The organism is Prevotella fusca JCM 17724, from assembly GCF_001262015.1.
Classification (GTDB): domain Bacteria; phylum Bacteroidota; class Bacteroidia; order Bacteroidales; family Bacteroidaceae; genus Prevotella; species Prevotella fusca.
Map to the genome: position 1 here is coordinate 1,445,687 of NZ_CP012074.1, position 57,671 is coordinate 1,503,357.

Below are 57,671 nucleotides of genomic sequence, written 5' to 3' on the forward strand. Positions count from 1 at the left end.
TGCACGGCGTGACCATCACCCATAATGTATAGGACGTGCTGCATCCCACCTTGTGCATACGGTCTTCACACCTGCCCTTTGCTCTTCAGTGAGAGCCTTGGAGCACAGATTCTCAACACTTTTCCTGGTGCGCCCGCCCTCTACTTCGATGACATTTCCTGTATCTCCGTAATAGAGCATACTCACATACTCATGCCCCCGTCGGATTGACTTCTCATCCATACAGACATGCTCATAGATGTGCCTGCCGTCACGCCGATTCAATCCCCATTCAACAGCTCGTTGCATCACTCCATGCACCTTATCCACACCCTCTCTCTAAAAGGAGAGGGGAGCAATTAGCCCCGAAAGGACTACCAAACACTATTGCCTATCACTGCCCATCATCACCCAACACCGATTATCACTGCCCATCAACACCCAACTATCAACACCCAACACCAATTATCACTACCCATCAACACCCAACACCCAACACCCAACACCCAAATTATCTTCATGAAAACAATTCGGAACCAATCAATAAAATGACACGGCAAAAATGGTTCTTAAAATAGAATTTAACGGATAATGACAATAAAATAGACTATAATATAAATAACAAAAGACTATATTGTCATCTAAAGCAATTCATCATATAGAAAGAAGAATATCAAAACTTCCAATAAAAAACAGGGACGCACACTTCGCTCTCTTCCCAAGAATTTTCTGCCGGAGGGGACACGAAGCGTGCGTCTTTATGCAAGACCTGACCCCAATAAACTTATGGTTACAGCAAAGTCTTGCTTATATCCTTCTTTTGTCGGACTGAAATCAGAAATAACCCTGACCACATCTTTGCTGAAGTCCAGTCTTTTCCGTCATCTTCACATCGCCTTCCATAGGCAGACATTTCCTATCTACAGGGAAAAAGAAGTGGAAAGACAGTGCTACTCACACAACTGCTATCGGCTTATTTCGCCTTCAAAATCAAGCGAAGACTCTGCTTATAATTGATGTAGTTCCATACCCAATTGAGCAGGATAAACGTCTTGTTCTTCACACCAAGGATAGAACGGAGGTGAACGACGAGCCACAATGCCCAGGCAGGGAAGCCACCGAACTTCCTTCCGGAGATTTCAGCAACAGCATGATTACGCCCGATGGTAGCCATCACGCCGAGATTCTTGTATCTGAAAGGTTTTACTTCCTTCCCTTTCAAAACAGCCTTGAGGTTCTTCGCAACGGTCTTTGCCTGCTGCATTGCTACCTGTGCCAGCTGCGGATGACCAAGCGGATACTCCTCGTCACCCTCTATCAGACTCAGGTCACCAATGGCATAGACATCCTGCAAACCCTTCACACGACAGAAACGGTCGGTAAGAAGTCTGCCAGCATGACCGACACTCTCAGCAGGAATACCCTCTATCGTGTTCGCACAGATACCACTCACCCAAATAACCGTTTGAGCAGGGATTTCCAGTCCGGCACTCGTCTTCAGGACGCCGTCCTTATACTCGGTGGCAAACTGTGGCTGACGGATGTGGACATGCAAGTCCTTTAGGTCACGTTCTGCCCGTTTTGATGAAACCGGATCCATACCTGCAAGAAGGCGGTCGCCCGCATTGACAAGATAAATGTGCATCTGTGAGGAATCAAGGTCGGGATAGTCACGTGCAATGATGTTCTTCTTCATCTCAGCCACAGCACCTGCTATCTCAACCCCTGAAGCACCGCCACCCACGATAACGATATTCATCAAAGCCTGCTTGCGTACGGGATTGTCCTCCGTCTCGGCAAGTTCAAGATTACGCAGGATGGTATTGCGGAGCCGCATTGCCTCACTGACCGATTTCATCGGAAGTGTGGTCGCCTCGATGTCCTTGTTCCCGAAAAAGTTAGTCTTTGCGCCAGCTGCCAGCACAAGATAGTCGTATTCTATCTCACCCACTGTCGTTTGGATTGTCTTTTCAGCCGTATTCACCGACTGCACTTCTGCCATACGGAAGAAGAAGTCCTTGCGTCCCTGGAAAAGACGACGGAAAGGAAAGGAGATACTACTCGGTTCAAGACCACCCGATGCTACCTGATAAATCAATGGAGGGAACTGGTGATAATTGTTCTTATCGACCAATACAACCTGGAAGTCATCATCTACCAGCTTGAAAGCCAGTTCCAATCCTCCCAGTCCGCCACCTACGATGACGACCCTCTTCTTGTCTGTGCGTTCTACGTTTGCTTTCATTACCCTGCTATGTTTATATTTTGTTGTAATTCTTTATATGTGATTTCTGTTGATTTCTACAGAAATAACTGTGCCAGAAGCGCATCCCTACGTAGGAAACTGCAACCAATCAGTTCATTCCCATACCTTCAAATGACAGACAGGCATGGTTCTGACACCCGTCAATGATTGTCAACGTGTTTCCTCGCGATGCTGACATTCAGGCATAAATCAGCTTAGTCAACCTCTCCTCTGGGAACAGGTCGCATGCAACAGCCTGCACCTCGTCTGCCGTAATGGCGTCAATGTCACGGTAAAGTGCCGTGATGTCCTTCTTCCACCCATAGTGAAGGAAGCCCTTGCCGAAGTCAAGTGCAAGGTTCTCACGGTTGTCGCAGGCTATGCCTATCTGCCCTTTTATCTGCTGCTTGGCAACCGACAGCTCGTCAGCAGTGAGCGGAACGGACATGAAACGGTCGAGTTCCGCACGTACAAGGCGCATACATTCGTCCATATCATCGGCATCACAGCCGAAGTAGATACTCCATATTCCTGCCGAGGAATAGCTCACCATGGAACTTTCCACCGTGTAGACGAGACCGCAACGCTCACGGAGTGCGAGGTTCAGACGGGCACTCATCCCCGGACCACCAAGGATATTGTTCAACAGATAGAGTGCCATACGCCGCCTATCGTGTACACAATAGGCACGATTACCAATCATCACGTGTGCCTGATGGGTATGCTTGTCTGCCCTGACTGTCTGCGGCTCATAGCCGTTCAATGCCGGCAGGACTGTCGCATCGGGCTTATCCATTTCGCCGACCTTGGTCACCTTTGTTCCGTTTTCTTTTTCCAAGAGACGGAGGAGACTGTCAAAATCAATATCACCATAGGCAAAAAACACCGCATTCTCCGGGCGATAGTGCCTGTGGGTGAAGCGGAGCGCATCCTCTGTGGTGAACTTCCTGATGCGGTCAGCCTTGCCAAGGATGTTATGTCCTAACGGATGACCATGAAAGACAAGGTTCTCAAAGTCGTCATAAATCAGTTCTGCAGGACTGTCATTATAGGATTCTATCTCATCGCAGATAACCTCAACCTCCTTGTCAATCTCCTTCTGCGGATAGACACTGTGGAAAACAATGTCCGTAAGAAGGTCTATCGCCCGTGGAAGATAGTCCTTCAAGATAGCCGAGTAGTAAACTGTATCGGTCTTGGTGGTGAAGGCATTGAGGTCACCTCCCACCTGTTCAAGGCAGTTGATGACATCCAGAGCCGTGCGGCGGGCAGTTCCCTTGAAGGTGACATGCTCGCAGAAATGGGCTATGCCTTCCTCATCAGGTAGCTCATTGGCAGTTCCGGCGTTGATCTGGTAGCCACAATAAACCACTGGTGACGATGTCGGAAGGGCTATGATGCGCAGTCCATTACCCAGGACCGCTGTTTGATAACTTGTCATAGGGTGCAAAATTAAGAAAAAAGAATGAAAAGCTGTAGACTTTAAAGCACAAAGAAAAAATATTGCTGTCTGATAAAACCGAAACAGCATACTCTCCAATGCATAATCTCTTTTGACAGGTAACACCGTATTGGCTTTGGAAAAGCAAGCCTCCTAACGAACGATGTTTTGCTTACTTTGGACAGTACAACCCTTTTCTAACTAAAAGCTGTTCCCTTCTCTGTGACATATTGCACTCTGTTTAGCACTCAGCACCACGTGTGCTTGCCAACAACACCACGTGTGCTTGCCAACAACACACCGGTGGAATATGGGAAGAAAGGGGCGTTATGGTTACTATAATGTATATAGTAAGACACTAATGGCTGACTTAATATATGGGAAATGTTTACTGGACAGCACTAAAAGAAAAAAGAACCTAATTCTTTTTGTAGTCCGCCCAAATTACATTATATTTGCACAACCAAAGCGAGACACAACATAAATCACAATAAAATGCGGAAAGTTATAGGTATAGGTGAGACCGTCTTAGACATCATCTTTAAGGACAACAAACCAGTTGAGGCAGTCCCGGGAGGGTCTACCTTTAACGCCATTACATCGTTAGGACGCTGCGGTATCAACGCATCGTTCATCTCCGAGGCAGGCAATGACCACGTCGGGAAATACATCATTGATTTCCTGAAAAGCAACGGTGTCAACGCTGATAACGTCACCACCTTCCCTGACTCCAAGTCGCCTGTGTCGCTGGCGTTCCTCAACGAGAAGAATGATGCCGAATACATCTTCTACAAGGACCACCCTCACGACCAGTTAGACTTCACCTTTCCCGACATACAACCGGATGACATCGTGCTTTTCGGCTCTTTCTATGCGGTGAATCCGGTGATTCGTCCGCAGGTTGTCGGACTGCTCGACTATGCCCGTTCACATGGCGCCATCATCTACTATGACGTTAATTTCCGTCCGGCACACAAGGATGAGGTCATCAAGGTTACGCCTAACCTGATTGAGAACCTCGACTATGCCGACATTGTACGTGGCAGCCACGAAGACTTTGCGACACTCTACAAGAAGGAGGATGCCGACAAGGTGTATAATGCCGAGATTTCCTTCTATTGCAAGCAGTTCATCTATACACAGGGAAGCCAGCCTGTCGAGGTGCGTAGCGGCAGGGACTTGAAGAAGACTTATCCTGTACTCGATACCAATGTTGTCAGCACAATCGGCGCCGGCGACAACTTCAATGCAGGCTTCATCTTCGGTATGCTGAAGTACGGCATCACCCGGACTGACCTCGAAAGAGGGCTGACAGAGGAGCAGTGGGACAAGCTCATCACATGTGCCCTGGCGTTCTCAGCCGATTGCTGCAAGGATATTTTCAACTATGTAAGCAAGGAGTTTGGGGAGAAGATGAAAGAGGGGGCTTTATGATTGACAATTAGCCTAATTAGCCCAATTAGGCTAATTAGCCCAATATACTTCACAAGAAACCACACATAATCAAATATAAAAATGATAGAGATTGCCAATAAAGTTTATTACGTAGGTGTCAACGATCGTAACAAGAGCCTCTTTGAGGGATTATGGCCGCTGCCTTACGGTGTCAGCTACAATTCTTATCTGATTGATGATGAGAAAGTCTGCCTCATTGATACAGTTGAAGTAGACTTCTTTGTACAGTTTATTGAGAAGCTCCGTGAGGTGTTGGGCGACCGACAGATTGACTATTTGGTCATCAACCACATGGAGCCAGACCACTCCGGGTCACTTGCTTTGTTGCGTAAATACTACCCTAACATCCAGGTTATCGGTAACAAGAAGACCTTTGACATGATGTCAGGATTCTATGGAATCAAGGAAAATACGATAGAGATGAAGAACGGTGAGGAGCTGAACTTAGGCAACCACACTCTGCAGTTCTTCATGACACCGATGGTTCACTGGCCGGAAACGATGATGACACTTTGCAAAGGCGAAGTCAATCACCTCTTTACAGGTGACGCTTTCGGCTGCTTTGGCGCATTAAACGGCGGTTTCATCGACCAGGAGATAGATACAGACTGGTGCTGGCTGGAGATGGTTCGCTACTATTCCAACATCGTTGGAAAGTACGGAACACCTGTTCAGAACGCCTTGAAGAAACTTGCCGGCATTCATATTGACTATATCTGCTCTACCCACGGACCAGTATGGCACAAGTATGTTGACAAGGTTGTCGGACTCTACGACCGTATGTCAAAGTACGAGACAGAGCCAGGTCTGGTTATCTGCTACGGTACAATGTACGGCAATACGGAGCGTATGGCAGAACAGATTGCACGTTCAGCGTCCCTCGCTGGCGTAAAGAATCTCCGCCTGTACAACGTTTCCAAGACGCATCACAGCTACATTCTTCAGGACATCTTCCGCTTCCGTGGTCTGATTGTCGGTGCTCCGACCTATAATGCAGGACTCTATCACGAGATGGACGTACTGTTACAGGAGGTTGCCAACCGTGACATAAAGAACCATCTCATCGGCTGGTTCGGCTCTTATTCATGGGCATCGAAGGCTGTTGCAGCCATCGGTGAATGGAATGAGAAGCATCTCCACTTCGAGAAGGTGGGAGAACCTGTAGAGATGAAGCAGGCACTTACGCCAGAGATTAAGGAAGAGTGCAACCGCTTAGGTCGCGAAATGGCAGCTAAGCTCTTGGCAGAATAAGATGAACATAGCTGTATTTTGTTCGGCAAACAATAACATTGACCCCGACTACTTCCGTGCAGCGGAAGTGTTGGGGCGATGGATTGGCGAGAATGGTCACACTCTTGTCTATGGAGGTGGCAATAGCGGCTTAATGGAATGCATCGGCAAAGCCGTACATGAAGCAGGCGGACGCACCATCGGAGTCATCCCCCGCATCATGGAAGAAGGGCGTAGGGTGAGCGATTATGTAGACGTGGAAATACCCTGTGAGGACCTCTCTGACCGCAAAGCAATCATCATGGAGCGTGCAGATGAGTTCTATGCGCTGCCTGGCGGTATAGGGACGATTGACGAGGTGTTCACCGTTGCAGCGGCAGCCACTATCGGCTATCACCGAAAGAAGGTGACCCTTTGCAACGTAAAAGGCTTCTGGGACAGTCTTATCGACCTGTTGAACGACCATCAGCAAAAAGGTATGATACGTGGAGATTTCCACGATTTCATCGAAGTAAAGGATATGGAAAGTCTCAAACTATAACCTATATCCGAAGAAAGACACAAGAATAACAGCAGAGAAAAAGATAAAAATAAAAACAAACAATAGGCGTACTCATTTTATGCTCTTCAACATAAAATGAGTACGTTTTCGTCTTTTTATACTTATTTTAGAATGAACAGATAAGTTCATTTTCCTTCACACCACCAAGACGGATAAGCGCAACGATACGGAGATCAGTAGAAAAACACCCAGGTCGGTTAGGTACAATCTTCTCTTTTGGCTTGAGCTGCGCATTGAAATCATCGACAAATGAGGGGGAAAAGTCCAAGAAATGTCTCATCAAAACTGGAACAGAAAGATTCTAACTGACGACCTATGACTTCCCGTGACTTCAACGTACAGAGCAGCTTATACAAAAAAGGCAGAGAACCGTGACCTTTCTTATCAGGGAACATAATCCACTGAAGAAATGACAAGTCACGCTTCTCTGCGATATAGTATTTTATTTAACATAGAATCGGTTAATACCGATGGCTATCATCTCACTTAAAGAGCTTTCAGACTGATGGCAAAACCACCGCCACGAACCTGCTGAAGTTTGAGGACATCACCCTTTTTCACCATACGCCTGGTAACAGTATAAGCCTTTGGATTCTTCTCATAATCAGCATCCTTCGCATCCGCATAGATGGTTGCCTCATACTTACGACCCTTGTCGAGGAAGTCGAGTTTGAGGACACTCAGGTGTGCTGCGAGTCCTGTCTTTCCACCCACAAACCAGTTATCAGTGCCTTTTGCCTTGCGGGCAACGGTAACGTAACGTGCCGGCTCAGCCTCAAGGTAACGACTGTCATCCCAGTCACAGGCTACATCCTTGATGAACTGGAAAGCATCATTATACTTCTGATAGTTCTCAGGCAGGTCAGCTGCCATCTGAAGCGGGCTATACATGGTTACGTAAAGGGCAAGCTGACCGACGAGGGTAGTGTGTACATAGCTCTTGTTGTCGCACCATGTAGAGAGCTGTGTCTCAAGAATACCCGGGGTATAGTCCATCGGACCGCCCTGCAGACGGGTGAACGGGAGGATAACAGTGTGGTTAGGATGACTTCCGCCGAACGCCTCATATTCAGTTCCACGTGCTGATTCGTTGCCGACGAGGTTAGGCCATGTACGGCAAAGACCTGTCGGGCGGGTTGCCTCATGCCCGTTCACCATGATATGATGCTTGGCAGCTTCCTTGATAACACGCATGTAATGGTTGTTCATTGACTGTGAATAGTGGTGGTCGCCACGTGGGATAATATCGCCAACGTAGCCCGTCTTCACAGCATCATATCCATATTTATTCATCAGTTTGAATGCATCTTCCATGTGACGTTCATAGTTCTGTGTGCTTGAAGAGGTCTCATGGTGCATCATCAGTTTCACCCCTTTGGAGTGAGCATACTCATTCAGCCCCTTGAGGTCAAAGTCAGGATAAGGAGTAACAAAGTCGAATACATCCTGCTTCCAATGTCCGAACCAGTCCTCCCAACCGATATTCCAGCCTTCAACCAGCACCTGATCCAAACCGTTGGCAGCAGCAAAGTCAATATACTTCTTCACATTAGCGGTATTTGCAGAGTGACGACCGTTTGGCTTTGCATGTGCATAATCAGTCTGACCGAGTTTCACAGAGCTGAATTCATCCGTATAAGCCCAGGACTTTCCACCGGCAATCATCTCCCACCATACACCACAGTACTTGGTCGGATGAATCCATGAAGTGTCTTCAATCTTACAAGGTTCGTTGAGATTGAGGATGAGATTGTTGGCAAGCATGTCACGTGCATCGTCGCTCACCATCACCGTACGCCATGGAGTTTCGCACGGAGTCTGCATAAATCCTTTCAAACCAGTAGCATCAGGAGTAAGCCATGACTCGAAGGTCATTGTCTTGTCATCAAGATTAAGGTGCATGGTTGCATAGTCAGCACATGCAGCTTCGTGGATATTGATATACAGACCGTCGGCAGACTTCATCTGTAAAGAAGTCTGGACACCCGTTTCTGAGAAAACAGAAACTGATGAGTTGCTCCAGTTCACAGCCTCACGGAATCGCTTGCGAATCTCTGAAAGTTTTGACTCCTGTGTCTCCTGCTCCTGCGTGTCATAGTCACCGGGAAGCCACCAAGCCGTATGGTCGCCTGCCATAGCAAACTGTGTATGCTCTTCCTTGATAACAAAGTAATTCAGTTCCGCCTGCTGCGGAAACTCGTAACGAAGTCCCATTCCATCGTCATAGACGCGGAAACGGATAACGATGTTACGCTTGCTTGCAGGTTGGTTAAGGTCTACCTCCAACTCATTATAATGATTACGGATGGTAGAAGTCTCGCCCCATACAGGCTTCCATGTCTCATCGAAAGAAGTCGTCTTGGTACCGGTCTTCTCAAAACCTTCCAAAAGACTGGTTTCTTCCATGCCCTTGCTGGCATGCTTGTTCTTAGCCAATTCCAATCCCAAGTGTGATGGCTTTACCACAGCCTTACCTTTGTAAGTCATCTCATAGGTAGGTACTCCGTTCCCTGTCAACGAGAAGGTCACAGCGACATTGCCGTTCGGAGACTTTACAGTCTGGGCATTGACAACGCCAGCCATTCCCATCAGTAGCCCAATGAGGGCGATATTGATTTTCTTCATTGTGTTATTAAAATATAAGATGGATATTAATACTCTTATCGTAATACCTGCAAAGATAAGAAAAAAATGACAGAAGAGATAACGACAGTAGTTAATAAGTAGAAATAATTACCATATAAAACAATATAAAATCCTGACCATAAGGTTGTTGAAAACACAATAATTTATCTTCATCAAAGTTCAAACAAAGAGCCGAAGAGCATTCCATCCCCTCAAAGAGAGCTGGATGACAACCCGAAACAGCCTGTTACAAGCAAACACAACCACCTGTCGACACCTATCACCGTCCACAACCTTAAAATAAATTCGTCTCCCGATAAAATAAGATTACCCGACTATCGTTTATTACAAAGTCACAGACTGGTAAAAAGATCAATATTCACCAATTAAACTAAATTGAAAGTATGAAAACAAAAGGAATCAAATCAATGGTTGCTCTCCTGCTTGGCGCAACACTCATGAGTTCGTGTGTAGGTTCGTTCGCATTGTTCAATAAGCTCGCACAATGGAACAAACGTGCAACAAAGTCAAAGTTCGTCAACGAAATCATCTTCCTCGTCATCTCTCCAGCCTACGCTTTCTGTGGTGCTGCTGATGCACTGGTTCTCAACACTATTGAGTTCTGGACAGGGGACAACCCTGTAGCAAACCGCGTGGGCAAGACACGTAACATCAAGGGTGATGACGGTTTGATATATGCCGTAAAATATCTGGAGAACGGTTATCAGATTACCAAGCCGGATGGTAGCGTCTTCTACTTCACTTACAACAAGCAGGAAAACACATGGTATATGAATGCCGAAGGCAAGGAGCAGAAGGTTATCCACTTCAATGGTGACGGTTCTGTAAAGGCTTTCCTCAGCAATGGTTTGACAGCGGATGTGACGCTTGACGCAGCAGGTGTATATGAGGTGCGCCAGATGCAGGCTGGTACAAGCTACTTTATGGCAAGAAGATAAGATCCATCTTCCTGTTTTCAAAAGGAAATATTCATCCCTTTTCTTCTCCATAATGAGAGGAAAAGGGATGTTTTTTTGAGGAACAAAACCGCCCAGAGCTGTAGAAAACAGACACAACACCAAGATGCCAGTCCGTCAAATGAATGACAAGCAAAATACATACTGAGATAAAAAAACTCCACAGGTGGCTTGCCTGGCAGCGGAACACACGACTGATGTGTTCGTAAAAGAACACTGAATGGCAGACAAACATGCTGCACTTCCCGGCTTTACATCCACAGGTTATTCTGAAGAAAACCGTCTGCAACGAATTATTTTCATGAAAATAAATATTTTTCTTCATGAAAATAAATAATTATTCTCACAAAAAAAAATGTTTTTCTTCATGAAGATAATTTATTAATAATGACCTTATGGAATAAAGAAGGTATCAGAAAAGTATGAAAATACAGTCTGAAAACACCACCGGACACCTATCTTATAAATACAATATACTCTCATTACCCTCATTGAACAGCAGGTCAAGGATGCTGAGGTTAGGCAGGAAGCCAAACTTCTGCTGATAAACCTGATAATAACGACGAGGAACAAAGTCGGAATCAACACCCGGATGTTTCGGACGGATTACCTCACGAAAATCAGCGGTTCCATCGGGAATATCCATCAGATAGACATCCGTGCGGCGCATACAGGGTATAATATCGATGAGTTCGCACATTTTGAACGTTATCTCCCAATTGAAATCATAGAGAAAGACCCATTTCCGCTCAAAGAATGGGCGTATATCATCCTCATAATACTCGAAGAACGGACTTTCACCATAGGATGACTGCAGGGCATTCCAGTGCTGATGCCGCCAGTTGTCATGGTCGCTGATACGCACATCCTTCATCGGACACTTCAGGCTCTCAAACTTCTCAATAGGGATGGAGAGGGTCTGCGGACCATTAGCCGAAGCAATTACACAACGATTACGGTATGTCTGCTTAACGAAGTTGTCGTGTTGTTCTATCAGACAACTGTCATAGCGGTTCAACTTCTGATACCATTGGATAGGGGCAAAGTAAGCCGAGGAGAGCAAGACCTCCCCAAGCCCCTCCGAAGGAGAGGATGTTAAGTTACCGATGTTGGTATTATTTGAACTGACTATGTTGTTATTATCAGAATATGCCATAACAGTTTTGCTTATAATATGATTGAACGATGACAAAAAAGGAGGGATGTGTAACGTTTACCAAACTTTGGTAACTTGCACATCCCCTCCTTCATAGGGGCTTGGGGAGCTTCCTCTTTGGGCTTACTTTATATTATCCACCCAGTTAAACAGTCTGTGCCAGCGGATACCACCAAAGCCCTTGCGGTCCGGATCGCTTGACCACCAGATGAAGATTGGCTTACCTACGACGTGATCCTCCGGTACAAAACCCCAAAAACGGCTGTCGGCAGAGTTATGACGGTTGTCACCCATCATCCAATAGTAGTCCATCTTGAAGGTATAGCTATTAGCTGGCTTACCATTAATATATATCATTCCGTTCTTTACCTGCAAGTCGTTGCCCTCATATACCTTGATACAACGCTCATAAACAGGGAGGTTCTCCAATGTCAATGTAACAGACTTGCCTTTTGCCGGAATCCATACCGGACCATAGTTGTCGCGTGTCCAGCCTGTAAAACCATTGAGTGGATAGTTAAGACCAGAATAGATATCCTTATCAGTTACAGGACGCATAGACTTAACAAGTCCCTGACGCTTCAGCTCTGCAGCTGCACGTTTGGTCAATGGCATATAACCCTCGTAACTCAATACAGCCTCGTTAAGCACGTAACCCTGGCTAAGGTCGTATCCATGCAGATGGCTAAGGCTCTGCACATCCTCTTCACTGATTTCCAAATCCTTGCGAAGTTCGTCGAAACGCTCACCAAGAAGGTCGGCAGCCTTGATGTTATTGAAATTCACAAAGTAGGTATATTGCACTTTCTCCGGCTCTTTATTCGCCTTTCCATCGATATAAACGACCTTGTTCTTAATCTGCAGTGTCTGCCCAGGAAGACCCACGCAACGCTTCACATAGTTCTCTCGACGGTCAGTAGGACGCCAGTCTAAAGGACCAAAAGTACCTGCATTCCTTATGATATAAGCCCTACCCGTAGCGTATGCCTTATCAAAGAAAGCACGCTGCTGGAGTGTATTCATCGCCGACAGATTGATATTAGGATTCTGTTGTGCAAGGAAGTTCGTACCCATAGTATAGGCATCATAGTAGTAGTCATTGCCCTGATAAGCCGGTTCGCTCATGATAGTATCACCTGCAGGGAAGTTGAAAACAACAATATCATTCAGCTGAACCTTGCCCAAACCTTTCACACGACGATAGTCCCAATGTGGCCAGGAGATATAGCTCTTGGTATTGATAACAGGCAAGGTGTGCTGTGTCAGCGGCATCGTCAATGGCGTCTCAGGGATACGAGGACCATAGCTTACCTTCGACACGAAGAGGTAATCGCCCGTAAGGAGTGACTTCTCAAGGGAAGAAGATGGAATGACATAGTTCTGGAAGAAGAAAAGATTGATGAAATACACTGCCACCAATGCGAACACAAGTGCATCTACCCATCCCATGACAAAGCGGACGGGACCTTCAGAATCCTTCCACCACTGCCAGCGTATCTTCTTTGTGATATACACATCAAAGATAAATGGAACTACTAATAAACCCCACCAGCTCTTTACCCAAAAGAGGAAAAGAAGGTAAAGTACGAGAACACAAATAAACTTTGCCCATTGCTTCTTTGGATTAAGGGCTGCTTTTTCTTTATCAATCATGATGGTGATAGGTGGTGGGTGATAGGTGGTGGGTGGTGATGAAATGTTGGAGGTTCAAATACTGGATAATGAGAGATATGATGGTGTATGATGAATAACTATTAGTTATGAAAACTATCAGTAATCATCAACACCCAACACTCAACACCCAACACCCAAGATTAAAACTTAAACAAATCGCTCGTTGTGAGCAGACCGCTGTGGTCTTTGGTGTATTCAGCTGCCAAGACAGCACCGAGGGCAAAGCCCTTACGGCTGTGAGCATCGTGAGTAATGGTAATCTTATCAGCCTCTGAGTCATAACTGATGCTGTGAATACCAGGCACTTCATCACGACGGATGGAAGCGATGGGCAACTCGTTTGGAGCCACCTCATTGCTGCCCGACTCCTTGCCATCAGCTGCATGCTGGAAGCCCTTTACCCACTTGTCCTTGCGGTCGAGGTCAGCAAGAATATCCTCGGCAAGCGTAATGGCAGTACCAGAGGGCGCATCGAGCTTATGGACATGGTGTACCTCCTCCATCTCAACGCTATACTGCGGAAAGCCATTCATTATCTTAGCCAGATAACGGTTGACAGCTGAGAAAATAGCAACGCCTATAGAGAAGTTACTTGCCCAGAACAAGGTCTGCCCTCCTTCTGTACACATCCGCTCAACATCGTCCTTATGTTCCTGCATCCAGCCTGTTGAGCCGCTGACAACCTTCACGTTATGCGCAAAGGCACGCTGGTAATTGCCGAAAGCAGCCGTAGGGTTCGTAAATTCAATGGCTACATCAGCCGATGCAAACGCCGGAGAATCAAAGTCCTCTATATTGTCAACATCAATAATACTAACGATTTCGTGACCACGCTCAAGGGCAATCTGCTCTATCATACGCCCCATCTTGCCATAGCCAATCAATGCTATTTTCATAATTAACTTGGATTAAAACTTTGCAAAGGTAGCTGATTTGCGCCATAAAACAAAATAAGTTCACGTATTTTATATTAAGGTGTATGCAAGTTGAAGATTCTGTTTACTCCCCTCCCCCACCCAGAGAGAGGAATGGCGGAGAGCTTTGTTTTGTCCTGTTTTTTCATCCCCTCGTTTTCAAACTACCCTTTCCTGCACCCGAATTAAGCCCAAACTGACGTCCAAGAGGGCGTTAATTGAAGCCTAACTAAGGCTTAATTGAAGCCCAATAAAGCACCTTTTCTTACACAACCTTGTAACACATTGAAATTCCGTTAGTTACATACACGAGAACAAAAGTAGTATTATATGTTTTTTAAAGATAGACAGCAAACAATCTTGTAAATATATTTCAGAGCCACAAACATGGCAAAACGTCGTTCATCCCTATTAGAGAAAAGACCGGGATATGACCGATACGATAAGCATACCGCTCTTTTATTTTGTCCCCAAAATCGGTCGTTGTTATCCAAATATAAACAGCAATTTACATCCTGACAACCGATTTGAGATTAGCCGGACACACTTATTCAATCAGCTGAACATCCATGTACAGACAGTCATATACGGCATATACAATTATTCCCAACACCTGTGAATATGGGCTTAGAGACCCACTTCGAGCGAAAGAAAAACAAAAAATATCACAAAAACACACAGAAAAGAACACTGATTCTTACTTTTTTTCGTATATTTGCGTTCTGTTAAAACCAAGAATCTGTTATGGAACAACTCATCCACTACGTATGGAAACATAAGCTGTTTCCACTGACGGGGCTCAAGACCACTGACGGACAGGAGGTGGAAGTTATTGACCCCGGACTACATAATCACAATGCAGGACCCGACTTCTTCAATGCAAAGGTGAAGATCGGAGGAACTATGTGGGTGGGCAATGTGGAGATACACGACCGTGCATCCGACTGGTTCCTGCACCGGCACGACCGTGACCCGAACTATAACAATGTTATACTGCACGTAGCAGAATCCATCGACGTTGATGTCAAGACGAGGCAGGGGAACTATCCGCCACAGATGCGGTTACAGGTTCCTGCTGCCATAAGGGAACATTACGAGGAACTGCTTACGACAGATGAGTATCCGGCTTGCTATCGCATCATCCCAGACCTCTCAAGACTGATGGTACACTCGTGGATGAGTGCCTTGCAAACTGAACGACTGGAACATAAGACAGAGGCAATAACCCAACGGGTGAAGGACTGTGGCGGCTCTTGGGAAGCTGCTTACTTCGTTACACTTGCCCGTAATTACGGCTTCGGTATCAATGGCGATGCTTTTGAAACGTGGGCAAAGCTGATCCCATTGCAGGACATAGCCCATCATCGGGACAATCTCCTGCAGATTGAAGCCTTCTTCCTGGGTCAGGCAGGACTGTTGGAAACGGCTTCCATACCCGAGCGGTATCAACAGAAAGCACAGAAAGACAGCTACTTCACACAGCTGGAAAGCGAATACAAGTATCTCGCACATAAGTTCGGACTGCAGCACATGGATGCCAGCCAATGGCGGTTTCTCCGCCTGCGTCCCCAGAACTTCCCGCATATTCGCATCGCACAGCTCGCCCGTCTTTACTATGAACAGAGGGCTGGACTGTCGCAACTGCTGGACTGCGGGACAGTAAAACAGGTGCGAGAACTGCTGAAGACACAGGTAACAACCTACTGGGAGACGCACTATGTCTTTGGTGAAGAGAGTGCAAAGAGTGAGAAACGACTGTCATCGTCATCGCTTAATCTACAGATTATCAACACAGTCATTCCCATTCTCTTCGCATACGGCAAGCATAAGAACTCCGAAAAGTACTGCGACCGTGCCTTTTCCTTCCTTGAAGCACTGAAAGCGGAGGATAATCACATCGTAAGGATGTGGAAGGAAGTGGGCTTACAGGTTGGAACAGCAGGCGACTCGCAGGCACTCATACAGCTGAAGAAAGCGTATTGCGACCGAAAAGACTGCCTGCGCTGCAGGATTGGATATGAGTATCTGAAGGGGAATCCCTCAGCCCAGTTATAGGGATTATCAGTTGACTGGGCTAATAAGACCCATTGGGCTAATCGGGCTAATAAGGCTTATTAAGCCAATAAGACCAACAAAACTTTTTAAACCAAATAGATTATGGAACAAAAGAAATACATCTTTGAGACAAGAATGGAGGTCCGCGACTACGAGTGTGACATCCAAGGTATTGTAAACAATGCTAACTATCTGCACTACACTGAGCACACACGCCACAGATTCCTGCGTTCATTAGGCGTCAGCTTTGCTGATTTGCACAACAAGGGGGTTGATGCAGTCGTAGCACGTATGCAACTCACCTATAAAGTACCGCTGACCTGCGATGACGAGATCATCTCACGTATGGGATTGAAGAAGCAGGGACTACGCTGGGTATTCAACCACGACCTCTTCCGTGCCAGCGACGAGCAGCTCTGCTTCCATGCTGACGTTGACCTTGTAACGCTCATCAATGGCAGACTGGGTAACAGCAAGGAATATGATGAGGCGTTCGCAGCAGTGCTGTAAAAAGCCGCCCATCACCGCCCAACACCCATCACCTAACACCCATCCCCCGACACCATGGAATCCCTAAACGCTATCCTGCTAACCCGCCTCACCCGCTTCCACCTCACTGAACTGGCTGAACTATACAGGCGGGCGGGGTCAGCAACTGCCGTCATTGAGCACAAAAGGGACATCAGGGAAATCCTCCCTGATGCCTCAAGACACCTCATGCAGGCTCTGAAGGACATTGACAACTTCAGAGACAGGGCTGAACAGGAACTGGAATATGACCAGAAACACAATATCCAGCTCCTCTGCATGAACGATGAACGCTATCCGCAACGCCTCAGGGAATGCCCGGATGCTCCTATCCTACTCTATTATCTCGGCAATGCCGACCTCAACTGCCGACACATCATCAACATTATCGGTACGCGGCACTGTACTACCTACGGGCAGGACATCATCCATTCCTTCGCCAGAGAACTCAAGACGCTCTGCCCCGATGTACTTATCTTCAGCGGACTGGCATACGGTGTAGACATCCATGCGCATCGGGCTGCCCTGCAGAACGGACTTGAAACCATCGGCGTACTGGCTCACGGACTCGACGACATCTATCCCCGTGGACACAGAGACACTGCCAGCCAGATGACAAAACAAGGTGGACTGCTGACCGAATACACCACACACACGCAACCCGTAGCCCGCAACTTCGTACAACGGAACCGCATCGTCGCCGGATGTTCAGATGCAACTATCCTCGTAGAATCGGCTTCCAAAGGTGGCGGACTCATCACCTGCAGCATTGCACGCAGTTACGGCCGGGAGGTTTTTGCCTTCCCCGGCTCTGTTCATTCGGATTATAGCGAGGGGTGCAACAACCTCATACGTGATAACGGGGCTTCACTCATCACCTCAGCTACCGACTTCGTGAAGGCAATGGGATGGGATGATGACATCAGACTGGAGCAGGCACAACAACGAGGAATCGAACGAAATCTTTTCCCTAATCTGTCATCCGAAGAGGAATCCATCGTCCGTGTCCTCTCCAAGAACAATGACCTGCAGATTAATCTCCTGTCCGTCCAAGCCAACATCCCCATCTCGCAGCTCACAGGAATACTCTTCACGCTGGAAATGAAAGGCGTAATAAAAGCGATGGCAGGCGGTTGCTACCATCTCTTGGCATAGTTTCCAGACACGGGACAAACGTACAAAGGAGCATGACCACGCCCTGCTTCACGCCCATGACAATCCCGTTCCTACGAATTATTTTCATGAAAAAAATATTTTTCTTCACGTAAATAAATATTTCTTTTCATGAAAATAAATTCTTCTCACCATGAAAATAAATTGCAGGAGACAATGAATTTGCAGAATTGACAGCCGTTTCCTGCTTGCATGATTGCCATTGCTACACTGACTGATAACCAATAAAGTGCATCCTAAATTTGTCAATCTGTCTTTTTTTTAGTACTTTTGCATGTTTAAGATAAGGAAAATAACGAATATAAAATAAAAAATGTCATCAGTTCAGATAAAGAGAGTTGAGACAAAGAAAGACTTAAAAGATTTCATTGAGTTTCATTATGATCTCTATGAGGGCAATCAGTATGATGCCCCAAACCTCTATAGCGACGAGTTGAATACGCTGTCAAGAGACAAGAATGCTGCTTTTGACTTCTGCGAAGCTGAGTATTACCTTGCCCTGAAAGAAGGAAAGGTGGTGGGGCGTGTGGCTGCCATCATCAATAACAGGGCAAACGAAAAATGGAAGAAGAAGGATGTTCGCTTCGGCTGGATAGACTTCATTGACGATGTTGAAGTGACAAGTGCTTTGTTAAAGGCTGTTGAAGACTACGGCAAGGAGAAGGGCATGACCTCTATCGTTGGTCCACTTGGTTTTACCGATATGGACCCAGAGGGAATGTTGACATGGGGTTTTGACCAGCTCGGCACTATGGCAACCATCTACAACTACGATTATTATCCACAGCACATGGAGAAAGTTGGTGGCTGGGAGAAGGATAATGACTATGTAGAGTATCGTCTTGATGTTCCGGAAACAGCTCCAGAGAAGTACACGAAGATTGCAGAGATGGTGGAGAAACGTTATAATCTCCATGCTCGTAAGCTGACCAAGAAGGAAATCTTCGAGGGTGGTTATGGGAAGAAGCTCTTTGACTTAATCAACGTTACTTATGCTCATCTGTATGGTTTTTCGGAGTTGACTGACCGCCAGATAGACCAGTATGTCAAGATGTACTTCCCACTTGCCGACCTTGACCTCATTACCGTTATCGAGGATGGCAATAAGGATAACCAGTTAGTTGGTCTTGCTATCACGATTCCATCATTGACACGTGCATTGCAGAAGTGTCGCCGTGGACGTCTTTTTCCATTCGGATGGTGGCATTTATTACGTGCAATAAAGTTCCATAAGACAGAGGTTGTAGACCTTCTTTTGATAGGTGTTCTTCCTGAATATCGTTCAAAGGGTGCGAATGCGCTTGTCTTTGCTGACCTCATTCCACGTTATGTGAAGTACGGCTTCAAGTGGGGCGAAACCCATGTGGAGATGGAAACCAATGAAAGTGTACAGAGCCAGTGGGGTCCATTAGACCCGATTATGCATAAGAAGCGTAGATGCTATAGAAAGCAGATTGGGTGATGGGTGTTGGTTGATGGGTGATGAATGTTAGGTGTTGAGTGATGATGGCAACCTCTTTCATGTGTTGCTTCTTTTTCAACACCTACACCTTAGGACCTTTAAAAAGGCATTTGAACATAAGGGACGTAGTAATGGAATTATTTTATTATAGGCGTTTAGATGTTTATAGGGATGCTAAGCAGTTGGCTGTCAACATCAATGAAGTCTTAAAATCATTTCCTAAAGAAGAAAGATACGCATTGACAAGTCAATTACAGCGTGCCTCTACATCAGTTATGTTTAATATTGCAGAAGGCTTTGGTCGCTATAGTAGTAAAGAAAGAACACATTTCCTTGATATAGCTAATGGTTCTTTAATGGAGGTTTCAAGCCAAATAGAATTAGCTGAAGCCTATCATTACATTTCTACTACACAGCGGGAGGAATTTGATAACCAAATCCTTTCTATCGTAAAGCAACTTGCAGGTTTAAGAAAAGCCTTGTTGCAGTCTCCTAACTCATCATCCCTCATCACTAAATAAACGCTTCATGATATCTTTCAATTAGTATCATCACACCCCGTCAACACCCAACATGTTAACAATTCATCACCACCCACCCCCAACATGTTAACAATTCATCACCACCCACCCCCAACATATTAACAATTCATCACCACCCACCATTCACCACCTACCACCCACCACATTAACAATTCATCAACACCCAACACTCAACACCTAACACCCAACATATTAACAATTCATTAACACCCAACATTCAACACCCAACACCCAACACATGGACAATTCATCAACACCCAACACCCAACACCCAACATCCGTATCTTACACCGACGATAATATCCGACACCTATCGGATATGGAGCATGTACGTACCCGTCCGGGTATGTATATTGGTCGTTTGGGTGATGGTAAGTTGCCAGAAGATGGTATTTATGTACTCCTGAAGGAGGTCATTGATAACTCTATTGACGAGTTTAAGATGAATGCCGGCGACCGCATCGAGATTGATGTGGAGGATAACCTGCGTGTTAGTGTGCGTGACTATGGTCGTGGTATTCCGCAAGGTAAGCTCGTTGAGGCTGTGTCAGTACTGAATACAGGTGGTAAGTATGACTCTAAGGCGTTCAAGAAGAGTGTCGGACTGAATGGTGTCGGTGTGAAAGCCGTTAATGCACTTAGCTCTCACTTCGAGGTGAAGAGCTTCCGTGACGGTAAGGTGCGTGAGCTTTCGTTTGAGAAAGGTAACATCCAGAGCGACAAAACGAAGAAGTCTGCGGACGAGAATGGCACTTACATATACTTTGAACCAGATGCAACTCTCTTCAAGAACTATAGCTTCCACGATGACATCGTGGAGGAGATGCTCCGTAACTACACCTATCTGAACACGGGATTGACGATTATGTACAATGGTCGTCGTATACTTAGTCGACATGGTTTGAAGGACCTTTTGACTGATAATATGACTGTTGACCCATTGTATCCGATTGTTCACATGAAGGGAGAGGATATTGAGATAGCTTTCACTCATACCAACCAATATGGCGAAGAGTACTACTCTTTTGTGAATGGTCAGCATACAACGCAGGGCGGTACGCATCAGACAGCCTTCAAAGAGCATATTGCCAAGACGATAAAAGAGTTCTTTGGCAAGTATGAGTATGGGGATATTCGTAACGGGTTGGTGGCTGCCATTGCTGTAAACGTTGAAGAACCAGTGTTTGAATCACAGACAAAGATTAAGTTAGGTTCTACACAGATGTCACCTGATGGTGAGTCTATCAACAAGTATGTGGGTGACTTCATCAAGACAAACGTCGATAACTACCTCCATATACACAAGGAAGACTTTACGGATATACTTGAGAATAAAATCAAGGAGACCGAACGCGAGCGTAAGGCGATGGCTGGTGTTACAAAGTTAGCACGTGAACGTGCGAAGAAAGCTAACCTGCATAACCGCAAGTTGCGTGACTGTCGTGTACACTATTGTGACGTAAAGAACAATCGAAAAGAGGAGAGTTCAATCTTTATTACAGAGGGTGATTCAGCCAGCGGAAGCATCACCAAGAGTCGTGATGTGAACACACAGGCTGTCTTCTCATTGCGTGGTAAACCGCTAAACTGCTTTGGCTTGACAAAGAAGGTGGTGTATGAGAATGAGGAGTTTAATCTCCTTCAAGCAGCACTCGATATAGAGGACGGACTTGATTCACTGCGTTATAACAAGGTGATTGTGGCAACGGATGCCGATGTTGACGGTATGCACATCCGTTTGCTCATTATAACCTTCTTCTTACAGTTCTTCCCAGAGCTGATAAAGAAAGGACACGTATATGTCCTTCAGACACCACTTTTCCGTGTTCGTAACCGTCGGACGAAGATGAAGAACAAGGAGGTAATAGCCGAAGCAGATGCTCGTCGTGCCAAGGGGGAGAAGAAGAACGATTTTATCACACGCTACTGCTACTCTGAGGAGGAGCGAATAGCTGCTATCAATGAGCTTGGTCCAGACCCGGAAATCACCCGATTCAAGGGACTTGGTGAGATTTCACCTGATGAATTTGCCCATTTCATCGGTCCAGATATGCGTTTGGAACAGGTTACCTTGCATAAGAATGACCAAGTAGCCAAACTCTTGGAGTATTATATGGGTAAGAACACGATGGAGCGTCAGAACTTCATTATTGACAATCTTGTGATTGAAGAGGATTTGCCAGAAGAGCAATGAAAGATGTAAAGGAGGTTCTCATAACAAGGATTTTACTATCATCAATTATCCTGAGAATCGTTGACAGGGACTTTCAAATCAGTCGACTGATTTTAAAAAACACTCGACTATTTCTTCAAATCAGTCGAGTGTTCTGTTAAAGGAGTATAGAGTTCTATCAGAATAATCAGTCTGTACGTTACGTAATAGTCACAAACACGATATTAAACAAGTAATATCAGTCAATAAATTCAACGAGATAGAAGGGCAAACGAAGGGACTCAAATGACAGTCTCATGCGTTGTCTTTCAAAGAAAACAGAGTTTCATTAAAATACAATATTAGTCTATGAAAAGGTATATATATCTTTCACTCCTTTGTTTCTTTAGCTTTTTACCATTGTCAGCACAGCTGAAGAACGACTCTCCCTTGCGTAAGTTGCAGTTAGCAGAGATGGCTATTACCAACTTCTATGTGGATTCTGTGAACGAACAGAAGTTGGCGGAGGATGCTATCAGGGGTATGCTTGAGAAGCTCGACCCACATTCTACCTACACCGATGCAAAAGAGACCAAGGCGATGAACGAACCGCTGCAGGGCGATTTTGAGGGTATTGGTGTGCAGTTCAATATGATTGAGGATACACTTGTCGTAATCCAGCCTGTTGTCAACGGACCGTCTCAGAAGGTGGGTATCCTTGCTGGCGACCGTATCATCAGTGTGAACGACTCTACTATCGCTGGTGTAAAGATGGCACGTATCGACATTATGAAACGGCTGCGTGGCAAGAAAGGCACGAAGGTGAAGTTGGGCATCGTGCGTCGTGGCGTGAAGGATGTACTGACTTTTATTGTTACACGTTCTAAGATACCTGTTCATACAATCAATGCTTCCTATATGATTCGTCCTAACGTGGGTTATATTCGCATAGAAAGCTTTGGAATGAAGACCCATGACGAGTTTATGACGGCTGTTGACTCATTGAAGAAGAAAGGAATGAAAACCCTACTCCTCGACCTGCAGGACAATGGTGGTGGCTATCTCCAGTCTGCCGTCCAGATTTCCAATGAGTTTCTTAAGAACAACGATATGATAGTCTACACAGAAGGACGTCGTTCTCGCCGCCAGAACTTCAAGGCTGTAGGCAATGGACGTTTGCAGGACGTGAAGGTCTATGTATTGGTGAACGAACTCTCAGCCTCGGCTGCAGAGATTGTTACTGGTGCTATTCAAGATAATGACCGTGGAACTGTTGTTGGCCGTAGAACCTTTGGTAAGGGACTTGTACAACGTCCACTCGACCTTCCTGATGGTAGTATGATTCGACTGACCATCGCCCATTACTACACACCAAGCGGTCGTTGTATTCAAAAGCCTTACAAGAAGGGTGACCTGAAGGACTACGAGATGGATATTGAAAAGCGCTTTAAGCACGGCGAGCTGACCAATCCTGACAGCATTCAGTTCTCTGATTCTTTGAAGTATTATACCATTCGTAAACATCGAGTTGTCTATGGTGGCGGTGGCATTATGCCTGATTACTTCGTTCCACTTGACACAGCAAAGTTCACCCGCTACCACCGTCTTCTTGCCGTCAAGAGCATCATCATCAATGCTTATCTGAAGTATGCCGATGCCAACCGTAAGGCATTGAAGACACAATACAAGTCGTTTGATGTATTCAATAAGGGTTATATGGTACCACAGTCATTACTCGATGAAATCGTGGCAGAGGGAAAGAAAGAGAAGATAGAACCGAAGGATGAAGCCGAACTGAAGGCTACACTGCCTCACATTGCTGTACAACTGAAGTCGCTTGTTGCCCGTGACCTCTGGGATATGAATGAATACTTCCGTATATGGAATGCACAGAGTGACATCGTCAACAAGGCTGTGGAACTTGCAACGGGCAAGTAACAAAACCGTAAAATCCTGACAACAGGGAACTGTATAGGCATACAGGGGCGCACGGTTCGTGTGTTCGCAGAGAAAGTATAAAGGCGGACAGACGAAGCATGCGCCCCAGCTTTGTTTCTGAAAGCATCGCTAAAGCCAAATCATGCGGTCATGAGACCACAATAGGCCTCATTACCCTTATTAATCATATTGTTGCCTGACATCTTTTATTTTCTTTTCGCCATCTTGTCCGTCTTTCTAACTTGAGGTAGTCCGCTACGCCTTCGTTACAAAGACAAAACAATCTGCTTGACTATAAAACAGTATCGCATGCTTAGAAATATATTTACATCATCCGGCATTGTCGATTCTAACTAACACGTACAAAAGAGGTTCTACGACCACGCTTGTAACCACCAGACAATCAAATTGTTATAGAACAGTGCAAGAAAAGGTGCTTAATAAGGCTTCAACTAAGCCTTAGTTAGCCTTCAATTAAGCACCTATCGAACGTTAATTAAGGCTTAATTGGGATGCTGTTAAGCATCAATACTTTTCCCACATAGTGATTTTTTATTACAAAAACACAGAAACCTCTTCTATTTCCAAGATTATCTTCTCGTTCATTCTCTATTGCATCGTGGACTTTATAATGACAACTTATATATAGTTCAAGTACGATTATCCCGATAGGTTACAGCTGCCCCTTATTCCTCCGTGAGCTTCTCCATTGCTGTGGCGTCATCCCTTCAAGGTCTGTAAACAGATGGGAAAAGTTACTTGTTGACGAGAAGCCACATGCCAAGGCAACAGCACTAATGCTCAACGAAGGGTTTTCATCAAGCATCCGTTTAGCCTCATCCAGGCGGAGTTGTGACAGCCAGTTGCCAAAAGGCATGTTCAGTTCCGTGTTGATGTATTGTGAGAGATAGGTACGGTTGGTATGCAGCTGGTGCGCCACATCATTAAGCGTCAGCTTACTCTTCGTATATCGCTTTTCATTTATCCACTGCCGGATGTCGTTTTCTATCTGCCTGTTCTTCTTTTGCAGCGTAGACAGGAAAGATGGCTGCTGCGTCAGTGTGTCCTTCTCAAAGTGCATCGCATAGTTGAGGATAGAAACAAAGAAGTAGCAGAAGAAGACTGCAAAAACCAGTAATAGCAGAATTGCAACTTTCTTGTCGACCAGAATGACGGCTATCCCCATCATTCCTGCTGCGATACCCCAGTACATCGAACGTTGTATCCACAGAACAAAAGCATTGGCTGAGGGCTGTTGGTCCTGCCCCTGTGCCCTTATGTATCTGTTGAGTGCCTTTCTGAGCACGAGGCAGAGCCTGCTTGTCTCAGCAACGAATATGATACCGACAACAGCTACTACTACCATGCGGACAGTTCTGTCGCCAAACCCTCCCCCCCACAAGGCAATAATACAGGCAATAGACGGGATGATGTTGCGCTCCACATGCTTTGAGTTGACGTTTTCTTCGCGTATAATGGATGCAAATGCCATGATAAAGAGGGACAGGCTGAGGTACAGGACGCCTAAATTGATGGCAATGGAATAGTAGGCTGACAGCTCTCTGAGGTGAAAGAACCAGTGGCAGAAGCAGAGAGCCGAGGTCAGCAACAGTCCTGTTACGATGGCATAACGTGCCTGCTGATAGCGTTTGTAGGCATGGTGGCGGGGAAAGGAAATGACAATCAGGCTCAATGCGAATATGCAGGAAATGATTGTCAGATAAAGCAAGATGTAGTTATAGATACTATCGAAAGACAGATGGTTCATTATGTTTCCTCCTTTCCGCTGGTTTGTCCGCTGGTTTTATATTGGTTTTGTCTGCGCCACTGCTTGGGAGAGAGTCCCTCATGTGCCTTGAAGTAATGGCTGAAAGCCGAGGCTGACGTGAATCCTGTTGCATCCGCCAGCTGTTCCATATTCATCTGTGTATTGGAAGCCAACAGCATCTTGGCATGTTTAAGGCGGATACTTCCTATCCATTCCATAAAAGACGTGTTCAGATAGGCGTTGAGGTAAAGTGAGAGATATGTGCGGTTGGTACCCAACTGTCGGGAAACATCGTTGATAGTGATGTTCTTTGTCAGCGCAGCGGGCGTTTCCTGCCATCGCTTGGTGCGCCGTTGCAGCTGCAGGATGGTACTTCTGTTGAGCCGTCCGTTCTCCTGTGGCAGTCCGATTGTCAATGCAACGAAGTCGGTATTGAGCATATAGTTGATGAATGACAGGAACATATAGATGGCAGAAAGGAAGCAGAGTGTCTTGTGAATGCCCACAAGCCAATGTGGGAAGAAAGGTATAAAGCAGCTCGTAAGACCTAAGGTAATGGTCAGTGTAACGGAACGTGAAAGCCAGGCAATGGACAGTCTGAAGTCATCGGCATAGAAGTTGTCGATTTTCTGTTGTGCCCGTCGGTAATAACTATAGAAGCGAAGTCCGAAAAGATAGATGGCAACAAAGAGCGCCATTGTCACCACTAAGCGGCTTACGAAACCGAACAATCCCCCCGCAATGGTTCCTGTATAGAGTAAAATCAGGCTCAGAACAGTAAGGACAGCATCACAGATTATGCGTCTGCGACTGATGTAATCAGGCTGGACTAACGGGATGTAAGTCATGGAAAGCAGAACTGCAGCGACAATATACAGGCTTAAAGCTATGATTTCAGTGTGTGGTACATTGTATATACCAGTCTCCTCCAGCCAGTAAAAGAAGGGTTCTAAGGAGAAAAACAAGAAGTTTGTACCGAGCAGATAGCGTGAACGGGTGTAGATGTAGTAAGCGGATTTCTCATGTTTTCGCAGCGCAAACAGGCACAGACCAAAGGTAACAAGTGTGGTCCATTCAATAAATAGCAGATTGCACAAGAAGTTTACAGGCTGATTCATTGCTTTGCGTTAGATGTTTGACTCTTCGTTCTTTGCCAACCTATCAGCCGCTCTCCATTGACTTACACGGCTGCTGAACCCTGAATGGCAGGCAATTTCATCCTGATTGGCTTCGGGATGCTCCTGTGCATAACGGGCTGCATAATCCAGACGCAGCCGGTTGATATAGTTGTAGAAGCCTCCGAACTCCTGTTTGAAAACCTTTGAGACGTAAGTACGACCGTAATCAGTCTGTGAGGCGACAGCTGCAAGCGTCAGATGAGGATTGAGAAAACCTTTCTTCTGTTCTATGATTTCAAGAATGTCTGCCTTAATCCTGTTTATACATTCACGGCTGAGGCTGTCTTTTTCTTCCTCTATGAGGCTGTCGGACAGCGGAACAAGGTTCTTTCTCTGGATATACATTGCTATCATACCGTCTAACTTCTGCATGGCATCTTTGCTGATATGTCCGGGATGGAGGACTGCAAGAAGCAGCCACAAATTCCATCCAGTGAGCAGAAAGTCGAAGCCCGCCCTCATCAGACGGCTGTCTGTAAAGATAATTATCCAGTAAGCAGATGTATAAGCCAAGGGCTGCCAGATGAGGTGAGAAGCAAGATGCACAGGAAACTCTTCCTCGTTGGAATAGTTGTCCTGGTTCTTTTCGTTTACCATCCGGTTAAGCCAGAATGTCAGGTATATGAGATAGGCAAATAAAAGAGCACCAAATACAATGCTGATGCTGGTTATCTGCAAACTCTGCTGTCCTGAAATCTCTCCAGGGATGACTGTCAGAACGAACTGCAGCAGGACAATAAGCATCGGAATGGATGCCATGAGCCTCAGCCAGTGTTGCTTGTGTTTATAGGCGGAGATGTCAAAGTATCTGTAAAGCAGCAGTATCCACGCCGTCGGGATGACAAGGATACCATAATTCTTTACCAGCACCCACGCTTCAGCATTCAAAGGATTGAATACATAAGGTAACATGAGGATGGAAAAAAGAAAGAAATAGAGGGACATTATCCTTGCTGGAAAGAAGCTGCAGGAATATTTCTGATAAGGATGGCACACGTGTCCCCATCTGATTACTGCGAAAAAGATGGATGAAAGGATGTAAGAAAAACAACCTAATGAATATAAGAGCGTATAATCCATGAACCTTAGTCAGGCGTTTGTTAAGTAGAGATGAACAATCTATATCTTGCCATTTTTTCTATTTATGGCTTGGCAAAATTAGAAAAAAAATAACAAAACAATGACTTCTTTTGCTTTGTTTCACTTTTAAAGCTGGAGTTTGTAGCTAATTAACACTATGCTGAAGATCTCTTTTCTATAAGCCGCCCTGCCTGAAGAAATGGTCAATATCACCATTTCATCCATTATTTCCCAATGTTGGTAATAATGTTTCCAGTGCTTTGTAAGGGGGCTACAAACACTTTGTAGTCATTCTACAAGCGTTTTGTAATCATTCTACAAACACTTTGTAATATGTCAACCTGACGTTAATAATCATGAAATAAAGCACAGGTGATATGTTTTTTCGCAGAAGATATGTTTGTCATATACAATCATCCTGTAATATTGATACCATGGGATATCTTCAAGTTCTCACCTGAAAATGCTCTGATATCTTAAAAACGCCTTCTCCTGTCAGTGCTTTGTACTTATTGTAACGCTGTTTTGTATCTTTTGCATGGCTCAATTTGGTTTTATTTGATTTCAAAGTAAATTGAATAAACGTAAAAACATGTACTTGAGTACATTACCCACCAGGGGGAGAAGATTGCTTGTAAATGTTTTTGGATATTTCAATATGAAACTATAATTTTGTGAAATCAAACGTAATTTGAAAAAATAAATTAACAACATATCAATTTGGAACAATATATCAATATGGGAAACTGTATGATATACCAGGTATTTGATATGTAAATGAGAGCAGTATACACAATTATAAACTTAAACCAAATTATTCTATGGAGAAATTATCCTCATTATTAAAACGAGGACGAAGGCTGGATGTGCTTCAGCGCCTGGCATTATTATTGATAATGCTTTCCTCTTTTGCAGTTTCCAAAGCACAGAATGTTACCATCAGTCCCAATTCGGGAAAGCTGGTCGCAGGATTTACCTATGACATCGAAATCGGATTCGAGCATGGCTGGAGTTCTCTGTGGCGTCATAACCAGTTACCACTGACCCTTACCGTTTCTGACAAGACCGACCTGGTAGAAGGTGGACAGCTGAAAGACCCTGCCGGAAACATCAGTCTGGATGCCAGTCAGGGTCAATATGTCGTAATGGGTGGAAAGACCGTTACGACCAGTATGAACATATCCCTTCCTAAAGGTTTTCGCTTTACAGGCTACCGCATCGTTCTGCTAAATAATATTAACAACAAAACTGTTAATACTATGAATATAGCAGGCATGAAGAAAATCATGTACGAAACAGATCGTAATTTCAATATCAATTCCCCAAAAGCTAAGACACAGACAATGGGATCGAGTAATGAAAATACGGAATATGTTATTGAGCGCACCAGCAATAATAATACCGACATGGGTAACAACCTTTACTTCTACTTCTGGAGGGAGAGGGATGAATTCTATGGAGCAACCATTAAGTCTTGTGAGCTTTACTTCACCGCTGAAGGACCTTTCCAGGCGGATGTAGCACCAGGCTCTCCTTCTATGATTATCAATGAGGGAGTGAACATGGTTGATGTTCCTTTCACTACAAGTAAACTGGACTTGGGGGCTATCAAGCCTAACGTGAAAAATGGTAAGACCTATTTCAGTTATGACTATCGGAATGTCAGGGAACTTATGGCAAGCAACATTCTCTATCAGGAAAGTGCTGTAACAAGTGAAAAGAAGCTGCCTGCAGTAGCCGGAGCTGGTGACATACAGGCACTTCGCAATGATGGAAACCTCTATTTTGCCGTAGGTAACAACACTTATTATATAGAGACCCCTACTTTAACTAAGTCACAGGATGGTACAGATATCCCACTTGGCTATCGAATTACAGGGGCTAAGGTTAAGTATCGCTATGGGTCATCTGCTGCTCAAAGCAATATCACCTATAACGACGGCTTCTATATTACCGTAGTAAAAGGTGGATGGAAGAAGAAGACATATTATCTCCAGACAGATGGAAAATGGAAGGAAAGCAAACGAGTAGCATGGAAGCTGACAGGTACAAACAGCGGTAAACTATATAGTGGAAACAATTACCTGTACATTCATGATACGGGTGGAAAGTATTATCTTTACTCTACAAACGATGCTGCAAAGGCTTCAAGTTTCGAGAAGATAGGAGATAATATAGCGAGTCTGATTAAAAACAGTACTTATTACCTCTATATGCCAGATAAAGATGACTTTGCCCAATTGAAAGTCAACAGCAGTTATGCTGCTAAGCTGACGACTGCAAGAGGAACTGCTGTTAACCCTACTTTCACGCCTTCACCTTATACACTGAAAGTTTATGCAGCAGACAAGAATGTTCCTTATCAGGAGATTAATGTAACAGAAGGGGTTGAAGGTACCATCGAAGTACCCAACTTGAACAATGATGCTGTCAAGTTCGAAGTGTCTGGACTGGCTTCTGATACAAAAGCACTCGTTACCTTTGAGCTGACACTTGAGGCTTTGGACCCGTTTGTAAACTCTATCGATATCATCTGCCATTCATTGAAGGCTGACGGTCCAACCTTGATGCAGCAGTTTACATCCAACGACTTCCAGGTTTCCGGTGGTAAGTTCCTCTTCTATGTACCGAAGGACTTTATGGGTGATCAGCAGAAGTGTAAGTTTACTTTCGAGAACCTGTACAGCAAGTATGGTGATGCCACCTATCCAAATGGTACGGACCAACGCCATGCACGCTATTACTTTGTCAAGTCCGACTACTACAACAGCTTCGGTGATGGAAAGCAGTACACGACTACGGGTAATGAAAATGCCAGCGACAAGATCAACACCAAGATGTGTGGTGACAAGCCTTTCAAGTACAGCAATATTGATGAGCTGAACAACAATAATACGGGTGCTACGCCGACGACATTGAAGGAGTACCCTTACTCTGAGGCACTTTATCAGTCACAGGGCGGAACCTTTACCGAGAATATCGAAATTGCCATCAATAATTCCAAAGAGTGTTATCTCTTCACAGGAGACGAGACACGCTGGAACGTGGCACCGACCACAGCAATGGAGCACCGTTACTATGCCTACTACCTGATGGACATCAAGCTCGTTGTCAAGGATTACAAGGCGAAGTGTGAGCTGACCAAGCTCTATGACAACACCTGTTACAACCTTGATGGAATCGATACTGACAAACCGATGTACGGCGGTAAGTTTATTGCACTTGATGCAGAAACAGGACAGAAGATACCTGCTGGCAACGCCTATCTGACTGTCCCGATGATGCATCAGGCACTCAAAAATGCTCTTTACGGAGGCAATGGAGAGCAGGGTGTCGGAGCTACCGGCAAGCAGGTTCTGTACCTTGACTATACTGACCTTTACTCTGTTCATATTCCTAACAAGGCAGAGATGAACGAAATGAAGGATAAACTGAACCCGAACTGTCTGCTTTACTTCCCGGAACGTTCCAGCTATAACGAGGACAACTACATCCAGAAGACAAAGAGTGGTGACTTCCGTGCCTGCAAGAACATTGTCATTACTGACCGTCAGCCGTTCTATGCACCGTACAAGATTACCGTTCCTAACGAGAACTATGCAACTTACAAGCGAGAGATAACCATCCCGAAGAATGGAAAGGTGGCTCATGCCTCCATTATTCTTCCGTTTACGCTTTCTCTTGTGAACGGTGTACACACCAATACAACTACAGATGGATGCTCGTTCAAGGTAACAAAAATGCGTCCGACCAACTGCCTGGTACTGGATAATTCAGAAGATACCTCAGCCCGGAACTACTATGGCTCGGCTAAATTCGACCTTGTAGAAGGCAACAATACAGAGGCCAATGTACCTTACATGGTTGAGGTTACCAATGCTCCTCAAGACGAAAAAATCTCTTTCATTGCTACGCAATATGGTTCAGACGTAATGGCAAGCACGGGGGCACTGGACAATCCTAAGTACACCTATAAGGGAGAAAATGCTACAGGAACGATAGCCGGGAGCAAGTATAACTTCACCAACTATGGCTCTTATTCCGGCGTGAAAGTGGATAGAAATGCATCTTCCGTGTTCTACTTCGCCCGAAACATGTTCCTCAGCTCCAAGAATCTCCTTCCGTCATACCAATATGTTTACGTTTATCCGTTCCGTGCTTACTACCTCTATAACAGAAGCAGTCAGGGAAGCAAGGAGATGATAGGCTTTGAGGTTGTTACGGACGATGCAGAGTGGGAGACTACCGGCATCACAGACCTCACCCTTGAGGCAGACCTTGCACTTCAGGCTGGCAAGGGATACATCACTGCAACGGCTAAGAAGTCTGTACACTTCGATATCTACAATACAAACGGCATGAAGGTTGAAGCCGTAACGCTCAATGCCGGCGAAAGCAGAATGATGCTGCTGCCGGCAGGACTCTATATTGTTAATGGCAAGAAGATTATCGTAAACTAAAAAATCAAAAGTCATGAAAAGAACATATATTCCGCCCAAGGCTTGGGAAGTCTTGGTAACGCCTGAACTTCTCATTATAGCAGGTAGTGGCAGTGACTACGACCATGCTGACAGTAAAGAGAATCCTCCTATGTATGACGAGTATGAGGACGACACATACTTCAATCCGCCTTGGAAAAAGGCAGAAGGCGTTTGGGACGAATGATGAACCAAGGGCAGTTATGAAGAGTATTATCTTCTTCTCTACTGCAAAAGGACATCTTTGTCGACTCATTCTCACGAAAGCAGATAATTGCTTTCGTGAGAAATAAAGAAAAGAGATGTGCGGAACAATGATACCCTCGTATCAAAGTTCCGCACATTAATATATGTTCAGGTACTCTTGCCCCCAGTCGTCCAGTGCATACCGCAAGGTGGTTAGTACTCAACACCATTGGTGCTTACCTACAACACCATACGTGATGGGCAACAACACATCAGCTGTAGATGGTAAGTGAGGTTTATCATGGTCATTATAATTAATATAGTTAGGCACTAATGCCTAACCTACATGGGAATAGTTTTATCAGACACCAACAACTTTTCATGTATTCATGGCAACATGATAATCAATAGATTACAATCCCATCCATAAAAAACAGTGCCTGACTGGAAATCAATCAAGCACCTATAGGACATCCATAAATTATAATCTATTTGGAAAACGGTGCTTAATCGAACCTCTATCAAGCACTACTCAACCTTAAATCAATCACCATTTCAACGACAATCAGTGCTTGATAGGAATGCTACTAATCATCAACAGCTTTTCTATGACGCAACGATTTCGGCATAACCATACCGAAACCTGTAGGCCGTTGATTATGAACGGCTACTCATTTCCTTGAGCAAGGCAAGTGCCTTATTCTCGTTCTCTTCCATAATCTCACGCTCACCGGGACCTTTGTCATTGATACCACAGAGGTGGAGGATACCATGAATGATGACACGATTCAGTTCGTCCTCGTATACCTTATTGAAAAACTCGGCATTGGTACGGACTGTATCGAGCGAAATAACAAGGTCGCCATTGAGCACATCACCCTCATCATAATCAAAGGTGATGATGTCCGTGTAGTAGTCATGCCCCAGATATTCGTTGTTTACTTCAAGGATTTTCTCGTCATCAACGAACATGTAGCCGATTTCCCCGACCTTCCTGCCGTGTGTGGCAGCAACAGCTTTAATCCAGCGGGAAGTATCACGTTTCCTGATTTTTGGCATCTTTACGCCTTCAGCACTGTATGTTATCATTTGTTTCTGTTTTATCAATTAGCCTTATGGGCTTATAATCCTTTATCAGCCTGTGAGTCAATATCCCTTTGGAAGGAACTCCGTTACGTTTCTTCCGAAGTGTTTCAGTTCTCTCACAACGCTGGAACTGATGCTTTCCAGTTGTGGCTCGGCATAGAATAGGATGGTCTCTACACCACTCAGACGTCGGTTTATGTCGGCTTGTTCCCGCTCATACTCAAAGTCTTTCACGCTGCGCACACCTTTAATGATGTATTCAGCCCCCTCACGACGGGCGAAGTCTGTGGTCAGGTCGCTGTATGCTTTCACCACTATCTTCGGTTCATCGGCATAGAGTTTTGCTATACGCCCCGTCCGCTCCTCCGTATCAAGCATATACTTCTTGCGCTCATTGACACCCACACCGATGACAATCCTTTCAAAGAGAGGCAAGGCACGGCATACAATGGAGTCATGCCCGATCGTAAACGGATCAAAACTCCCGACGAATATACCTGTTTTCATATCCTTATTTTCTGCAAAAATAATGCAAACGAGCACACAGTAAAGCTCACTTTGACTTTGCCGGGTGCAGCTTATCCTGTGCAAATATAGTTTATTTCCGTTATATAACCAAGAAAGCCAGGGGATTATTTCCCACCGGCTATCCCCCGAATATCCTGCAACGTCACATTACCAAGCAGATTGATGATGGTTATCTCGTCGCGTTGTACGGTAAGCAGGGCAAATTCATTCTTACCATTGGCATGGTGCCGTTCGTAGATAGTGGTATGCTCACCACTTTCATTAACCTGCATGACAACCGAAAACTTCTGCTGGCGGAATATGTTCTGGGCAGTCTTCTTGATGGAAGGGACCAGAGAGGGACGTTCACAGGACAGTATCTGCAGGTAGTCAAGGCGTCTGGCAATCCTGCTTATGTCCTTGTTACCAGCCTTAACGCTGCCCATCATGCGCATCATATTGCGTGAGATGTAGACAGTAGAGACACCATCCGTATCACTATACTTATCGAATAGTGCCCTTTGAGCGAATGCACTCATACAGGCAATCAATGCCATGCAAAGCGTTAAAATCAATCTCTTCATAATCTAATCTCCTGTCTTGTTAGTGATGTTCTCCGCAGCTTCAATCCCTTTATTGATTGATTCAGAGAACTTCATCAGTGCCCGTGAGGTTTCAGCATAGGCGTCCTTTGTGTCCGTATAGGTATCCTGTTCGGTCTGTCCGGCTCTGTTCTCGCTTTGATAGACGATAGCACCGGCAGCGAAAAGAAGCAGCAGGCTGGCTGCAATGCCTACTACCCAGCGCAGGTTACTGTGCCTTACTGTGCGACGAGCGGTTATCTCTACGGTATTCCACTGGTTTATCTGTCGGCTCAGCCGTGCTTCCAAGCCCTCCGGAACAGGACAATCCTCGGACTGAAGAGCCATGAAGATGGCACTCTCTTCCTCCAAAGCAGCATCAACATCGCCACTATTGAAATAGGAACGCAGTATGTTCTCCTCTTCCTCGGTGGTCTGTCCGTCGTAGTATCGGACAAGCAGACGCTTTATTTCTTCAGTCTTTGCCATGTTGTATTGTCTTTATCTGTTCTCTTATTTTCTTTCGTGCACGGCTCAGAATACTCCTCACATTCACTTCCGTGAGCCCAGTCTCCGTACTGATTTCCTCAAAGGAACGGTCTTCAATGTCGCGCATCACCATTATCCTTCCCTGTGGTTCAGGCAGGCGGGCTATCATCTGCCTAATCTGCACGTATTCATCATTGTCTTCCACCTGCCTGCTGAGGTTCTGTGAGGAAACGACCTGCAGACTTCCAACGTCCTTGTCAACCTCGGGCAGGCGGGCTGTCCTCATCCTGTCATAGAACAGCCGCCTCAGAACTGTTATGCTGTAAGCCTCGGGGTTGCCAACCCCTTCTATCTTATCACGCTGCATCCAGAGCTTCAAGAAGGTTTCCTGCACCAAGTCTTCGGCAGCCTGCACATTACCTATAAGCCTGTATGCCACCGAAAAAAGTTTCCGATGACAGGGCAGGAACAGTTGTTTGAATTCGGTTGCTTGCATGGGCTGATGTGCAGTGTAGGAATTAACAGGCGATGGTGTGTGATGACGGATAGCGACAGGTCGAAACGTATCTTATGGCTTTTTCAAACAGTTCTTCTTCGTGTTCCGTTTTACTACCGTGTCCACATCATCTGGTTTTATCTTACCTTTAATTTGCATGATGGCACCCTCGTTATTGCCGGCAGAGAGGATGAGCAGTTCACGGATGTAGCCTTTCTTCTCCTTTATATAGATATAACTGGTTTCATCTCCCTCCTTACAGAAGATAACAGGCGTATATCCTGCAGGCTGGAAGGTCTGGAGCGTCTTCTGAAAGTTCTTTCTAACAGCAGGACTGCAGCTCTCCATGTCAAGAGCCCGGACGGAAGAGACAGCCTTCAACGCCCTGCCTTCGTCCTGCCCTTCCTTCGCAAGCATCTTGACCATTGACATTACGAAACGTGGGATATGCACATACTCTACGTTCTTCTCGTTCCTGTACTGTCTGAACAACGCCTCAACGCTCTGTGAGGAAGTTCCCAGCACACTGAGAGCGAAGACAAACAAAATAAGAACCCGTTTCATACCTCACTTTGCTTTATTTGGTCTGCGAATCCACGATGGCATCAAGGTCGGAAGGATTGATGTGTCCATCGATTCTGATGAGTGAACAGTCTTCCTTGTCCATGGCAAAGATGACAATGCTTTGGATTTCCTTCTCATTGCTCTTGACGAGTATTCTGACCTTTTCACCATCCTCATTCGTCTTTACCATAGGCTCATATCCCTTCACCTCCAGACCTCCGATTCGCTTGTATAAGTTGTCTTTTGCCTTCTTATCGGTATTCTCAAATGCCAGAATCTGCAAGGCATCAATCTGGTCGGCAAGGGCACTTGCTGTCTTATCATTGGACGATTTCAGTCCCATCTTGATGAACGACTTGGGCAGATTGATATAAGTAACGTTCTTTTCACTCTTGAGCTGCTTGAAAATCTCCTCAACACCATCATTCTTAGGCACGCTGGTTACGAGTGACGGTTTAGCCTGTACAGTGCAGCCTGAGAGGAGAACAGCTGCTGCGAAAGCAATAGTAAAGATTGTTGTTTTCATTGTCTTGATGTTTAAAAGATTCATGATTCTGTTTCGTTTACATTAATATAGACGGAAGAACTGGGAGTTTTGTGACAAAGGATGGTATTTTTTTTCTGATAATAATCGTTTCAAGAGGGACATCTGACTGTGAGAAGCGAGGACAGACAGCCGTAATTCAAGCGGCAACCGACAAGGTATGGAGGCGCATCCAGTATGCTTTTTCATACAGAAAAGCTGCCTGCTGCGAATTATTTTCATGAAAAGAAATATTTATTATCGTGAAAAGAAATATTTATTTTCATGAAGAAAATTATTTCTTTTCATGAAAAGAATTTGATACTGTTCATTTTCATAGGCGGAAAGGATTATGTTTGATAAGGATATTAACGCCAGACATCCGCTGTATTGACGTCAGTTCAGGGTCATATAATGCAAAAACTCCATTGCATAAGCTCGCCATGAAACCTGCGCAATGGAGTTCTTTTAGTCGAATAGTCCCGGCTGGAGGGGATTTTCCTGATATGAGTTTCGCCCGAGATGGTTGTAGGCAAGCTGCGTTGCCACACGTCCACGAGGTGTCCGCTTGATGAACCCCTCCATAATGAGGAAAGGCTCATAAACCTCTTCAACCGTACCGGAGTCCTCACCGATGGCTGTTGCAATGGTCGAGACACCTACCGGACCGCCACGGAACTTGTCGATGATAGTGAGAAGAATCTTGTTGTCAATCTCGTCCAGACCATACTTGTCAATGTTCAGTGACTGCAGTGACATCGTAGCAATTTCGGGCGTGATAGTACCGTTACCCTTCACCTGTGCGAAGTCGCGCACACGGCGTAACAGAGAGTTACAGATACGTGGCGTGCCACGTGAACGGCGTGCTATTTCATTTGCAGCCTCGTCCACGATGGGCACTCTCAGCAGTTGTGCCGACCGCTTGATAATGCGTTGCAATGTTTCCGGGTCATAGTATTCCAAGTGCAGATTGATACCGAAACGGGCACGGAGCGGGGCAGTGAGCAGTCCGCTTCGTGTCGTTGCACCAACGAGGGTGAAGGGGTTGAGGTCTATCTGGATAGACCGTGCCGATGGTCCCTTATCAATCATAATATCAATACGATAGTCCTCCATCGCAGAGTAAAGATACTCCTCCACGACAGGAGAAAGGCGGTGTATCTCGTCAATAAACAAGACATCATTAGGCTCTAAGGACGTGAGGATACCCGCAAGGTCGCCCGGCTTGTCGAGCACAGGACCAGAGGTAATCTTGAAACCTACGCCCAGCTCGTTGGCAATGATGTTGCTCAATGTCGTCTTACCCAGTCCCGGAGGACCGTGCAGGAGGGTATGGTCGAGCGGTTCGCCACGGAACTTGGCGGCTTCAACAAAGACACTGAGGTTCTCGACAACCTTCTGCTGTCCGCTGAAATCATCAAACTTCAGCGGGCGCAGGGCGTTCTCAAAATCCTTCTCGACCGAGTTCAGCCTTTCTTCATGTATATCAAAATCTTCTGACATGCTGCTAATTTTCTGCAAAAAATGCAAGTGGGAGAGGCTGTTTAAAAGTCGTGAAGCATGGCTTTTATGTCCGCCAATGGCAGTCTTTTGCGGATGTACAAGCCGCCCTTTCCTACGAATTGACACCCATTGCCATTCTTCTGCAGCCTCGGAGTAGATATTATTTTCTGCAAAGGTACTCTATTTTTTCTGTGCAAGTGCTTTGTTTCAGAAAATTTATTTAAATTTGCAGGGTCATTTCACTTATATCCTTAAACGTATGATTAACAAGAAAGTTCTTTATCGGGAGATATTAGACTATGTGATGATAGCCGTAGGTATGCTTTCCTATGCTATCGGATGGATGATCTTTCTCCTTCCCAACCACATTGGTAACGGTGGAGTAGCCGGTCTGGCTTCAATCCTGAAGTGGGGACAGAACATTGAAGTGAGTAACACCTACTTTGTTTTGAACGCCATTCTGCTGGCTGTAGCCTTGAAAGTCCTGGGCCTGAAGTTCTGCATCAGAACCATCTATGGTGTCTTGATGCTGACAGCCATGACGAAGATTTTAGGTTATTTCGTGCCTAATCCGGACCTCTTACACGATGAGCCTTTTATGGCAGCCATCATCGGAGCATCGTTCTGTGGTGTGGGTCTGGCTTTCGGTCTGTCCTACAATGGCAGTTCGGGTGGTTCGGACATCGTTGCAGCCATCGTCAACAAGTACCGTGACATCTCCCTCGGACGTGTTATCCTGTTGGTTGACATGACCATCGTGACAGGCAGTTATCTTGTTCTTCATAACTGGGAGCAGGTTATCTACGGTTATGTTAACCTTATTATCACCTCGTTTGTGCTCGACCAAGTCATCAGTTCCAGCCGCCGTTCGGTGCAGTTCCTCATCATTTCCGAACGTTATAAGGAAATCTGTGACATGATTTCAAAGGACCAGCCACACCGCACCAGTACCATCATCGACGCAAAGGGTTACTATACGGGACATGACATAAAGGTTGTCATCGTCGTGACCCGCCAGCGTGAGGCATCTTACGTCTATCGCATGATTGATGACATTGACCCAGATGCTTTCGTAACACAGAGTCGGGTAATGGGCGTATTCGGTAAGGGATTCGACAAGTTTAAGGTGAAGAAGAAGACATCACAGAAGAACCAGCAGAAGGTGTAATAACCTTACGTTGGTCAAGAACGATAAACAAAGCCGGCTGACACTTGGTGCGTGTCAGCCGGTTTTGTCTTTTTGATTATTAGGCTTATTGGACTTGTTGGACCAATCAGGCTAATCAGCACAATAAGCCCCATTGACCTAACAGCCTTTATTTCATCTTCAATGCAGCCTTGACACCAGCCTCTACGTCTTTCATGTCAGCAGTAGGTTCAAACCTGTCAATGACATGTCCCTGACGGTCAATGAGAAACTTCGTGAAGTTCCATTTGATACTTGGGTCCTTAGCATAGGCAGGATTCTCCGCACGGAACTTCTCATCGAGGAACTTACCGATGCTACTATTCAGGTCGAAGCCCTTGAATGGCTGTTGAGCCTTCAGATAGGTGTAAAGCGGTGATTCGCTCTGCCCGTTGACATTGAGCTTTGCAAACTGTGGGAAAGTGGTCCCGTAGTTGCCTGTACAGAAGGAGTGAATGTCGCGGAACGTGCCCGGAGCCTGTGCACCAAACTGATTGCAAGGAAAGTCAAGGATGACGAGTCCTTGCTTCTTATAGGTCTCATAGAGTTTCTGTAACGCCTCATACTGCGGTGTAAATCCGCATTTTGTCGCCGTATTGACGATGAGCAGCACCTTGCCCTTGTAGTCCTTTAACTTGACGGTACGCTCGTTTCCGTCCTTTACACTAAACTTGTAAACGTTCTTCTGAGCCATGACAGATACTGCCATGAGGGCTAAGAAGAGAAGTGATAATAGTTTCTTCATAAATTTAATCATTGCTACCCACCTCCATCTTCCCCACGAATATGGGGCTTGAAATGTTATGTGGGTCATCTTTCAAGTGTTTTGTTTGATATGTTTTACTTCTGTTTCTACTATTGTTTCCCGTTAAGAGGATTGTCACCAGGCATTTATAACATGATTACAAAGCGTTTGTAATACCATTACAAAGCACTTGTAGTATGATTACAAAGCGTCTGTAATACCATTACAAAGCATTAGTAACATGTTTCCCAACCAGTGGGAAGATGCGAAAACCATCCGGACTCCATTCCGAAAGACCGTATAAAAACCTTGGAAACAGGCTGATCACAATCTTTCCAATATGTCAGCCCCTTCTCCTTTGGGAAGATATACAGGCTGGACCTGGGAGCAGAACTTCAGCAGACGGGACCTCACAACAGCCTCATCAGCTCTTTCATTCCCTCGCTGGCACCTTTCTTGATATGCGTCACACGCCCTGAACCACTGACAGGTGCATCATCGGGATCAATGAGGTAGATGGGAGTTCCCGGACGGGCATACTGTACAAGACCGGCTGCTGGATAGACATTCAGCGACGTACCGATGATAACGAAGATGTCAGCCTGTGCTGCTTCGGCGGCGGCAGGTTCTATCATGGGGACAGCTTCGCCGAAAAAGACGATGAAAGGACGCAGCAGACTGCCGTCACCAGCCCGTGTCCCCAGGGCAACCTCACAGTTTTCCGGTGGCAATTCCTGTATGTAACGGCTGTCATAAGGCTCATTGCTTGAGCAGACCTTTGTCAGTTCTCCATGCAGATGGATGACCTTTGCAGAGCCAGCCTTCTCATGAAGATTATCAACGTTCTGCGTGATTACGGTCACCTCATAGGCTTTCTCAAGCTCCTTGATGAGGCGATGACCTTCGTTAGGTTTGGCAGCATAGAGCTTTTTACGCAGGTTATTGTAGAAGTTGTTGACCAGTGTAGGGTCAGCTAACCAGCCCTCATGGGATGCTACCTGCTCAACAGGATAATCCTCCCATAGTCCGTCATTGCCGCGGAAGGTCTTGAAACCACTCTCCACAGACATGCCGGCACCTGTTAAGAATACGATTCTCTTCATACCTTTTCTCCTTTTATGCGTCGGGAAGTCGAGGACACCAGAGACGGTCACGGGGAGTTATGGCAATGTTCCTGATGACAGAAGCCTATGCTGAAGACACTCTTGTGCAGCCTTGCCAAGTCCCCGGCCAACCTCTCCAATCTCCATGTATTCCTCACGTTCTCTACCACAAATTTAGTTATTTTAATTCGATTAATGCAATACTATACCTTAAAAATAGTATCTTTGCACATTAATTATTAATAATATCAAGAACTATAATGGACAAATTAAGCTACGCACTGGGTATCGGTATCGGTTCACAGCTCGCAGGAATGGGCGCAAAGGAACTGAATATCGACGACTTCGCACAGGCTATCAAGGATGTTATTTCAGGTTCAGAACTGAAAGTTGACAATGCAGAGGCACAGAAACTCGTACAGAACTTCTTTCAGGAGCAGGAAGCTAAGCAGCAGGCTGCAGCAGCTGAGGCTGGTAAGGCAGCAAAGACAGCAGGAGAGACTTTCCTTGCTGAGAACGGCAAGAAAGATGGCGTCGTAACCTTGCCATCAGGTTTGCAGTATCAGGTTCTGAAGGAAGGCAACGGCAAGAAGCCTTCAGCTACAGACCAGGTTGTATGTCACTATGAGGGTACACTGATTGACGGTACCGTATTCGATAGCTCTTACAAGCGCAACCAGCCGGCTACATTCGGTTTGAACCAGGTTATTGCAGGCTGGACAGAGGGTGTGCAGCTCATGCAGGAGGGTGCCAAGTACCGTTTCTTCATCCCTTATAACCTTGCATACGGCGAGCGTGGTGCCGGTGCACAGATTCCCCCTTTCGCAGCCCTTGTCTTCGATGTTGAGCTGATTGAAGTGAAGTAAGGAATTATGTGTAGGCAGTTTCAGACGAAAATCATCGTCCATCATCGCCTGCCCTGATAATATTCTTAAGAAACTAAACAATTAAAATAATGAAGAAAATTTATTTATTGGCCGCTATGGCTATCGCAGCTGCAGGTTTCACCGCCTGTGGCAACTCCGCTCCAAAGGAGGAAATGAAGTCTGATGTTGACTCTTTGAGCTACGCATTCGGTGTTGACCAGGGTCAGAGTGTCAAGCAGTATCTCCAGCAGATGCAGATTGACACCGCTTACATCGATGAGTTTATCAAGGGTATGAACGACGGTGCACAGAACGCAGAGGACAAGAAGCGTGCTGCTTACAATGCCGGTATCGGTGTTGGTATGCAGATGAACATGATCATCAAGCAGCAGATTAACCGTCAGATCTTCGGCGAGGACTCTACCAAGACCATCTCTCTGAACAACTTCCTCGCTGGTTTCGCAGCAAGTGCAAAGGGTCAGGGACAGAAGATGACCGTTGAGCAGGCTCGTGAGATTGAGCAGAAGACTTCAAAGGCTATCCAGATGAAGGCTGCTGAGAAGACTTACGGTGCCAACAAGAAGAAGAGCGATGCTTACATGGCTGCCAACGCAAAGAAGGAAGGTGTGAAGACAATCGGCCAGGGTGTGCAGGTGAAGGAGCTGAAAGCTGGCTCCGGTGCTACACCAAAGGCATCTGATGTTGTCAAGATTAACTATGTCGGTAAGACCATCGAGGGTAAGGTTTTCGACCAGCGTGACGGCGCAACAATGCCAGTTGGCGGTGTTATCCCAGGCTTTACAGAGGCTCTGACCAAGATGCCTGTAGGTGCAAAGTGGGAGATTACCATTCCTTACACAGCTGGTTACGGTGCTGAGCAGCCAAGTCCAGACCTCAAGCCATTCTCAACACTCGTGTTTACCGTTGAGTTGCTCGGTATCGAGAAGGCACCTGAGAGCGCACCGGCTATGCCTCAGACAAAGCCAGGAATGTAATAACCGGGGGTCGGTGAGTCTTCCTTTTCCCTACGGAAGAGCATCTGCTGCAATCCTCCTTAACAATGGATGAAGAATTATTTTCATAAAAAGAAATATTTTTCATCGTGAAAAGAAATATTTTTCATCGTGAAAAGAAATATTTTTCATCGTGAAAAGAAATATTTTTCATCGTGAAAAGAAATATTTATTCTCATGAAGATAATTGTTTATTTTCGTGAGAATAATTCAGTAATGATGCACTTGCGTAGCAGAAAAGGGAGACGCTGATGTGCTTTTCCAAGCTCATTATTCATCGAACTTACACCTGGGAAAAGGGCTTAAAGCCATAAGAACATTATAGAAAGAATATAAAGGAGGGTGATTGTGTTGGGACAGACGCATCCCGTCTGTCAACAGATGTACCATATCGGGGCAGACAGACAGGGGCATCTGTCCCAACTGATAATATTCATGTCATGCACCCTCTACAATTGAAATCATCTTTTCTTTAAAAACGACAGTACAATGAAGAAGATAATAATGCTGGCACTGCTCATCGCAGCAGGTTCAGCCTTCAACTCTGCAAGTGCTCAGAGCAAGAAGAAAGACAAGAAAGGAAAGCAGAAAACCGTATGCGAGATGGTTCGCATCGTGCCACAGACAAGTCTGGACACACCTTCTGATACATTGAGCTATGCGGCAGGTATGGCGATTACCCGTGGTCTGAACGATTACCTCGCCAATCAGTTCGGCGTGAAAGAAGCACAGATGCCCGACTTCCTGCGCGGTCTTCACCAGGGCATTGAGAACCGCAAGGACTCTGCCTTTGCTGCTTACGTTGCCGGACTGATTATCAGTTCACAGGTCGAGAAGAGCATGCTGCCTAATATCGTAGGAAAGTTTGAGGGCACATCCTCTCCTATCAACACAGAATTGCTCTATAGAGGCTTCAAAGATGCTATGGCAAAGGACACTACTTTCCTCAAAGTGGATGAAGCAAGCAGGATATTTGAGAAGAAGCAGGTTGAGCTGAAGGCACAGAAGGAGGCTGAAGCAAAGGCTAAGAACGAGGCTTACTTGGAAGAAAACAAGAAGAAGGAGGGGGTCGTAGTACTTCCTGACGGACTCCAGTACCGCATCATCACAAAGGGTAATGGTCCTATACCGAAGGAAACTGACCGTGTACAGGTTATCTATGAAGGCAAGACCATCGACGGAAAGGTGTTCGACGCAACTTCACGTCATGGTGTAGAGTTCGATACGTTTAATGTTGGCGGACTCATCGAAGGCTGGACAGAGGCTCTGCAGATGATGCCTGTCGGGTCAAAGTGGGAGATTGTCATTCCACAGAACCTTGCATACAAAGAGAAAGGTGCTGGTCGCGACATTGCTCCATTCTCAACGCTTATCTTCACTCTCGAGCTCAAGGGCATTGAAGCAGCAGCGGAAAAGGAAGCAAAGGTAATGGATGCTGCAAAGCTGGTTCCTGCTAAGAAAGTTCCTGCCAACAAAGGCAAGAAGACTGTAAAAAAGTAAGATAAAAGCCGTGAAATACTGTTCTCTTGCTTAAAATAAAAACAAAATGCGCCTTAGTGGCGCATTTTTTATGTCATTTTGTTGCTTGTTCCATATTAATTCCCTACTTTTGTTCGCAATCAAATCAAGCTCTGAATAATAGAACACATAATAATATATAACCATAGAACATGGAAAAAGTAGACCGATTGGATAAGAAGATATTAGGTATCCTCTCACAGAACGCACGCATGCCTTTCAAGGATGTAGCTGCCCAATGTGGTGTTTCGCGTGCTGCCATACACCAGCGTGTACAGCACCTCATTGAAAACGGTGTCATTACAGGTAGTGGCTTTGATGTCAATCCCAAGAGTTTAGGCTATACAACCTGCACCTATGTGGGACTTAATCTTGAACGTGGCTCAATGTACAAGAAAGTGGTTGAGCGCATCAGTGCCATCCCGGAAGTGGTAGAATGCCACTTCACGACAGGTCCTTACACAATGCTTGTCAAACTGTATGCCAAGGACAATGAGCAGCTGATGGACCTTCTCAACAACCAGTTGCAGGGGATTTCGGGCGTAGTCTCCACGGAGACGCTCATTTCCCTTGAACAGAGCATCAAGCGTGAGATACCTATTGCAGAAGAACTGTTCTAAACTCTTCCGCCATCTATCAACGATAAACCGACCATTCAAAAAAGAATAAGAATGCAGTATAATCTTCAGTCGCATCTCGATAAGGTATATTCAACCTTCCCCGAAGCAAAACGCAAACCTGTAATCGGTATCACTACCAACTTTACTGACGGCGATGCTACGATAAGGGATGTCTATTATAAACAGGTGGTAGCAGCGGGTGGAATCCCGGTGCTCGTCCCTCCTGTCGCTGATAAGGATGTGCTTGTCAACACTCTCGACCATCTTGACGGTCTTCTCCTTACGGGTGGAGGCGACATCAACCCGCTTTGGACTGGTGAAGAGCCCTCTTTGCACCTGCATAACATCAATGCCGAGCGTGATCTGCCCGAACTGATGATTACCCGTCTGGCGTTTAACCGCCAGCTGCCTATCCTCGGTATCTGCCGTGGTGTCCAGACCCTTGCTGTCGCTTTGGGTGGAACAATACAGCAGGATATCTACGAAGACTATATAAGGACGGATGAAACGGTTGAGAAGAAGCTGAGCAAAGACAAGACGATAACCACCTTTCACGCTGCAACACTGAAACATTCGCAGGACGCTGAACGCAGTGAGGCAACACACAGCGTGACGGTTACGAAGTCATCTGTCCTCTATGCGCTCTATAAGGAAGAACGCATAATGGTCAACACGTTCCATCATCAGGCTGTGAAAGACCCCGGCAAACGTTTCCGTGTGACGGCTCTTTCGCCCGATGGTGTCATTGAAGCCATCGAAAGTACAGAGTTCAAGCCTGTCATGGGAGTGCAGTGGCATCCCGAATGGATGGGTGAAGAGGGAGGAAAACTCTTCCAGTGGCTGGTCGGACAATCCAACAACTTCTATCTTGCCAAGCAGCTTCACCAGCGTATCCTTACGCTTGACACACACTGCGATACGCCAATGTTCTTCCCACAGGGTGTCCACTTCGACCAGCGTGACCCACGTATTCTCTATGATCTCCATAAGATGACGGAGGGAAGACAGGATGCAGTGACGATGGCAGCATACCTTCCACAGCCAAAGATTGGCGAGTCTTTCTCCTCAAAGATTGATGTCGAAGGACTTAAACGCTTCAATCCTGACCTCGTAGAGACGCTGAACCATCTTTCACCAGCAGTCTATGCCGACCTTATCTTCGACAAGATTGAGGACATCGTAAAGCAGAATCAACGCTATATCAGTATTGCCCGCACGCCTTCCGACCTCTATGAGGACAAGCGCAAGGGCCGTAAGAGCATCATGTTTGCCATCGAGAACGGTCTTGTGCTGGAGCATAAACTCGAGAATGTCAAGCACTTCGCACAGCGTGGTGTGACCTATATAACCCTCTGTCACAATGGTGACAACGACATCTGCGACTCTGCACGGGGCTGCAATACCCATGGTGGTGTAAGCAAATTCGGTGAAGAGGTCATCAGGGAGATGAACCGCAACGGTATAATGATTGACTTGAGTCACGGCGGTGAGAAGAGTTTTTATGACGCATTGGAGCTCAGTACGATGCCGATTGTATGCAGTCATTCCAACAGTAAATTGCTTTGTGACGTTCCCCGTAACCTTACCGACGACCAGATGCGTGCGTTGGCAAAGAAGGGCGGCGTGGCACATATCACGATGTACAAGGGCTTTCTGAGGAAAGGTGGTGAAGCAACTGTCATGGATGCCATCGCCCATCTTGAACATGCCATCAACGTCATGGGCATCGACCACGTAGGTATCGGCACCGACTTTGATGGTGACGGAACCGTCCGGGGTATGGCTGATGCCAGCGAAATGATTAACTTTACCCTCCATCTTCTGCGTCGCAAGTACAACGAACGTGATATAGAGAAGATATGGGGAGGCAACTGGCTGCGTGTAATGGCACAGGTACAGAGTGTGAGGAAGTAATATCCTGATCGTCTATCATCGCTTAATATCGATTATAATAGAAAATGAAAGCTAATATAAAACTCCTTTTCGGCTGCCTCCTGGCAGCCTCTCTGGCAACCGTTTCCTATGGCTGCAAGGGAAAAGCAAGCAACAACGACAATGCATCTGATACTGTAGCTACGGCAAAACCTGTGGGTCCTGCGTTCAATGCTGACTCTGCATACGCCTTCACTGCGGCACAGTGTGAGTTCGGACCACGTCTGATGAACTCTGCAGCACACGAACAGTGCGGCAAGTGGATAGTGGAGAAGTTCAAGCAGTATGGCTGTGAGGTGCAGGAACAGAAAGCCGACCTCAACGCCTATGACGGTACGATACTGAAGTCGACAAACATCATCGCACGCTTCAACCCGCAAGCGAAGAAACGCATACTGATCTGTGCACACTGGGACAGTCGCCCTTGGGCTGACAACGACCCGGACTCAACTAACCACAAGAAGCCGGTTATGGCAGCCAATGACGGTGCCAGTGGCGTAGCGGCAATGCTTGAGCTGGCACGCCTGTTGCAGGCTGACAAGAAGCTGACAGTGGGTGTTGACTTCGTTTGCTTTGATGCTGAAGACTGGGGAATACCACGTTGGGAGACAGGATACCAGGATACAGGCGACTCCTGGGCATTAGGAGCACAGTACTATGCAAAGAACTTCCCGACCGCTGTCAAGCCTGAGTTCGGTATTCTTCTCGACATGGTAGGCGGCGAAGGTGCACAGTTCTATCGTGAAGGAATGTCGGTACAGTTTGCACCAGACATCGTGAACCGTGTCTGGGAGGCAGCAAAGGCGGCCGGATTCGGCTCTTACTTCCCTGATACAATAGGTGGAATGGTTACCGATGACCATGTTCCCGTGAACCAGTTTGCTGGTATTCCTACGATTGACATCATTCCTTACTATCCTGATTGCCAGCAGAGCTCTTTCGGTCCGACATGGCATACCGTCAACGACACCATGGAGCATATTGACAAGAACACGCTGCAGGCTGTCGGTCAGACCGTAATACAGGTGCTTTACACGCTGTAATGGCAGTTGCTCCCCACCCCTTAGGGACGGGAAACAGCATTATCTCAGCCGCAACTATCATAACAGGGACGCACCGTTTGTGCGTCCCTGTTATTTTTTATCGGTAATATCGTGACAGACCAGTAATATATTGCAATGTGATCAGCCCTTAACACCACATTTGATGGGCAACGACACATCGCTTAAAGATGAGAGAAAAAGTCCATAATTGAACCTATAAGATATATTGTGAGCCACCAATAACTAACTTTTTATGGGAAGTGTTTACCCTACAGAACCAATGAGGATACAACCAGTTTTCTGTAAGTTCAGACTTCCAATGAGCTATCTTGCTTTATACTGAACTTAAGGTTATGTAACTTCTTGTCCGAAACTATGAAATATCTTTACGCAAATTACTGTCTGCCTTACATTAAAACAGAGATAAAAAAAGCAAGGAGCGCATGCGCACAACCATCAGTAAATCAGAAGATTATAATAACTTGTTAAAAACAGATGCTTAATTGCACTTCAATTAAGCACTACTTCGACTTCAACTAAGCACTAATTGAACGTCAATTGGGCGTTAGTTGGATGGCAATTAAGCGTCAGTAATTTTCCGGACATGAGCTTATTTTTACATAGTATCTATTATGGCTGATACCTGAAGGCGGATAACCGGTTATCCTTCCCTTCTCAGATTCCTTTGCGTTCATCCCCCTCTTTTGTCCTCTATGCCTCAATCGTCTTACCGTCACCACACCCTTGCTGTCGCATCGAAAGGCATAGGTAGGTTACAACTGTCCAGCCTCAACCTGCAAGACTATGCGCTCCACGAGCCTGTCAGCTCCTTTCGGGTCATACCGTTTCTTCAGACTACTGCCGAAAGCCCACGCAAATGCCTGATAGAAACCTGCACGCACAGGACCGAGGAAAGCCTGTACGAGTTCGTAGGATGTTGAGTTGCACTCACGGTCAACGAGCTTGATGAGCAGTTTTCCTTGTGCGAAATTCAGCTTCTTCATACGAGGCTTATACGTGTTCCAAATGTCTTTCTCCACACGCTTCATGTGTTCGTCACGTTCTTTTTTTGAGGGGATAGTCTCGAGATAGGCACCTGTTTCAAGGATAATCTGATGACATTCCTTGGCTATCGGCAACACTTTCTTGATGTTGTAGACCAGCCGGTAATATGCAGCTTCCTGTGATTTGTTCTTGAAATCCAAGGGAGGGAAGACGTAAACCTTGCTTGTACGGACATATTGTATGCTGTCTGCACCCACCTTTACCTTACCGATGTGAACCATAGGCACAAACGTTGGTGAGTCCATATCCACCACACGGTCTTCGGGGTTGATATGTTCCTGTGCCGTTGCAGCTGTAGAAAGCAACAGCAGCGCACCGAATATGAAAAGCAATCGTTTACTCATAACTACCATAAAAAGTGCTGCAAACGGGCATGAAGGGGCTGAATCCGATTGGAAAACAAGACTCCAGCGTCCGTGGACAAAGCCTGACGGCAGACGCACGAGCATGTATTCTAGCAATGATTCACAGTGGATTATCCTGTCATAGCCCCACTTGCCGGGTGCAGTTTACTCTTTGCAAAAGTAGCGATTATTTCTGAAGTCTGTCATGTTTTTAATAATAATTTGTCATTTTATCGGTACTTATATCCATTGTCCTTCGATGTTTTTCGGAGATGAAAGGCTGTTGTCGCCTGTTATATTCAAGAATTCTGACGGCTCAGAACATAGTTCTCGGAGGTACTTCACCAAGGGATAATCTCTATTCTCTTCCTATCAAAGTGTCACCACCATAGTCTTGTTTTGCAATTAGCAGCCCATGGTGGTTGCGTTATGACGCTAAAGAATGTTAAACCAGTAGCTTTTGTTTGCGTTATCTGGGAAAGCTATTGATATTTTTCCTACTTTTGTGATATGAACCCATTGCACAGGAAACAGTGCTTCCGAGTAGGACTACGGCTGTACTCATAGCAGGACTGCTTCGCTTCTGCCACCAGCCGGCTGTTCTGTGTGTATCGGGTATCGTCCATGAACGCCCAGCCCACGTCTGAGACTATCCTTTTGAAATAACTGATGAAAAGATTGAATGACATGAAAAAGACTCTGTTATGTGCCTGCCTGTTTGCTCTTTCTTTGGGAACAAACGCCCAAGACAACCACGGTTATGGAGCCAATGACGGACAATTCAAGTCACTTGCTGAAGAAATTGCCGACTTGAAGAAGAGCAATGACATGTTTAATGTCTACATCAACTATGCAGCTGACGTGCAGGCACAGGCTGATGCAGAGCACAAATGGAGCACTGGCTTTACCAACAGGGAGCTTCGTCTGGAAATAAAAGGTAACCTGACCGACAGGCTTTACTACCGTTTATGCCACCGATTGAACAAATCCAATGATGCAAAAGGGGGAGACAACTTTGCCAAGGCAACGGATATTATGATGGTTGGTTACAAGTTTTCTGACCGATTCAAGCTCGAAGTGGGTAAGTTGTGTCAGAGTCTCGGAGGCTTTGAGGTTGATGAAAACCCGATATATGTCTATGAATTCTCCGACATGACAGGGTCGCTTGACTGCTATATGGCTGGTGTGGCAGCATCCTATAAGCCTGTCCCATCGCAGGAATTCGTACTGGGTGTGACCAATTCACATAACGAGAAGTTCAGCGAGGTGTATGGTGATAACCCCGTAGCCATCGAGGGCAACGGTACACATAACAGGGTGTTGGAGAAGTCGCGCAACCCTCTTGCATACTGTGTGAACTGGAACGGCAGCTTCATGGACGACAAGCTGCAGACCCGCTGGTCATGGGGATTGCAGGGAGAAGCACGCCACAAGTACAGCAGAATACTCATACTGGGACAGAAACTGAAACTGGACAGGCTTCAATGCTACTTTGATTACATGCGTGAATACGACGGAGTCGACCGCTTGGGATTAGTGTCAAACGAGGCAGCAGCCCTCTTTCCTGCCCCCGGAGGTACCCAGGTATGGCTCAGTGATACTGACTACAACTCGTTCGTGACAAAGCTCAACTGGCAGTTTGTACCTCGGTGGAACCTCATGCTGAAAGGAATGTATGAGACTGCCAGCGTTAAAAAGATTGACCGTCTCAACAACTTCCGCAAGAGCTATGGCTATGTTGGCAGCGTGGAATATTATCCGGTAAAGAGTCAGGACCTACGTATCTTTCTCGCTTACGTGGGCAGGAAGGTGGATTACAAGGAGGGTATCGGACTGAACAAGTACAATACCAACCGCATAGAGCTGGGATTCATGTACAGGCTCAAGGCTTATTAAAAGCAAGGGAGGGCACATGTAAGCCTTCATAGAAGCGGAAGTCAGAAGCAAAGGCAGGGTTCTTACGATTGTAACAACACCTGCCGGAGAACACACAAGTCCGTGCGTCCCGCCCTTTTGACACATCCTCATGGAAACAATATATTAACCATTCTCATCCATAAGGAAAGAGAGTGACAACTCTAACTTTATCAATTAGAATCATGGAAGAAAAGAAATTTCGTGTAGAAAGCGACCTCTTAGGTGAGCTTCAGGTTCCTGAAAAGGCTTATTATGGTGTGCAGACACAGCGTGCCATCAACAACTATCACATCTCACGCAAGCGCATGTGTGACTATCCTGACTATGTTGTCGCTATTGCTTACGTCAAGCTGGCTGCAGTTGAGACCAACCGTCAGCTCGGTGAGTTCAGCGATGAGGTTGCTGATGCAATGGCTCAGGCCTGCCGTGAAATCATCAACGGCAAGATGCACGAGGACTTCGTTACCGACATGGTACAGGGCGGTGCCGGCACATCGGTCAACATGAATGCCAATGAGGTTATTGCCAATCGTGCCTGTGAAATCATGGGACACAAGAAAGGCGAATTCCAGTACTGTTCTCCTAACGACCATGCCAACTGCGGACAGTCAACAAATGACGTCTACCCGACAACTATCCGCCTGACATTCATCCTCCTGAACAAGAAGCTGACGACCTCTTTGAGCCAGCTGATTGCAGCCTTCCGCAGAAAGGGTGAGGAATTCAAGGATGTCATCAAGATGGGACGTACACAGTTGCAGGATGCCGTGCCGATGACAAGCGGACAGGAATTCAATGCCTATGCCAACACCTTGGAGGAAGAAATTGCCAACCTCAACCGCAATGCAGCACTTCTGCATGAAATCAATATGGGTGGTACAGCCATCGGTACAGGTCTGAATGCTGCCCCGGGCTTCCCGAAGATCTGTGCTGAAAAGCTCAGCGAGCTTACAGGCATGGAGTTCTTTGCAGGCAACGACCTCGTTGAGGCTACCCCTGACACTGGTGCATACGTAAGCTATTCAAGTGCCTTGAAACGCCTGGCAGTCAAACTCTCCAAGATTTGCAACGACCTCCGCCTCATGGCTTCTGGTCCTCGTTGCGGTCTGAATGAAATCAACCTCCCGCCGATGGCACCAGGTTCAAGTATCATGCCGGGTAAGGTGAACCCTGTCATCCCGGAGGTAACCAACCAGACCTGCTTCAAGGTTATCGGCAACGATACGACTGTCATGATTGCTGCCGAGGCTGGTCAGCTGCAGTTGAACGTAATGGAACCCATCATCACAGAGTGCCTTATCGAGGATCTCACATGGCTGCCGAATGCCATGGATACCCTCCGTGAGAAGTGTATCGACGGCATTACCGTGAATAAGGAGCGTTGCCTTGAGATGGTCAAGAACTCCATCGGAATCGTGACTGCACTGAACCCATACATCGGCTATAAGAACAGTACGAAGATTGCCAAGGAAGCCCTTGCTACCGGCGGTTCTGTCTACGACCTCGTACTTGAACATAAGTTGCTCTCCAAGGAGAAACTCGATGCCATCCTGTCACCGGAACACATGATTGCATCAGAGGAACGAATCAAGTAACAGACGTTTCTACTGTGGTGCAGAGTGGCAGCATATAACCGCCTCCTTGCATCCTTACAATACCGAAGATGCTGTATCCAAAACGTGGATACAGCATCTTTCTTTTTTACGTAGGCAGCAGAATCAGCCTTATACAGCATACGGAACACCTCTTCCAACGTCTGAAACCGACTTCTCCTGTTGTAATTTCTCCCCGTACTGGGCTGCAAAGATGAATTATGTTCATGAAGAAAAAGAATTCTTTTCATGAAAAAAAATATTTTTCTTCACGTAAATAAATATTTCTTTTCATGAAAAGAATTCGCATGCAATGCTCTTTCCCGACAAAGAAAGCTACCTTGTGAGTTCCTTCAGCACCACTTCCTGCTCTCTGTAGAAGCTCTTTTCATCAGCCTCCGATACAGGGGTGACCTCAGCCAGACTTGCTGCAAGGTTCTGCATCCTCCATGTAATGGAATATCCCAACTGCTTGCGCACGGCAATACATTTGTCCAGTTCGTAGCGGGCACGGGCTTTATCCCTGCCGAAAAGCAGCCCTGCAAGCGTGAAGCGCATGCGCTGCCGGAACTTTTCCTCACGTTGTGTCGCGATTGCCTTACACAACAACGCAATCTTGTAACGATTGTCATCGACGAGCTCGGACATTTCTTGGAAGAGATAGGACCGCCGGTGCTTACCGATAAGGTGCATGTAAATGTTTATCGCCTTATCCTTCTTGCCCATAATCCGATATATCATCGCCTTGTAACGCTGGTTGTTCATGTTGTAAGGACTGTGCTTCAATGCCTCAGCCAGTATCGGTGCAGCCTTGAGTGCCATCTCAACCGTAGGCTTGCTCTCAACCTCCTTGAACACTTTTCCAACAACACGCATACCGATTGAGGGGACAGGATGCCCGTCCCCCTGTCCCATTATCCAGTCATCCTCCGTCAGACGGATGATGTCCCATTGTGTAATGAAGTCGAGCATGGAGAAACCCGGATGATGGTCGAAGACCAGTAAGGCAGCACGCATCATGGCACTCTGTCCTTTCAGGTCCCTGTCGTCCATCGTCGGGTAGAGCCTCATCAGACTCCTGAATATCTTATATGCCTCCTCCAGACGGCGTTGCTGGTAGCGGAGCTTCATCATATCCACGCCTACCCAGAACATGGCAATCGTGGTGTAATGCCCTTTGTGCACCGCATACATGGGCAGAACGGCAGCGTATGCCTCCTCTGTCCGCCCCTGTTTCCGCAGCTCAAAGATGTCCTTTACTTCCATAATATTAAAATTAAAGAAAGCAGATCCCCAAAGCCGAAACAACATATCCGGCTCCAAGGTCTGCTTTTTTATTTATGAACTTTACTAATCAATTCCTGATGGTTACTGGTTGGTTACGGTCAAACTGCCTGACGTATCAGGGTTCGGTTTACAAGCCACATTGTTGTGCGTCTCATACTCAAGGATGTAGAAGTTCATCTACGGACACACATAGCCTTTCTTTGAGTTAATCTGGGAAGAGACTTCATAGTTCGTATTATCCTTCCGACACACCTGCAGTGCAAGCGGCTTATTATCGAAATAGGTAATGCCCTCGTCAACGACAACTCCCTTGGATGTAAACAACTGCTGGGCAAAGCTGATCATAGCAGACAGCATAAACAGGGTACATAAAATGAGTCTTTTCATATTCATAAGGAAGGGCTTTATTATTACAATCAAGTTAGGTTATCTGTAATAGGCTTTCATGTCGCAAATATAACTAAAAGTTTCAAACAAACAAATTAAATCAGATGAATTATTTAAAAAAGGCATTTAGCACCTTTTAAGCTACAAAACAACAGATACGCAAGGGTATAGCGGATAATCAATGTCATCTTATCATACAATAACAAGCAGGATAAATCACACATAATGCCTACAAGCCAACATCTCTTTCAAAATGAAAAGTAATACTTTCTGACAACTTACAATCTGCCAGCAGACCTTAAAAGCACATTCTACAAACTCCGCATCCAATGAAGTCAGCCATAAGCCATCCTGTCATTTGTTCCTTTCTGCACTTATCCTTTGCTCCTTCAGCAGCATAACCTGCATTATTCATTCACGAAGAAAGCGGCATCCGCCTGCCCGAAAGACAAGAAACCCACAAAAGTAATTTACAGAACATACCTGAATTAAAAGATTATACGAGAAAATAACACTACCTTTGCCGAAGAAACAATCAATTTGAAGGAAATGAAATATCTATTGGTATCAGACATCCACGGATGTCTGCCAGCACTGGAGAAGGTGCTTCAGTTCTACGACCGTGAGCACTGCGACATGCTCTGCATCCTCGGGGACATTCTGAATTATGGTCCTCGCAACTCCATTCCAGAGGGAATTGACGCCAAGGGAATAGTGGAAGCACTGAACAGACGTGCCAATAACATTGTAGCAGTACGTGGGAACTGTGATGCAGAGGTAGACCAGATGCTGCTTGATTTCCCAATGATGGCAGACTACCTGATGCTGGTTGACGAAGGACGGAAGCTCTTTCTGACTCACGGACACGTATATAACAAGTCATCGATGCCGAAAGGAAGCATCGATGCCATCGTATATGGACACACGCATCTCTGGGAACTTACGCAGCAGGATGGCGTCCTCGTGTGTAATCTTGGCTCTATCACCTTCCCCAAAGGTGGGAATGTGCCAACATTCATGACATACGAGCATGGTGTCTTCACAGCTTACACACTGGATGGGAAGCCCTTGAAACAGGAGAGGATATAGGATTAATGGGGCTAATTTGACTAATTGGGTTAATTGGGCTAATAGTCCCTCAACTTACTTATTAAGCCCTTCTTTCCCGAAGAACAGCCTCGATACCCCTGTAGCATCCATCAGCCACGTGATTCCGAATGAGCCAGCTATCGCAAATACAACGCTAACAACCATAAAGAACATTCCCGTTGGCTCTATGCGAAGTAGCAAAGGCTGATAGTATTTGGCAAGTATCGTGAAGATAGGTGAGAAGAGTAAGAGCGGTAAAGTGTTACGCCCGATGAAAAGAAAGAGGTTGCGTAGCGACTGAGGAATCCCTAACTGATAAACCCATAACAGCGAACTGATAACCAGGAAAACCACACACGCACCTGCAAAAGAAGCCTTGTCATAATGTGATGGGTCGATACACCACACCATTAAAAGTCCTGCTGTCCACCATCGACCGGGGAATGCCTGACGGAAGTTGCCCACTGCTTGGCGCACGATAGCACCTACAAGGAAGTAGGCTGCATTGGCTGTTGAGAGGAGTCCGCAGCCGTGGGAGAGCAGCCAAAGGAATAGAGCAAAAAGGGTAAACCTACCCAATAACACTTGATTTTCCCAACTCATCATTTTGGTTGGCAACAGTGGTTTCTCTTGTTTCAATGCCGATGAAAAGCCCCCTTCTGGTTTCCTGAAAGCAATATAATAGCAGATACCGCAAAGCATCAATGTGTGTAGGTACCAATAAGGACCCATTGGATGCAGGAAGATATGGTCAATAAGTACTCCTGCCGTCAGATGGTCAATGTGTTCACGGACAGGTAGTAGGGAGGCCATCACCGTATAGCTGCTTTCCATGATGACGTATGGAAGAAAAATCCAAAGCAATGTTTTCCCGAAAGCAGTCCACGGCTTTTTTACATTAAACAGATAGCCCGACACCAAGAGGAAGCCAGGCATGTGGAAAGTATAGACCAGTTGTTTGGCAACAGGATAGGTGTCGCCAATATAAGCAAGGTGAAAGGCTATCATCAGCGTGATGAACACGCACTTGAGGAAGTCCAACTCCTCCATCCTCGGCTTTGGTTTATGCATCTGGATTATCATGCCGACAAAGTTATGAATTTGGCAGGACACGGCAAAGACAAGCCACGATAAAAATGAACAGAACCACTCTAAAAGCTGATTCCGACGAATGAAAACCATCCTCCCGTGCGTTCTTTTCCATGCAACAGACCATCTACCACGAATTATCTTCACGAAAAAAAGAAATTATTTTCATGAAGAAAAATATTTCTTTTCATGAAGAAAAATATTTCTTTTCATGAAAAAAAATCGCAGAAGGACGGCGAAGATACTGGGAATACCAGATGGAAAGGATAGAAACGTCCATCATTCTGAACAGAACAAACGGTTTAAAAGACTATTGCAGAGCAAAATA

At 45.9% G+C, this 57,671-nt stretch carries 48 protein-coding genes and 1 pseudogene; 23 read left to right on the forward strand and 26 right to left on the reverse strand.

The features are described 5' to 3' along the window. Window positions 1-15 precede the first annotated feature (15 nt). The 3 genes from ADJ77_RS05960 to ADJ77_RS05970 form a co-directional block, all read right to left on the reverse strand. Window positions 16-309 carry a transposase gene (locus tag ADJ77_RS05960; protein WP_148301574.1) on the reverse strand — a complete coding sequence of 98 codons (294 nt, stop codon included), beginning with the start codon at window positions 307-309 and terminating at the stop codon, window positions 16-18. Window positions 310-952: 643 nt separating this feature from the next. Next, complete coding sequence (locus ADJ77_RS05965; RefSeq protein WP_025077713.1) at window positions 953-2,224, reverse strand: NAD(P)/FAD-dependent oxidoreductase; 1,272 nt, start codon at window positions 2,222-2,224, stop codon at window positions 953-955. A gap of 199 nt (window positions 2,225-2,423) precedes the next feature. Continuing rightward, window positions 2,424-3,665, reverse strand: coding sequence for a M16 family metallopeptidase (locus ADJ77_RS05970; protein WP_050696137.1), 1,242 nt, complete (start codon window positions 3,663-3,665; stop codon window positions 2,424-2,426). 495 nt (window positions 3,666-4,160) lie between these two features. Between ADJ77_RS05970 and ADJ77_RS05975 the strand changes: the two genes are divergently transcribed. The 3 genes from ADJ77_RS05975 (at window position 4,161) to ADJ77_RS05985 (ending at window position 6,891) form a co-directional block, all read left to right on the forward strand. Continuing rightward, complete coding sequence (locus tag ADJ77_RS05975) at window positions 4,161-5,099, forward strand: carbohydrate kinase family protein (RefSeq protein ID WP_050696138.1); 939 nt, start codon at window positions 4,161-4,163, stop codon at window positions 5,097-5,099. A gap of 81 nt (window positions 5,100-5,180) precedes the next feature. Continuing rightward, window positions 5,181-6,371, forward strand: coding sequence for an FprA family A-type flavoprotein (locus ADJ77_RS05980; protein WP_025077712.1), 1,191 nt, complete (start codon window positions 5,181-5,183; stop codon window positions 6,369-6,371). A 1-nt stretch (window position 6,372) separates the two neighbouring features. Next, window positions 6,373-6,891 (forward strand): LOG family protein, encoded by a 519-nt coding sequence (locus ADJ77_RS05985; RefSeq protein ID WP_025077711.1) that lies wholly within the window; start codon window positions 6,373-6,375, stop codon window positions 6,889-6,891. A 127-nt stretch (window positions 6,892-7,018) separates the two neighbouring features. Here ADJ77_RS05985 and ADJ77_RS13245 read toward each other — a convergent pair whose 3' ends face one another. Both ADJ77_RS13245 and ADJ77_RS05990 read right to left on the reverse strand, forming a co-directional pair. Continuing rightward, the gene (locus ADJ77_RS13245) at window positions 7,019-7,192 is read right to left on the reverse strand and encodes a DUF6377 domain-containing protein (RefSeq protein WP_199897358.1); all 174 of its coding nucleotides are present in this window, start codon (window positions 7,190-7,192) and stop codon (window positions 7,019-7,021) included. A gap of 206 nt (window positions 7,193-7,398) precedes the next feature. Continuing rightward, window positions 7,399-9,537 carry a glycoside hydrolase family 97 protein gene (locus ADJ77_RS05990; protein ID WP_050696139.1) on the reverse strand — a complete coding sequence of 713 codons (2,139 nt, stop codon included), beginning with the start codon at window positions 9,535-9,537 and terminating at the stop codon, window positions 7,399-7,401. Window positions 9,538-9,941: 404 nt separating this feature from the next. Here ADJ77_RS05990 and ADJ77_RS05995 point away from each other — a divergent pair, with 404 nt between their 5' ends. Then, window positions 9,942-10,496: a DUF3332 domain-containing protein gene (locus ADJ77_RS05995; RefSeq protein WP_025077710.1), complete on the forward strand. Its 555-nt coding sequence runs from the start codon at window positions 9,942-9,944 to the stop codon at window positions 10,494-10,496. A gap of 478 nt (window positions 10,497-10,974) precedes the next feature. On the opposite strand, the gene ADJ77_RS06000 is transcribed toward ADJ77_RS05995, so the two are convergent. The 3 genes from ADJ77_RS06000 to dapB all read right to left on the reverse strand — a co-directional run bounded on the left by ADJ77_RS06000 (window position 10,975) and on the right by dapB (window position 14,240). Then, a complete protein-coding gene (locus tag ADJ77_RS06000; protein ID WP_234398043.1) occupies window positions 10,975-11,670 on the reverse strand; it encodes a WbqC family protein in 696 nt (231 codons plus the stop codon). A 123-nt stretch (window positions 11,671-11,793) separates the two neighbouring features. Further along, window positions 11,794-13,323 (reverse strand): S26 family signal peptidase, encoded by a 1,530-nt coding sequence (locus ADJ77_RS06005; protein WP_025077708.1) that lies wholly within the window; start codon window positions 13,321-13,323, stop codon window positions 11,794-11,796. 161 nt (window positions 13,324-13,484) lie between these two features. Beyond that, entirely contained in the window at window positions 13,485-14,240 is a 756-nt protein-coding gene (gene dapB, locus ADJ77_RS06010; RefSeq protein WP_025077707.1) for a 4-hydroxy-tetrahydrodipicolinate reductase, read from the reverse strand. Window positions 14,241-15,002: 762 nt separating this feature from the next. Here dapB and ADJ77_RS06015 point away from each other — a divergent pair. The 7 genes from ADJ77_RS06015 to ADJ77_RS06045 all read left to right on the forward strand — a co-directional run bounded on the left by ADJ77_RS06015 (window position 15,003) and on the right by ADJ77_RS06045 (window position 24,108). Next, the gene (locus ADJ77_RS06015) at window positions 15,003-16,313 is read left to right on the forward strand and encodes a DUF2851 family protein (RefSeq protein ID WP_050696140.1); all 1,311 of its coding nucleotides are present in this window, start codon (window positions 15,003-15,005) and stop codon (window positions 16,311-16,313) included. 102 nt (window positions 16,314-16,415) lie between these two features. Further along, window positions 16,416-16,823 carry an acyl-CoA thioesterase gene (locus ADJ77_RS06020; protein ID WP_025077706.1) on the forward strand — a complete coding sequence of 136 codons (408 nt, stop codon included), beginning with the start codon at window positions 16,416-16,418 and terminating at the stop codon, window positions 16,821-16,823. 54 nt (window positions 16,824-16,877) lie between these two features. Then, window positions 16,878-17,996 (forward strand): DNA-processing protein DprA, encoded by a 1,119-nt coding sequence (gene dprA / locus ADJ77_RS06025; RefSeq protein ID WP_050696141.1) that lies wholly within the window; start codon window positions 16,878-16,880, stop codon window positions 17,994-17,996. A 331-nt stretch (window positions 17,997-18,327) separates the two neighbouring features. Next, window positions 18,328-19,476: a hypothetical protein gene (locus ADJ77_RS06030; RefSeq protein ID WP_025077705.1), complete on the forward strand. Its 1,149-nt coding sequence runs from the start codon at window positions 18,328-18,330 to the stop codon at window positions 19,474-19,476. 131 nt (window positions 19,477-19,607) lie between these two features. After that, window positions 19,608-19,997: a four helix bundle protein gene (locus ADJ77_RS06035; RefSeq protein ID WP_025077704.1), complete on the forward strand. Its 390-nt coding sequence runs from the start codon at window positions 19,608-19,610 to the stop codon at window positions 19,995-19,997. A gap of 259 nt (window positions 19,998-20,256) precedes the next feature. Further along, the gene (locus ADJ77_RS06040; RefSeq protein ID WP_025077703.1) at window positions 20,257-22,212 is read left to right on the forward strand and encodes a DNA topoisomerase IV subunit B; all 1,956 of its coding nucleotides are present in this window, start codon (window positions 20,257-20,259) and stop codon (window positions 22,210-22,212) included. A gap of 327 nt (window positions 22,213-22,539) precedes the next feature. Next, window positions 22,540-24,108 (forward strand): S41 family peptidase, encoded by a 1,569-nt coding sequence (locus tag ADJ77_RS06045; RefSeq protein WP_025077702.1) that lies wholly within the window; start codon window positions 22,540-22,542, stop codon window positions 24,106-24,108. A gap of 673 nt (window positions 24,109-24,781) precedes the next feature. Here the strand turns inward: ADJ77_RS06045 and ADJ77_RS06050 are convergent. From ADJ77_RS06050 to ADJ77_RS06060, 3 genes are read right to left on the reverse strand one after another with little or no spacing between them, the layout of a single operon-like run. After that, window positions 24,782-25,876, reverse strand: a complete 1,095-nt coding sequence (locus ADJ77_RS06050) for a helix-turn-helix domain-containing protein (RefSeq protein ID WP_025077701.1) — start codon at window positions 25,874-25,876, stop codon at window positions 24,782-24,784. After that, window positions 25,876-26,994 carry a helix-turn-helix domain-containing protein gene (locus ADJ77_RS06055; protein ID WP_025077700.1) on the reverse strand — a complete coding sequence of 373 codons (1,119 nt, stop codon included), beginning with the start codon at window positions 26,992-26,994 and terminating at the stop codon, window positions 25,876-25,878. Before ADJ77_RS06055 ends, ADJ77_RS06050 begins: the two co-directional genes overlap by 1 nt. Window positions 26,995-27,003: 9 nt before the next feature. Then, a complete protein-coding gene (locus tag ADJ77_RS06060; RefSeq protein WP_234398042.1) occupies window positions 27,004-27,999 on the reverse strand; it encodes a helix-turn-helix transcriptional regulator in 996 nt (331 codons plus the stop codon). A gap of 956 nt (window positions 28,000-28,955) precedes the next feature. Between ADJ77_RS06060 and ADJ77_RS06065 the strand changes: the two genes are divergently transcribed. Continuing rightward, the gene (locus ADJ77_RS06065; RefSeq protein ID WP_042740807.1) at window positions 28,956-32,594 is read left to right on the forward strand and encodes a hypothetical protein; all 3,639 of its coding nucleotides are present in this window, start codon (window positions 28,956-28,958) and stop codon (window positions 32,592-32,594) included. A gap of 13 nt (window positions 32,595-32,607) precedes the next feature. Then, a complete protein-coding gene (locus ADJ77_RS06070; RefSeq protein WP_025077697.1) occupies window positions 32,608-32,799 on the forward strand; it encodes a hypothetical protein in 192 nt (63 codons plus the stop codon). A 656-nt stretch (window positions 32,800-33,455) separates the two neighbouring features. Here the strand turns inward: ADJ77_RS06070 and ybeY are convergent. The 8 genes from ybeY to ruvB form a co-directional block, all read right to left on the reverse strand. Then, window positions 33,456-33,887: an rRNA maturation RNase YbeY gene (gene ybeY, locus ADJ77_RS06075; protein WP_050696142.1), complete on the reverse strand. Its 432-nt coding sequence runs from the start codon at window positions 33,885-33,887 to the stop codon at window positions 33,456-33,458. Window positions 33,888-33,944: 57 nt separating this feature from the next. Next, a complete protein-coding gene (coaD, locus tag ADJ77_RS06080) occupies window positions 33,945-34,391 on the reverse strand; it encodes a pantetheine-phosphate adenylyltransferase (RefSeq protein ID WP_025077696.1) in 447 nt (148 codons plus the stop codon). Window positions 34,392-34,516: 125 nt separating this feature from the next. After that, a complete protein-coding gene (locus ADJ77_RS06085; RefSeq protein WP_025077695.1) occupies window positions 34,517-34,975 on the reverse strand; it encodes a DUF4252 domain-containing protein in 459 nt (152 codons plus the stop codon). 3 nt (window positions 34,976-34,978) lie between these two features. Next, window positions 34,979-35,461 carry an anti-sigma factor gene (locus tag ADJ77_RS06090; protein WP_025077694.1) on the reverse strand — a complete coding sequence of 161 codons (483 nt, stop codon included), beginning with the start codon at window positions 35,459-35,461 and terminating at the stop codon, window positions 34,979-34,981. After that, window positions 35,448-35,957, reverse strand: coding sequence for an RNA polymerase sigma factor (locus tag ADJ77_RS06095; protein ID WP_025077693.1), 510 nt, complete (start codon window positions 35,955-35,957; stop codon window positions 35,448-35,450). The genes ADJ77_RS06090 and ADJ77_RS06095 overlap by 14 nt, the downstream gene beginning before the upstream one ends. A 72-nt stretch (window positions 35,958-36,029) precedes the next feature. Continuing rightward, window positions 36,030-36,521, reverse strand: coding sequence for a DUF4252 domain-containing protein (locus tag ADJ77_RS06100; RefSeq protein ID WP_025077692.1), 492 nt, complete (start codon window positions 36,519-36,521; stop codon window positions 36,030-36,032). 13 nt (window positions 36,522-36,534) lie between these two features. Next, entirely contained in the window at window positions 36,535-37,047 is a 513-nt protein-coding gene (locus ADJ77_RS06105; protein ID WP_025077691.1) for a DUF4252 domain-containing protein, read from the reverse strand. A 465-nt stretch (window positions 37,048-37,512) separates the two neighbouring features. Next, on the reverse strand, window positions 37,513-38,547 hold the full coding sequence (gene ruvB, locus ADJ77_RS06110; protein WP_050696143.1) for a Holliday junction branch migration DNA helicase RuvB: 1,035 nt from the start codon (window positions 38,545-38,547) through the stop codon (window positions 37,513-37,515). Between the two features lie 259 nt (window positions 38,548-38,806). Between ruvB and ADJ77_RS06115 the strand changes: the two genes are divergently transcribed. Continuing rightward, window positions 38,807-39,715, forward strand: coding sequence for a YitT family protein (locus tag ADJ77_RS06115; protein WP_050696144.1), 909 nt, complete (start codon window positions 38,807-38,809; stop codon window positions 39,713-39,715). 148 nt (window positions 39,716-39,863) lie between these two features. Here ADJ77_RS06115 and ADJ77_RS06120 read toward each other — a convergent pair whose 3' ends face one another. Beyond that, window positions 39,864-40,478: a glutathione peroxidase gene (locus ADJ77_RS06120; protein WP_025077690.1), complete on the reverse strand. Its 615-nt coding sequence runs from the start codon at window positions 40,476-40,478 to the stop codon at window positions 39,864-39,866. Between the two features lie 410 nt (window positions 40,479-40,888). Beyond that, the gene (locus ADJ77_RS06125) at window positions 40,889-41,581 is read right to left on the reverse strand and encodes an SIR2 family NAD-dependent protein deacylase (protein WP_025077689.1); all 693 of its coding nucleotides are present in this window, start codon (window positions 41,579-41,581) and stop codon (window positions 40,889-40,891) included. A 260-nt stretch (window positions 41,582-41,841) separates the two neighbouring features. Between ADJ77_RS06125 and ADJ77_RS06130 the strand changes: the two genes are divergently transcribed. From ADJ77_RS06130 to ADJ77_RS06155, 6 genes are all read left to right on the forward strand, one after another. Further along, on the forward strand, window positions 41,842-42,447 hold the full coding sequence (locus ADJ77_RS06130) for an FKBP-type peptidyl-prolyl cis-trans isomerase (RefSeq protein WP_025077688.1): 606 nt from the start codon (window positions 41,842-41,844) through the stop codon (window positions 42,445-42,447). 89 nt (window positions 42,448-42,536) lie between these two features. After that, the gene (locus ADJ77_RS06135; protein ID WP_050696145.1) at window positions 42,537-43,442 is read left to right on the forward strand and encodes an FKBP-type peptidyl-prolyl cis-trans isomerase; all 906 of its coding nucleotides are present in this window, start codon (window positions 42,537-42,539) and stop codon (window positions 43,440-43,442) included. 507 nt (window positions 43,443-43,949) lie between these two features. Next, window positions 43,950-44,960 (forward strand): FKBP-type peptidyl-prolyl cis-trans isomerase, encoded by a 1,011-nt coding sequence (locus ADJ77_RS06140; RefSeq protein ID WP_025077687.1) that lies wholly within the window; start codon window positions 43,950-43,952, stop codon window positions 44,958-44,960. A 170-nt stretch (window positions 44,961-45,130) separates the two neighbouring features. After that, complete coding sequence (locus ADJ77_RS06145; RefSeq protein ID WP_025077686.1) at window positions 45,131-45,598, forward strand: Lrp/AsnC family transcriptional regulator; 468 nt, start codon at window positions 45,131-45,133, stop codon at window positions 45,596-45,598. A 51-nt stretch (window positions 45,599-45,649) separates the two neighbouring features. Beyond that, on the forward strand, window positions 45,650-47,512 hold the full coding sequence (locus ADJ77_RS06150; protein ID WP_025077685.1) for a gamma-glutamyl-gamma-aminobutyrate hydrolase family protein: 1,863 nt from the start codon (window positions 45,650-45,652) through the stop codon (window positions 47,510-47,512). 44 nt (window positions 47,513-47,556) lie between these two features. After that, a complete protein-coding gene (locus ADJ77_RS06155; RefSeq protein WP_025077684.1) occupies window positions 47,557-48,573 on the forward strand; it encodes a M28 family peptidase in 1,017 nt (338 codons plus the stop codon). A gap of 773 nt (window positions 48,574-49,346) precedes the next feature. Here ADJ77_RS06155 and ADJ77_RS06160 read toward each other — a convergent pair. Then, on the reverse strand, window positions 49,347-49,982 hold the full coding sequence (locus ADJ77_RS06160; RefSeq protein WP_050696146.1) for a DUF4294 domain-containing protein: 636 nt from the start codon (window positions 49,980-49,982) through the stop codon (window positions 49,347-49,349). Window positions 49,983-50,479: 497 nt separating this feature from the next. Next, window positions 50,480-50,671 carry a hypothetical protein gene (locus ADJ77_RS13760; protein ID WP_042740806.1) on the reverse strand — a complete coding sequence of 64 codons (192 nt, stop codon included), beginning with the start codon at window positions 50,669-50,671 and terminating at the stop codon, window positions 50,480-50,482. Here ADJ77_RS13760 and ADJ77_RS06165 point away from each other — a divergent pair. Then, the gene (locus ADJ77_RS06165) at window positions 50,670-51,878 is read left to right on the forward strand and encodes a porin (RefSeq protein WP_050696225.1); all 1,209 of its coding nucleotides are present in this window, start codon (window positions 50,670-50,672) and stop codon (window positions 51,876-51,878) included. The genes ADJ77_RS13760 and ADJ77_RS06165 overlap by 2 nt on opposite strands. A gap of 203 nt (window positions 51,879-52,081) precedes the next feature. Beyond that, window positions 52,082-53,494: an aspartate ammonia-lyase gene (locus ADJ77_RS06170; RefSeq protein WP_025077683.1), complete on the forward strand. Its 1,413-nt coding sequence runs from the start codon at window positions 52,082-52,084 to the stop codon at window positions 53,492-53,494. Between the two features lie 333 nt (window positions 53,495-53,827). On the opposite strand, the gene ADJ77_RS06175 is transcribed toward ADJ77_RS06170, so the two are convergent. Both ADJ77_RS06175 and ADJ77_RS13250 read right to left on the reverse strand, forming a co-directional pair. After that, window positions 53,828-54,757 (reverse strand): DUF7017 domain-containing protein, encoded by a 930-nt coding sequence (locus tag ADJ77_RS06175; protein ID WP_025077682.1) that lies wholly within the window; start codon window positions 54,755-54,757, stop codon window positions 53,828-53,830. Between the two features lie 102 nt (window positions 54,758-54,859). After that, window positions 54,860-55,171: pseudogene (locus ADJ77_RS13250) on the reverse strand (hypothetical protein). Between the two features lie 543 nt (window positions 55,172-55,714). Here ADJ77_RS13250 and yfcE point away from each other — a divergent pair. Next, complete coding sequence (gene yfcE / locus ADJ77_RS06185) at window positions 55,715-56,254, forward strand: phosphodiesterase (protein WP_025077680.1); 540 nt, start codon at window positions 55,715-55,717, stop codon at window positions 56,252-56,254. Between the two features lie 54 nt (window positions 56,255-56,308). Here yfcE and ADJ77_RS06190 read toward each other — a convergent pair whose 3' ends face one another. Beyond that, on the reverse strand, window positions 56,309-57,337 hold the full coding sequence (locus ADJ77_RS06190; RefSeq protein WP_025077679.1) for an acyltransferase family protein: 1,029 nt from the start codon (window positions 57,335-57,337) through the stop codon (window positions 56,309-56,311). Between the last annotated feature and the right edge of the window lie 334 nt (window positions 57,338-57,671).

What these genes read in the sequence shown, in the direction of transcription:
- ADJ77_RS06135 (WP_050696145.1), top strand. Translation starts at nt 42,537, where the DNA reads ATGAAGAAAATTTATTTATTGGCCGCTATGGCTATCGCAGCTGCAGGT.
- coaD (WP_025077696.1), bottom strand. Translation starts at nt 34,391, where the DNA reads ATGAAAACAGGTATATTCGTCGGGAGTTTTGATCCGTTTACGATCGGG.
- ADJ77_RS06050 (WP_025077701.1), bottom strand. Translation starts at nt 25,876, where the DNA reads ATGAACCATCTGTCTTTCGATAGTATCTATAACTACATCTTGCTTTAT.
- ybeY (WP_050696142.1), bottom strand. Translation starts at nt 33,887, where the DNA reads ATGATAACATACAGTGCTGAAGGCGTAAAGATGCCAAAAATCAGGAAA.
- ADJ77_RS06045 (WP_025077702.1), top strand. Translation starts at nt 22,540, where the DNA reads ATGAAAAGGTATATATATCTTTCACTCCTTTGTTTCTTTAGCTTTTTA.
- ADJ77_RS06105 (WP_025077691.1), bottom strand. Translation starts at nt 37,047, where the DNA reads ATGAAAACAACAATCTTTACTATTGCTTTCGCAGCAGCTGTTCTCCTC.
- ADJ77_RS05990 (WP_050696139.1), bottom strand. Translation starts at nt 9,537, where the DNA reads ATGAAGAAAATCAATATCGCCCTCATTGGGCTACTGATGGGAATGGCT.
- ADJ77_RS05975 (WP_050696138.1), top strand. Translation starts at nt 4,161, where the DNA reads ATGCGGAAAGTTATAGGTATAGGTGAGACCGTCTTAGACATCATCTTT.
- ADJ77_RS06095 (WP_025077693.1), bottom strand. Translation starts at nt 35,957, where the DNA reads ATGCAAGCAACCGAATTCAAACAACTGTTCCTGCCCTGTCATCGGAAA.
- ADJ77_RS05980 (WP_025077712.1), top strand. Translation starts at nt 5,181, where the DNA reads ATGATAGAGATTGCCAATAAAGTTTATTACGTAGGTGTCAACGATCGT.
- ADJ77_RS13245 (WP_199897358.1), bottom strand. Translation starts at nt 7,192, where the DNA reads ATGAGACATTTCTTGGACTTTTCCCCCTCATTTGTCGATGATTTCAAT.
- ADJ77_RS06150 (WP_025077685.1), top strand. Translation starts at nt 45,650, where the DNA reads ATGCAGTATAATCTTCAGTCGCATCTCGATAAGGTATATTCAACCTTC.
- ruvB (WP_050696143.1), bottom strand. Translation starts at nt 38,547, where the DNA reads ATGTCAGAAGATTTTGATATACATGAAGAAAGGCTGAACTCGGTCGAG.
- ADJ77_RS06120 (WP_025077690.1), bottom strand. Translation starts at nt 40,478, where the DNA reads ATGAAGAAACTATTATCACTTCTCTTCTTAGCCCTCATGGCAGTATCT.
- ADJ77_RS05995 (WP_025077710.1), top strand. Translation starts at nt 9,942, where the DNA reads ATGAAAACAAAAGGAATCAAATCAATGGTTGCTCTCCTGCTTGGCGCA.
- ADJ77_RS06085 (WP_025077695.1), bottom strand. Translation starts at nt 34,975, where the DNA reads ATGAAGAGATTGATTTTAACGCTTTGCATGGCATTGATTGCCTGTATG.
- ADJ77_RS06000 (WP_234398043.1), bottom strand. Translation starts at nt 11,670, where the DNA reads ATGGCATATTCTGATAATAACAACATAGTCAGTTCAAATAATACCAAC.
- ADJ77_RS06140 (WP_025077687.1), top strand. Translation starts at nt 43,950, where the DNA reads ATGAAGAAGATAATAATGCTGGCACTGCTCATCGCAGCAGGTTCAGCC.
- dapB (WP_025077707.1), bottom strand. Translation starts at nt 14,240, where the DNA reads ATGAAAATAGCATTGATTGGCTATGGCAAGATGGGGCGTATGATAGAG.
- ADJ77_RS06175 (WP_025077682.1), bottom strand. Translation starts at nt 54,757, where the DNA reads ATGGAAGTAAAGGACATCTTTGAGCTGCGGAAACAGGGGCGGACAGAG.
- ADJ77_RS06125 (WP_025077689.1), bottom strand. Translation starts at nt 41,581, where the DNA reads ATGAAGAGAATCGTATTCTTAACAGGTGCCGGCATGTCTGTGGAGAGT.
- ADJ77_RS06060 (WP_234398042.1), bottom strand. Translation starts at nt 27,999, where the DNA reads ATGTCCCTCTATTTCTTTCTTTTTTCCATCCTCATGTTACCTTATGTA.
- ADJ77_RS06015 (WP_050696140.1), top strand. Translation starts at nt 15,003, where the DNA reads ATGGAACAACTCATCCACTACGTATGGAAACATAAGCTGTTTCCACTG.
- ADJ77_RS06065 (WP_042740807.1), top strand. Translation starts at nt 28,956, where the DNA reads ATGGAGAAATTATCCTCATTATTAAAACGAGGACGAAGGCTGGATGTG.
- ADJ77_RS06145 (WP_025077686.1), top strand. Translation starts at nt 45,131, where the DNA reads ATGGAAAAAGTAGACCGATTGGATAAGAAGATATTAGGTATCCTCTCA.
- ADJ77_RS06155 (WP_025077684.1), top strand. Translation starts at nt 47,557, where the DNA reads ATGAAAGCTAATATAAAACTCCTTTTCGGCTGCCTCCTGGCAGCCTCT.
- yfcE (WP_025077680.1), top strand. Translation starts at nt 55,715, where the DNA reads ATGAAATATCTATTGGTATCAGACATCCACGGATGTCTGCCAGCACTG.
- ADJ77_RS06005 (WP_025077708.1), bottom strand. Translation starts at nt 13,323, where the DNA reads ATGATTGATAAAGAAAAAGCAGCCCTTAATCCAAAGAAGCAATGGGCA.
- ADJ77_RS06035 (WP_025077704.1), top strand. Translation starts at nt 19,608, where the DNA reads ATGGAATTATTTTATTATAGGCGTTTAGATGTTTATAGGGATGCTAAG.
- ADJ77_RS06020 (WP_025077706.1), top strand. Translation starts at nt 16,416, where the DNA reads ATGGAACAAAAGAAATACATCTTTGAGACAAGAATGGAGGTCCGCGAC.
- ADJ77_RS06165 (WP_050696225.1), top strand. Translation starts at nt 50,670, where the DNA reads ATGAAAAAGACTCTGTTATGTGCCTGCCTGTTTGCTCTTTCTTTGGGA.
- ADJ77_RS06055 (WP_025077700.1), bottom strand. Translation starts at nt 26,994, where the DNA reads ATGAATCAGCCTGTAAACTTCTTGTGCAATCTGCTATTTATTGAATGG.
- ADJ77_RS06160 (WP_050696146.1), bottom strand. Translation starts at nt 49,982, where the DNA reads ATGAGTAAACGATTGCTTTTCATATTCGGTGCGCTGCTGTTGCTTTCT.
- ADJ77_RS05985 (WP_025077711.1), top strand. Translation starts at nt 6,373, where the DNA reads ATGAACATAGCTGTATTTTGTTCGGCAAACAATAACATTGACCCCGAC.
- ADJ77_RS05965 (WP_025077713.1), bottom strand. Translation starts at nt 2,224, where the DNA reads ATGAAAGCAAACGTAGAACGCACAGACAAGAAGAGGGTCGTCATCGTA.
- ADJ77_RS05970 (WP_050696137.1), bottom strand. Translation starts at nt 3,665, where the DNA reads ATGACAAGTTATCAAACAGCGGTCCTGGGTAATGGACTGCGCATCATA.
- ADJ77_RS13760 (WP_042740806.1), bottom strand. Translation starts at nt 50,671, where the DNA reads ATGTCATTCAATCTTTTCATCAGTTATTTCAAAAGGATAGTCTCAGAC.
- ADJ77_RS06100 (WP_025077692.1), bottom strand. Translation starts at nt 36,521, where the DNA reads ATGAAACGGGTTCTTATTTTGTTTGTCTTCGCTCTCAGTGTGCTGGGA.
- ADJ77_RS06030 (WP_025077705.1), top strand. Translation starts at nt 18,328, where the DNA reads ATGTCATCAGTTCAGATAAAGAGAGTTGAGACAAAGAAAGACTTAAAA.
- ADJ77_RS06115 (WP_050696144.1), top strand. Translation starts at nt 38,807, where the DNA reads ATGATTAACAAGAAAGTTCTTTATCGGGAGATATTAGACTATGTGATG.
- ADJ77_RS06040 (WP_025077703.1), top strand. Translation starts at nt 20,257, where the DNA reads ATGGACAATTCATCAACACCCAACACCCAACACCCAACATCCGTATCT.
- ADJ77_RS06170 (WP_025077683.1), top strand. Translation starts at nt 52,082, where the DNA reads ATGGAAGAAAAGAAATTTCGTGTAGAAAGCGACCTCTTAGGTGAGCTT.
- dprA (WP_050696141.1), top strand. Translation starts at nt 16,878, where the DNA reads ATGGAATCCCTAAACGCTATCCTGCTAACCCGCCTCACCCGCTTCCAC.
- ADJ77_RS06190 (WP_025077679.1), bottom strand. Translation starts at nt 57,337, where the DNA reads ATGATAATCCAGATGCATAAACCAAAGCCGAGGATGGAGGAGTTGGAC.
- ADJ77_RS06090 (WP_025077694.1), bottom strand. Translation starts at nt 35,461, where the DNA reads ATGGCAAAGACTGAAGAAATAAAGCGTCTGCTTGTCCGATACTACGAC.
- ADJ77_RS06070 (WP_025077697.1), top strand. Translation starts at nt 32,608, where the DNA reads ATGAAAAGAACATATATTCCGCCCAAGGCTTGGGAAGTCTTGGTAACG.
- ADJ77_RS06130 (WP_025077688.1), top strand. Translation starts at nt 41,842, where the DNA reads ATGGACAAATTAAGCTACGCACTGGGTATCGGTATCGGTTCACAGCTC.